62 protein-coding genes and 4 tRNA genes (1 of these 66 cut by a window edge) are annotated in these 56137 nt (G+C 50.3%); 27 read left to right on the top strand and 39 right to left on the bottom strand.

Annotation, left to right across the window (positions count from 1 at the left end):
- The coding region (locus tag KGI06_04020; protein MDE1871377.1) for a hypothetical protein at positions 1 to 190 on the top strand (190 nt) is incomplete at its 5' end.
- Positions 191 to 201: 11 nt separating this feature from the next.
- Entirely contained in the window at positions 202 to 879 is a 678-nt protein-coding gene (locus KGI06_04025) for a hypothetical protein (GenBank protein MDE1871378.1), read from the top strand.
- Here KGI06_04025 and KGI06_04030 read toward each other — a convergent pair.
- From KGI06_04030 to KGI06_04050, 5 genes are all read right to left on the bottom strand, one after another.
- A complete protein-coding gene (locus KGI06_04030; GenBank protein MDE1871379.1) occupies positions 876 to 1580 on the bottom strand; it encodes a glycosyltransferase in 705 nt (234 codons plus the stop codon). The genes KGI06_04025 and KGI06_04030 overlap by 4 nt on opposite strands.
- Before the next feature lie 17 nt (positions 1581 to 1597).
- Positions 1598 to 2011 (bottom strand): hypothetical protein, encoded by a 414-nt coding sequence (locus KGI06_04035; GenBank protein MDE1871380.1) that lies wholly within the window; start codon positions 2009 to 2011, stop codon positions 1598 to 1600.
- Between the two features lie 26 nt (positions 2012 to 2037).
- Complete coding sequence (locus KGI06_04040) at positions 2038 to 3390, bottom strand: hypothetical protein (protein MDE1871381.1); 1353 nt, start codon at positions 3388 to 3390, stop codon at positions 2038 to 2040.
- A 71-nt stretch (positions 3391 to 3461) separates the two neighbouring features.
- Entirely contained in the window at positions 3462 to 4706 is a 1245-nt protein-coding gene (locus tag KGI06_04045) for an EamA family transporter (protein ID MDE1871382.1), read from the bottom strand.
- A 184-nt stretch (positions 4707 to 4890) separates the two neighbouring features.
- On the bottom strand, positions 4891 to 5376 hold the full coding sequence (locus KGI06_04050; GenBank protein ID MDE1871383.1) for a hypothetical protein: 486 nt from the start codon (positions 5374 to 5376) through the stop codon (positions 4891 to 4893).
- 214 nt (positions 5377 to 5590) lie between these two features.
- Between KGI06_04050 and KGI06_04055 the strand changes: the two genes are divergently transcribed.
- The 7 genes from KGI06_04055 (at position 5591) to KGI06_04085 (ending at position 18313) form a co-directional block, all read left to right on the top strand.
- On the top strand, positions 5591 to 6655 hold the full coding sequence (locus KGI06_04055; GenBank protein MDE1871384.1) for a winged helix-turn-helix transcriptional regulator: 1065 nt from the start codon (positions 5591 to 5593) through the stop codon (positions 6653 to 6655).
- Between the two features lie 211 nt (positions 6656 to 6866).
- Complete coding sequence (locus tag KGI06_04060) at positions 6867 to 12779, top strand: hypothetical protein (protein ID MDE1871385.1); 5913 nt, start codon at positions 6867 to 6869, stop codon at positions 12777 to 12779.
- A 173-nt stretch (positions 12780 to 12952) separates the two neighbouring features.
- Positions 12953 to 16942 carry a YncE family protein gene (locus KGI06_04065; GenBank protein ID MDE1871386.1) on the top strand — a complete coding sequence of 1330 codons (3990 nt, stop codon included), beginning with the start codon at positions 12953 to 12955 and terminating at the stop codon, positions 16940 to 16942.
- A 118-nt stretch (positions 16943 to 17060) separates the two neighbouring features.
- On the top strand, positions 17061 to 17357 hold the full coding sequence (locus KGI06_04070; GenBank protein MDE1871387.1) for a PRC-barrel domain-containing protein: 297 nt from the start codon (positions 17061 to 17063) through the stop codon (positions 17355 to 17357).
- 97 nt (positions 17358 to 17454) lie between these two features.
- On the top strand, positions 17455 to 17616 hold the full coding sequence (locus KGI06_04075; GenBank protein ID MDE1871388.1) for a 50S ribosomal protein L40e: 162 nt from the start codon (positions 17455 to 17457) through the stop codon (positions 17614 to 17616).
- A gap of 18 nt (positions 17617 to 17634) precedes the next feature.
- Positions 17635 to 17856, top strand: coding sequence for a transcriptional regulator (locus tag KGI06_04080; GenBank protein MDE1871389.1), 222 nt, complete (start codon positions 17635 to 17637; stop codon positions 17854 to 17856).
- A gap of 1 nt (position 17857) precedes the next feature.
- Complete coding sequence (locus KGI06_04085) at positions 17858 to 18313, top strand: DUF2666 family protein (protein MDE1871390.1); 456 nt, start codon at positions 17858 to 17860, stop codon at positions 18311 to 18313.
- A gap of 45 nt (positions 18314 to 18358) precedes the next feature.
- Here KGI06_04085 and KGI06_04090 read toward each other — a convergent pair whose 3' ends face one another.
- The 5 genes from KGI06_04090 to rpsB form a co-directional block, all read right to left on the bottom strand.
- Positions 18359 to 18559, bottom strand: a complete 201-nt coding sequence (locus KGI06_04090; GenBank protein MDE1871391.1) for a hypothetical protein — start codon at positions 18557 to 18559, stop codon at positions 18359 to 18361.
- 121 nt (positions 18560 to 18680) lie between these two features.
- On the bottom strand, positions 18681 to 20375 hold the full coding sequence (locus KGI06_04095; GenBank protein ID MDE1871392.1) for a B12-binding domain-containing radical SAM protein: 1695 nt from the start codon (positions 20373 to 20375) through the stop codon (positions 18681 to 18683).
- Between the two features lie 150 nt (positions 20376 to 20525).
- Positions 20526 to 20732: a hypothetical protein gene (locus KGI06_04100; GenBank protein ID MDE1871393.1), complete on the bottom strand. Its 207-nt coding sequence runs from the start codon at positions 20730 to 20732 to the stop codon at positions 20526 to 20528.
- 45 nt (positions 20733 to 20777) lie between these two features.
- On the bottom strand, positions 20778 to 21599 hold the full coding sequence (locus KGI06_04105; protein MDE1871394.1) for a hypothetical protein: 822 nt from the start codon (positions 21597 to 21599) through the stop codon (positions 20778 to 20780).
- 101 nt (positions 21600 to 21700) lie between these two features.
- Positions 21701 to 22339, bottom strand: coding sequence for a 30S ribosomal protein S2 (gene rpsB / locus KGI06_04110; GenBank protein ID MDE1871395.1), 639 nt, complete (start codon positions 22337 to 22339; stop codon positions 21701 to 21703).
- Between the two features lie 153 nt (positions 22340 to 22492).
- On the opposite strand from rpsB, the gene KGI06_04115 reads away from it, so the two are divergent.
- Positions 22493 to 22566: transfer RNA gene (locus tag KGI06_04115), tRNA-Pro, on the top strand.
- 275 nt (positions 22567 to 22841) lie between these two features.
- Here the strand turns inward: KGI06_04115 and KGI06_04120 are convergent.
- The gene (locus tag KGI06_04120; GenBank protein ID MDE1871396.1) at positions 22842 to 23213 is read right to left on the bottom strand and encodes a hypothetical protein; all 372 of its coding nucleotides are present in this window, start codon (positions 23211 to 23213) and stop codon (positions 22842 to 22844) included.
- Between the two features lie 59 nt (positions 23214 to 23272).
- On the opposite strand from KGI06_04120, the gene KGI06_04125 reads away from it, so the two are divergent.
- From KGI06_04125 to KGI06_04135, 3 genes are read left to right on the top strand one after another with little or no spacing between them, the layout of a single operon-like run.
- Positions 23273 to 23782 carry a GNAT family N-acetyltransferase gene (locus KGI06_04125; GenBank protein MDE1871397.1) on the top strand — a complete coding sequence of 170 codons (510 nt, stop codon included), beginning with the start codon at positions 23273 to 23275 and terminating at the stop codon, positions 23780 to 23782.
- Between the two features lie 12 nt (positions 23783 to 23794).
- Positions 23795 to 24064 carry a hypothetical protein gene (locus KGI06_04130; GenBank protein ID MDE1871398.1) on the top strand — a complete coding sequence of 90 codons (270 nt, stop codon included), beginning with the start codon at positions 23795 to 23797 and terminating at the stop codon, positions 24062 to 24064.
- A gap of 34 nt (positions 24065 to 24098) precedes the next feature.
- Positions 24099 to 24557, top strand: coding sequence for a GNAT family N-acetyltransferase (locus tag KGI06_04135; protein ID MDE1871399.1), 459 nt, complete (start codon positions 24099 to 24101; stop codon positions 24555 to 24557).
- 472 nt (positions 24558 to 25029) lie between these two features.
- On the opposite strand, the gene KGI06_04140 is transcribed toward KGI06_04135, so the two are convergent.
- The 6 genes from KGI06_04140 to KGI06_04165 all read right to left on the bottom strand — a co-directional run bounded on the left by KGI06_04140 (position 25030) and on the right by KGI06_04165 (position 27324).
- Entirely contained in the window at positions 25030 to 25230 is a 201-nt protein-coding gene (locus KGI06_04140; GenBank protein ID MDE1871400.1) for a DNA-directed RNA polymerase subunit N, read from the bottom strand.
- A gap of 4 nt (positions 25231 to 25234) precedes the next feature.
- Complete coding sequence (rpsI, locus tag KGI06_04145) at positions 25235 to 25771, bottom strand: 30S ribosomal protein S9 (protein ID MDE1871401.1); 537 nt, start codon at positions 25769 to 25771, stop codon at positions 25235 to 25237.
- Between the two features lie 7 nt (positions 25772 to 25778).
- Complete coding sequence (locus KGI06_04150) at positions 25779 to 26237, bottom strand: 50S ribosomal protein L13 (protein ID MDE1871402.1); 459 nt, start codon at positions 26235 to 26237, stop codon at positions 25779 to 25781.
- Positions 26238 to 26243: 6 nt separating this feature from the next.
- Positions 26244 to 26597 carry a 50S ribosomal protein L18e gene (locus tag KGI06_04155; protein MDE1871403.1) on the bottom strand — a complete coding sequence of 118 codons (354 nt, stop codon included), beginning with the start codon at positions 26595 to 26597 and terminating at the stop codon, positions 26244 to 26246.
- A gap of 33 nt (positions 26598 to 26630) precedes the next feature.
- Positions 26631 to 26747: transfer RNA gene (locus KGI06_04160), tRNA-Leu, on the bottom strand.
- Between the two features lies 1 nt (position 26748).
- The gene (locus tag KGI06_04165) at positions 26749 to 27324 is read right to left on the bottom strand and encodes a DNA-directed RNA polymerase subunit D (GenBank protein MDE1871404.1); all 576 of its coding nucleotides are present in this window, start codon (positions 27322 to 27324) and stop codon (positions 26749 to 26751) included.
- Positions 27325 to 27429: 105 nt separating this feature from the next.
- Here KGI06_04165 and KGI06_04170 point away from each other — a divergent pair, with 105 nt between their 5' ends.
- Positions 27430 to 28035 (top strand): hypothetical protein, encoded by a 606-nt coding sequence (locus tag KGI06_04170; GenBank protein MDE1871405.1) that lies wholly within the window; start codon positions 27430 to 27432, stop codon positions 28033 to 28035.
- Positions 28036 to 28038: 3 nt separating this feature from the next.
- Here the strand turns inward: KGI06_04170 and thpR are convergent, their stop codons facing one another.
- Positions 28039 to 28584 (bottom strand): RNA 2',3'-cyclic phosphodiesterase, encoded by a 546-nt coding sequence (gene thpR / locus KGI06_04175; GenBank protein ID MDE1871406.1) that lies wholly within the window; start codon positions 28582 to 28584, stop codon positions 28039 to 28041.
- Positions 28585 to 28626: 42 nt separating this feature from the next.
- Positions 28627 to 30036: an amidophosphoribosyltransferase gene (locus KGI06_04180; protein ID MDE1871407.1), complete on the bottom strand. Its 1410-nt coding sequence runs from the start codon at positions 30034 to 30036 to the stop codon at positions 28627 to 28629.
- A gap of 102 nt (positions 30037 to 30138) precedes the next feature.
- On the opposite strand from KGI06_04180, the gene KGI06_04185 reads away from it, so the two are divergent.
- The 4 genes from KGI06_04185 (at position 30139) to KGI06_04200 (ending at position 35255) form a co-directional block, all read left to right on the top strand.
- Entirely contained in the window at positions 30139 to 31740 is a 1602-nt protein-coding gene (locus KGI06_04185) for a CTP synthase (protein MDE1871408.1), read from the top strand.
- 39 nt (positions 31741 to 31779) lie between these two features.
- On the top strand, positions 31780 to 32451 hold the full coding sequence (locus KGI06_04190) for a hypothetical protein (GenBank protein ID MDE1871409.1): 672 nt from the start codon (positions 31780 to 31782) through the stop codon (positions 32449 to 32451).
- A gap of 78 nt (positions 32452 to 32529) precedes the next feature.
- On the top strand, positions 32530 to 34791 hold the full coding sequence (locus KGI06_04195; GenBank protein ID MDE1871410.1) for a hypothetical protein: 2262 nt from the start codon (positions 32530 to 32532) through the stop codon (positions 34789 to 34791).
- A 29-nt stretch (positions 34792 to 34820) separates the two neighbouring features.
- Entirely contained in the window at positions 34821 to 35255 is a 435-nt protein-coding gene (locus tag KGI06_04200; protein ID MDE1871411.1) for a hypothetical protein, read from the top strand.
- Between the two features lie 14 nt (positions 35256 to 35269).
- Here the strand turns inward: KGI06_04200 and KGI06_04205 are convergent, their stop codons facing one another.
- The 12 genes from KGI06_04205 to KGI06_04260 form a co-directional block, all read right to left on the bottom strand.
- A complete protein-coding gene (locus KGI06_04205) occupies positions 35270 to 36205 on the bottom strand; it encodes a DUF4382 domain-containing protein (protein ID MDE1871412.1) in 936 nt (311 codons plus the stop codon).
- A gap of 144 nt (positions 36206 to 36349) precedes the next feature.
- On the bottom strand, positions 36350 to 36952 hold the full coding sequence (locus tag KGI06_04210) for a hypothetical protein (protein MDE1871413.1): 603 nt from the start codon (positions 36950 to 36952) through the stop codon (positions 36350 to 36352).
- A 122-nt stretch (positions 36953 to 37074) separates the two neighbouring features.
- The gene (locus KGI06_04215) at positions 37075 to 37395 is read right to left on the bottom strand and encodes a winged helix-turn-helix transcriptional regulator (GenBank protein MDE1871414.1); all 321 of its coding nucleotides are present in this window, start codon (positions 37393 to 37395) and stop codon (positions 37075 to 37077) included.
- Positions 37396 to 37408: 13 nt separating this feature from the next.
- Positions 37409 to 37591, bottom strand: coding sequence for a hypothetical protein (locus KGI06_04220; protein ID MDE1871415.1), 183 nt, complete (start codon positions 37589 to 37591; stop codon positions 37409 to 37411).
- Between the two features lie 198 nt (positions 37592 to 37789).
- Positions 37790 to 38047 carry a type II toxin-antitoxin system RelE/ParE family toxin gene (locus tag KGI06_04225; GenBank protein MDE1871416.1) on the bottom strand — a complete coding sequence of 86 codons (258 nt, stop codon included), beginning with the start codon at positions 38045 to 38047 and terminating at the stop codon, positions 37790 to 37792.
- Positions 38044 to 38277, bottom strand: coding sequence for a hypothetical protein (locus tag KGI06_04230; GenBank protein ID MDE1871417.1), 234 nt, complete (start codon positions 38275 to 38277; stop codon positions 38044 to 38046). The genes KGI06_04225 and KGI06_04230 overlap by 4 nt, the downstream gene beginning before the upstream one ends.
- Positions 38278 to 38356: 79 nt before the next feature.
- Positions 38357 to 38428 (bottom strand) — tRNA-Val (locus KGI06_04235).
- A gap of 3 nt (positions 38429 to 38431) precedes the next feature.
- Positions 38432 to 39319 carry a ribonuclease Z gene (gene rnz / locus KGI06_04240; protein MDE1871418.1) on the bottom strand — a complete coding sequence of 296 codons (888 nt, stop codon included), beginning with the start codon at positions 39317 to 39319 and terminating at the stop codon, positions 38432 to 38434.
- Positions 39316 to 40452 (bottom strand): NFACT family protein, encoded by a 1137-nt coding sequence (locus KGI06_04245; GenBank protein MDE1871419.1) that lies wholly within the window; start codon positions 40450 to 40452, stop codon positions 39316 to 39318. Before KGI06_04245 ends, rnz begins: the two co-directional genes overlap by 4 nt.
- A gap of 2 nt (positions 40453 to 40454) precedes the next feature.
- Positions 40455 to 41249: a geranylgeranylglyceryl/heptaprenylglyceryl phosphate synthase gene (locus KGI06_04250; GenBank protein MDE1871420.1), complete on the bottom strand. Its 795-nt coding sequence runs from the start codon at positions 41247 to 41249 to the stop codon at positions 40455 to 40457.
- 15 nt (positions 41250 to 41264) lie between these two features.
- The gene (locus KGI06_04255; protein MDE1871421.1) at positions 41265 to 42311 is read right to left on the bottom strand and encodes an NAD(P)-dependent oxidoreductase; all 1047 of its coding nucleotides are present in this window, start codon (positions 42309 to 42311) and stop codon (positions 41265 to 41267) included.
- The gene (locus tag KGI06_04260) at positions 42280 to 43200 is read right to left on the bottom strand and encodes a hypothetical protein (GenBank protein MDE1871422.1); all 921 of its coding nucleotides are present in this window, start codon (positions 43198 to 43200) and stop codon (positions 42280 to 42282) included. The genes KGI06_04255 and KGI06_04260 overlap by 32 nt, the downstream gene beginning before the upstream one ends.
- A 126-nt stretch (positions 43201 to 43326) precedes the next feature.
- On the opposite strand from KGI06_04260, the gene KGI06_04265 reads away from it, so the two are divergent.
- Positions 43327 to 44364 carry a hypothetical protein gene (locus tag KGI06_04265; GenBank protein MDE1871423.1) on the top strand — a complete coding sequence of 346 codons (1038 nt, stop codon included), beginning with the start codon at positions 43327 to 43329 and terminating at the stop codon, positions 44362 to 44364.
- Between the two features lie 31 nt (positions 44365 to 44395).
- Here the strand turns inward: KGI06_04265 and KGI06_04270 are convergent, their stop codons facing one another.
- From KGI06_04270 to KGI06_04285, 4 genes are read right to left on the bottom strand one after another with little or no spacing between them, the layout of a single operon-like run.
- Positions 44396 to 45991, bottom strand: coding sequence for a hypothetical protein (locus KGI06_04270; GenBank protein MDE1871424.1), 1596 nt, complete (start codon positions 45989 to 45991; stop codon positions 44396 to 44398).
- A 56-nt stretch (positions 45992 to 46047) separates the two neighbouring features.
- Positions 46048 to 46791, bottom strand: a complete 744-nt coding sequence (locus KGI06_04275) for an endonuclease (GenBank protein MDE1871425.1) — start codon at positions 46789 to 46791, stop codon at positions 46048 to 46050.
- Positions 46728 to 47195 (bottom strand): 50S ribosomal protein L11, encoded by a 468-nt coding sequence (locus KGI06_04280; GenBank protein ID MDE1871426.1) that lies wholly within the window; start codon positions 47193 to 47195, stop codon positions 46728 to 46730. Before KGI06_04280 ends, KGI06_04275 begins: the two co-directional genes overlap by 64 nt.
- A gap of 4 nt (positions 47196 to 47199) precedes the next feature.
- Positions 47200 to 47646, bottom strand: a complete 447-nt coding sequence (locus KGI06_04285) for a transcription elongation factor Spt5 (protein MDE1871427.1) — start codon at positions 47644 to 47646, stop codon at positions 47200 to 47202.
- 157 nt (positions 47647 to 47803) lie between these two features.
- Here KGI06_04285 and KGI06_04290 point away from each other — a divergent pair, with 157 nt between their 5' ends.
- The gene (locus KGI06_04290) at positions 47804 to 48652 is read left to right on the top strand and encodes a hypothetical protein (protein MDE1871428.1); all 849 of its coding nucleotides are present in this window, start codon (positions 47804 to 47806) and stop codon (positions 48650 to 48652) included.
- Position 48653: 1 nt separating this feature from the next.
- Here KGI06_04290 and KGI06_04295 read toward each other — a convergent pair whose 3' ends face one another.
- Complete coding sequence (locus KGI06_04295; protein MDE1871429.1) at positions 48654 to 49496, bottom strand: hypothetical protein; 843 nt, start codon at positions 49494 to 49496, stop codon at positions 48654 to 48656.
- A gap of 70 nt (positions 49497 to 49566) precedes the next feature.
- Between KGI06_04295 and KGI06_04300 the strand changes: the two genes are divergently transcribed.
- From KGI06_04300 to KGI06_04310, 3 genes are read left to right on the top strand one after another with little or no spacing between them, the layout of a single operon-like run.
- Complete coding sequence (locus KGI06_04300; GenBank protein MDE1871430.1) at positions 49567 to 50292, top strand: segregation/condensation protein A; 726 nt, start codon at positions 49567 to 49569, stop codon at positions 50290 to 50292.
- A complete protein-coding gene (locus KGI06_04305; GenBank protein MDE1871431.1) occupies positions 50273 to 50737 on the top strand; it encodes an SMC-Scp complex subunit ScpB in 465 nt (154 codons plus the stop codon). Before KGI06_04300 ends, KGI06_04305 begins: the two co-directional genes overlap by 20 nt.
- 44 nt (positions 50738 to 50781) lie before the next feature.
- Positions 50782 to 51102 carry a 4a-hydroxytetrahydrobiopterin dehydratase gene (locus KGI06_04310; GenBank protein MDE1871432.1) on the top strand — a complete coding sequence of 107 codons (321 nt, stop codon included), beginning with the start codon at positions 50782 to 50784 and terminating at the stop codon, positions 51100 to 51102.
- 5 nt (positions 51103 to 51107) lie between these two features.
- On the opposite strand, the gene KGI06_04315 is transcribed toward KGI06_04310, so the two are convergent.
- Positions 51108 to 51626: a hypothetical protein gene (locus KGI06_04315; protein ID MDE1871433.1), complete on the bottom strand. Its 519-nt coding sequence runs from the start codon at positions 51624 to 51626 to the stop codon at positions 51108 to 51110.
- Positions 51627 to 51767: 141 nt separating this feature from the next.
- Here KGI06_04315 and KGI06_04320 point away from each other — a divergent pair.
- From KGI06_04320 to KGI06_04335, 4 genes are all read left to right on the top strand, one after another.
- A tRNA-Val gene (locus KGI06_04320) sits at positions 51768 to 51839 on the top strand.
- Positions 51840 to 51869: 30 nt separating this feature from the next.
- A complete protein-coding gene (locus tag KGI06_04325; GenBank protein MDE1871434.1) occupies positions 51870 to 52649 on the top strand; it encodes a fused MFS/spermidine synthase in 780 nt (259 codons plus the stop codon).
- A gap of 93 nt (positions 52650 to 52742) precedes the next feature.
- A complete protein-coding gene (locus tag KGI06_04330; GenBank protein MDE1871435.1) occupies positions 52743 to 53882 on the top strand; it encodes a hypothetical protein in 1140 nt (379 codons plus the stop codon).
- A gap of 66 nt (positions 53883 to 53948) precedes the next feature.
- On the top strand, positions 53949 to 54860 hold the full coding sequence (locus tag KGI06_04335; GenBank protein MDE1871436.1) for a mechanosensitive ion channel: 912 nt from the start codon (positions 53949 to 53951) through the stop codon (positions 54858 to 54860).
- Between the two features lie 4 nt (positions 54861 to 54864).
- Here the strand turns inward: KGI06_04335 and KGI06_04340 are convergent, their stop codons facing one another.
- Both KGI06_04340 and KGI06_04345 read right to left on the bottom strand, forming a co-directional pair.
- Positions 54865 to 55614, bottom strand: coding sequence for a hypothetical protein (locus KGI06_04340; protein ID MDE1871437.1), 750 nt, complete (start codon positions 55612 to 55614; stop codon positions 54865 to 54867).
- Positions 55615 to 55668: 54 nt separating this feature from the next.
- A protein-coding gene (locus tag KGI06_04345; protein ID MDE1871438.1) for a hypothetical protein crosses the window boundary here: on the bottom strand, positions 55669 to 56137 show its final stretch. 488 nt of this gene lie beyond the right edge of the window; the window shows 469 of its 957 coding nt (coding positions 489–957); its start codon lies beyond the right edge, outside the window; the stop codon is at positions 55669 to 55671.

A 56137-nucleotide genomic window follows, 5' to 3' on the forward strand; every position in this document is an offset into this window, starting at 1 on the left:
TTTTGTCGAGAAGAACAAGTTTGGAGATGGTCTTAGGAGTAGACTGCTCCGTATGCAAAGAAAGGAGATGGTTGTAGTCGATATTGTGTACAATATTTACAGGTACATGAATCATTTTATTTTGTTTTGGAAGGATTTCTACACCGCCTCCTGTGCAAAATATATAAATATCTGGCAAAACATACCCTAGATGATGATATAATGCAAAAAACCGCGGTTCAACCGATATCAGAAGGCGAAAGGAGCGAATTTTTGTCAAAGTTTGAAAATACCTCAATGTATGCAAGGGCAGAGGTGGAAAATACGCGCAAGATTGCGAAAAGATCCGACAGCAAAGGGATAAAAGACGGCCTGGAGCAGATGGAGAGGCTCACCGGCACGGAAGCTACGCGCAAGCTCATGCTTCTTGTAAAAGGCACGTTCTCGGAAACGGCAGCGCCTGCACAGAGCTACCATATATTCCACGGCGTCATAGACATCGCCAAGAATACCATAAAGGGCAGCGGCGACATCGACGGGATAGAGAACCTGAAGTCGTTTATGGAAACCGTCGGGTTCGTTAAGCCCTCAAGGGAAAAGCAGGATATTGTCCACAGCGCGGAAAGGGTAATAGACGAAGTATCAAGATCGGAGAGCTATGATGGCGCTTCAAACAAGGTCCTCGGGGCAATAACCAAGACCCTGGATGAATACCTGCTCAACGGAAAGGAATCGGAGGCAATAAAGATGATGTTACTGATGCCCGAGATAGCAAGGGCAGTAAAAGGGGACGCTACGGCCATAGGCGACGTGCTAGCGGCATTCAGCGGCAACAACAAGCGCGATCTGTACAAGAACGAATTGGTGCACATAGGCGTGGATCAATTGCGCTCAGGCTAGCTCAGGGTGGATTTCAGCGTATTCCATACCTGCTTTATCCCGAGCTTCGATTCGCCATACTTCCTTTCATGGAAGGTGCCAAACGGCACCTCGTCAATCCTTGCATCTTTTCCTATTACCCTGAGCGTGTCAAGCAGCACCTTGTATCCGCTTCCCACATACTCGCTTCTGTTGTTTCTTATCAGCGTCTTGAACAATGCAGTCCTTATCCCGAAGAATCCTGACATCATGTCGCTGCATGTAGGCCTTCCCGCAAGCTTGAATGCGCTGTAAACGAAGGAATTCATGCACATTGATATGATCCTCCTCTGGATTCCCCAGTTCCTCACCGTCGTCCTTACCCCTATCACAAGGTCGTTGCCGTCAAGGGCCTTTGCTATCTCTCCGACTTTCTGGAAAGGGTGCTGTAAATCCCCGTCCATGACCACTGTCTTTGCGGTATTCACGCGCGTTGCCGCATCTATAACGCTTGAGGTGAGCCCATGATCGCGATTCCCGCTCCTGTCGAGCAGCTTTATGTTGCTATTGCCCCTTGAAAGCCTTGTCACCGCTTCCTGCGTACCGTCACTTGAGCCGTCGTCTGCAACCATTATCCTGACATCTTTGTATCTCCTTGTTAGAAGGTCTATCAGCCTTGGTATGTTCTTGGCTTCGTTGAGGGTTGGTATTATGACAGTGAGATCAGAGAAATTCTTCTTCATCGAATCCGATTAGTATTTTAGTCCAGTTTTGAATTCTTTACCATTTTGTCGAGCAGCTCCTTCATCTTTGATATGTTCTTTGCGTCGTTGATTAGCCCCTTGTTCTCCTTGGAGACATGGCTGAACATGGCACTCCTCTCCTTCGTTGCAAGCTTTATCGCGTATAGCCCCTCCTTGATGTATGCGACGGTCAGGTTTATGTCTATCTTGCCCCTCCTCTGTATCTCCCCTGCAGGGGTTTCGCCCTCGGGGAGCGCCTCCTCGAACCTCTTGAGGTAATCCTGCCCGTTCAACTTCTCAAGCTCCTTTCGCGTAACAGTCCAGACAACGGAAAGGTGCACGCTCTCGCCGCCGCTGCTCTTGCTAAGCGTTATGCCGCTGCCAGAAAGCCTCCTTTCAAGCGCCTCCAGCGCATCCTTCTTTTTCTCCATTCAACCTACCATTATGCATTTGCTTTTCATCTTATTATTTCTTTCAGGCTGCCTATGATCTTCCCGTCTGTGTCATTCTTTACCTCATGCGCCAGCTTTTCCACAAGGATGTGGTACGGCTGCGCGTCTATCAGCTCCTTCGTGGTCCTGTTCAGGTCGAAGCCGTTTGCCGCATAGAGCAGCGCAGGTATCGCAATGCCCATTCCGTACTTGTTTGACTTGTCCCTGTCGTAATCCTTGGCCATGGCATTGTATAGGGAATCAGCAGGGTTCTTTGACCTGTCGCCAAGGGCTCCGTATATATTTTCAATCCATCCGCCAAGCTTTTCCATGCTTGCCCTGCTCTCCCCTTCCTTATGGTGGAAGAATGAGTTGGCGTACACGTCCAGGCTCTTCAGAAGGAAATCCTTGTTGAGGTATTCCTTTCCCAACCTGCTTGCTGAGTATACCTCCTGGAAGAAGCACGCGCTGCCTTCGGCTATCGTGCTGCTGATTATCCCGTAATTCTTGTAAACGCCCTCCCCTTCGGCGTTTGTCCCTGTCTCGTTCTTGCCGTCTTCGGAATAAGTCAGGTACGGCGCGTTCAGCTTCCTGTACTGGAGGCTGTGGGTGAGCTCGTGCACTATTGTCGTTGCAGTTGATACGCTGTTGAACGTTGCCGCGCTTATGAACACCTCGTCCTTGATTGGAAGGTAATGGCCGTATTTCTCCTCCTTCAGCGCTATTATCCTAGCTTCCGGCCTGCTTCCTGTGTATTTCTCGAAGAAGCTGTCGAACTCCTCGCGCCTTTTATATCCCATCATTATCACTTCGGCGCAACCAACTACCTCGTCCTTGCCGTAACGAGGGCTCATGAATATGCCATCCTTTCCATGGAAAGAAGAATTCCTGTAATTGCCGTCATAGACCATGGAGAATACGTTTCTTGATATGAGCTCCTCGCTGCCCGTTGCCTTCCGTATCGCGTTTGCCGATGTTTTTACCATTTCCACAAAATCCTTGTCGGAGAATATGTCGGAAAGGTTCCTGAACGTGCCTTCCATCGCGTTGCGCCTGAAGCCTATGTCCTTGATCTTCAATCGGTGGTGCTCTTCCATCTCCTTGGCCATGCGGTATATGGCGTATGATACTCCGTACATCGCATGGGGTATGTCATTGTAATTGTCCAGGGCCTTGACTGTCTTTCTCTTTGCGCCGCTGCTTATAATCCCTTCGCTGCGCAGTCCATCCATGTAATAGATGAGCTCCCTGTTTCCCTCCCTGCCTTCAAACCTGTCAGCAGTTCCGAGGCCGAGCTTCTGCAGCGCCCTCTTCCTGAGTGTGAGGCGCAGCTCCTCCTTTCCGGAATTTCCAATGCCCTTTTGGACCTCCTTTTCCATCCCTTCACTCTATAGCAGATAATCTGCTGTGCCAGTAATATTTATTCATTCTCTTTGGGGAAATGGGCTTGTCAGGGTATCTGCGCCGCTATTGCCGAAAGCGCCTCCTCGCCCGCACTTGGATCCCCTGCGCTCATGAGCACGACCTCGTCCTGCTTCACCCCCATTATCTCCTTTATGAACAGGTCCTGCTCCTTGTTTATCAGGCTCTTCTCGCTGTTGAAATATATGAGCGTATTGCGCCTCTCCTCGTTGAGCTGCCTTTTTACTGTGCCTATCGCCTTTTTGGACTCCCTGTCTATCTTTATCGCTAGGACCCTGCCTCCGGACCTTATTATGTTGTATATGGAAGGCGCATCGGTATTGACGAACGCGCTTGTAACGTCATGTATCGTCCTGTTGCTGGCAGTGCCCTTGGAGAGGTAAGTTCCACCCTTCCTGTCGAATTTCTGCATCAGCAGCCCTACGGATACGAGGACCGCTATCGCTATGTAATAGAAGTATATCCGCTCGCCGAGCATGATCCACGAGAAAAGGAAGGTTATGAACGGCGACAGGAAATACGCGTTTGTTACGAGCGTAGTCTTTATCATGCGCAGCGCCCCGTAGTACATGAGGCCAACGAATACGTTGTATATCGCGCCTACGTAGAGTATCGCCAGCAGGGCGCTGGCATTTACGGGCTGGAAAGGCGCCTTTACCGCGAAGAAAAGCGCTGCGAAGAACACGAATGTCGCGAGGCTGAATATGAAAACAGCTATCTCCATGTCGAAGGAGTACTTCTTTATCGCAACGCTGACAAAGGCGGATGAAAGCGCTATCAGCGCGACGAATCCTATGATAGCTGTGTTTGCGCCTCCCAATGCGGTTATGCTGCCACCTGTTATTGCTATGTAGAGGCCCGCAAAACCTAGCAGCAAGGCGATTATCTGGAGCTTGCTCACGCGCTCCTTGAGTATTATCGGAAGGAATATGAGCATGAGGAGCGGCGATATCCTGTAAACGACAGTAGCAAGTGAGGAGCTTATGAATTTCTCGGAATAAGCAAGGCCGTATTCCAGCATTCCGTAATTGAGGAGCCCAAGGAAGGCTATAAATGCGAATTCCTTGACGTTCCTCATGCTGCCGATGAGCCTGCCCGTTTTCCTCCTGAAGAGCACGAACATGAACGATACCGGTAGCGACACGAGGAACGTGAGCATGAGGTACTCGTATATGTTTATGTTCTGCGTCGCTATCTTGAGCATTACAGGTACAAGTGCGCCCAGCACCAGCGCAAGCACAAGATAAACGTTAGCCACATGCTTTATCTTCATTTTCCCCACTGCATTGTAATAGTAAGAATTGTCGCGAATGGCTATTAAAGGTTAACTTATTGTAAAAATTATTGGCAATTGTTTGTTGTTTTGATACCCTATAAGGTTGGCAAATCACCGGCAGCAGCTAAAAGAAAAAAGAAAGAGAACGCAGCTGCACAATGCAGCTGCAAGCAGAAAAAGTTCAGGCTATGCTAAGGCTTGCCTGTATGCTCGCAAATACCCTAGACAATTCTACTTCTATCTGTGCAATGATGCCGGCATTTGCACTGGCTTGTGCGTTGGCAGAGGTTTCCGCGCCTGACTGCGGGCTGGTGTTAGCGCTGTAGCCCGCATTCGCGCTCTGCTGTGCCATAGCCGTTGCATTTGCGTTTGCACCCCCATTCATGTTTCCACCCAGGTCAACTACGGTGCCTGCAACCATTCCAACAGTGGAATTGCCCTGAATATCAGATGTGGCGTTTGCGTTTGCAGATTGCTGCGTTGCCGCAGATGCATTCGCGCTCTGCTGCGATGCCGAATACGTAGCTGCATTCGCATGCGAGCCGGAACCAACGCTCATCTGCGTGTTGAGGTTTGTACCAAAGCTCAGCGTGGATGTTGCAAGAGCCATCGAAACGAAGGCTATCAGCACACCCAAGGCCGATATCGTTGCTATTTTCCCGTTCATGTTAACCACACTAACATCTGGTCATCAAGGCTTAAATACCGTTATAAAATCTTTAGGTTTTCATTTCGGTTTTCAGAATGCAGTAAAGATCCAAATATGCGCAATTCTATTTACGTTTTTGCAGCACAAGCGCTCGGGAAAAAATGCGAAACTAAGAATGCCGAAGAAATAAGGAGTTTCAATTCTCATTAAATATCCTGAAATTATTGTCATTATGGTAAGCATATTTAAAGGTTCCCTGACAAGCAATACCATGGATGGCGGGGGTATCAGGAGCGAGTTCAACGACAGGTACAGCGTAACCGCAAGGAAGATGGTCAGAATAGTCTCTGCAAATTCAAGGGCAAAAATTACTGAAATAGCTAACATGCTCAAGATATCAAGGAGGACCGCGGCATTGAAACTCTCGGGCATGGAGAAGGAGCTCAAGATCCACTACATACTGGAACTGAATGAGGAGAAGCTGGGGCTAAACAGGCCTCACCTCATACTTGTGAAGTTCAAGGCAAAGCCAGATTATGCAAAGGTTGCGGCCCTTCTCAACAAGTCGCACATACCGCAGGTCGCCGCATCGGTAAAGGGCACGTACGACATGCTGATATATGCGAATGCGCTTTCGGGTACGGAATACGCGCATTGGGACAAGAAGATGCAAACGCTGCTTGCGCCTTACAAGGTCGAATGGCACAGCTCAGAAGTAGTGCACAGGCAGCTTGGATTCTTCCCTCTCAGGAACGAGATAATAGAAAAGGCTAACATAAAGGAGAAGTACAAGAAGATACTGCGCATACTGAACAGCAACTCAAGGATAAGCTTCCAGGAGCTCGCGAAGGAATTGGACATGAACGTGAACACCGCGGTGTACAACTTCAACAACATAATGCGAATGGGCTACATAAAGTCGTTCACAATATCGATAGAGCCGCCGAAGAGCATATCATTCATGACGTTCTTCAGCAAGTACATACCTGCAGAGGGCTATGAGGATGCGTCCGCAAAGGCGAGGAAGGCATTCACCAGCGACGACGAGAATTCGCTCATAAGCAGGTACATAATAACAGCGCCGCTAATAGGCAGCTACGACTTCTTCACCCTTGGTGCATTCGACAGCTTCAGCATAGGCTACAGGGAGGACGTGCTTCATCACAAGGACCTGTTCAGGAAGTTCGGCATAACGATGCTTTACGGGGAGATAGACAGAATACTGATTGGAAGGCTCCCCATAAGGAGCATGGACACGAAAAGCGAGTACAAGACCCTGGTATGGAGCACCGATTGATCGGTTTTGTGACTGCGTTTCTGCTTTTTATAAAAATAAGAATCAGAGGGAAAAACGGCACCACAAAACTTTTATTCCGCTAATCGCAAAAAAGCAAAACTTTAAATATTATATAGATTCCAAGTAGATACTGAAGTCTAGCGGTTTCGTACACAGCTTTTTATATGAGTGTTTGCGTTGCCGTCTGGAAGTCATATTTAGCGGGGGTAAAATGAATAGTGTTAGGAGTTATTTGCTAATAATAGCGCTCGGTGCGCTTTTCCTTGTAGGATTTTCTCATGTTACAAATGCGCTTACTGCTCAACTGCAGGCCTGCGCAGGCTCAACTAGCTGCACGAATTTCGTAAGCACCAATTCTACAGCAAGCTGGTACATAGACCAAGGCCAGGCAATTAGCTTCAAAGGAATTGCTACAGGCGGAAGTAACGGGTGCTATGGCAATGCTACAGAAAATTACGAGCAATGGAGCTCTTGCCCGCCAACAGGCGTCTACTATAACATTGGCAAATACTTCTTCACCTACACGATAGGTGGTCCACTGTCATACCCATCGGCTTATTGCCCAGGTGGTACATACTACTATAATGCATTTTGGGGATCTCCTTCAGTGAGTGGCAATCCAAACATCCCATGGTCGGATTCTCCGATGCCTGTATTTTATGCAAATAAAGACGGCAATACTGGAATCTCCTTCACCGCAGGTTATGGCGGCAGCTTAGTATCATGCTATACAACTAAGCCCGGGGAGATAACTCCTGTATCTTTTGATGTCTTTGATGCAAGCAATCCTGTAGGAGACGAATATGTATCCTATAATGTAATTATAAACCCGACACTTACGGCACCTACCCTTACTGTATCCAATTCAGTTGTCGATGTTGGAACGCCGATATCATTTGATGTCAGTAATTGGATGAACGGGACATCTCCATACAAAGTTGAGATTGCCCAGACCCAGCCAACAGGCACAGACTCATGCGGCTCTCTTGCTGGGGCGTCATTCAGCACCACTCAGTCTACAAATGCTTTGGTGACTTATTCTGTACCTGGCTCGCAGATCAACACCCCCGGCACTTATTACTTCTGCGCTACTGTGACTGACAACTCATTGAGCCCTGAATCGAACACATCCACTCCTGTGAAGCTCGTGGTTAATCCGCCGCTTTCTGCATCGCTTAATGTTACCTCTTCAGTTACAATGGATGCGGGACAGACAATAACGCTTGTCGCAACACCTTCCGGTGGAAGCGGCAACTACATATATTCCTGGCAGCAGGGCAGCAGCACTGATTGCCCAGGTTTCGCGGGCCAGAATCCCGGTGATTCCAACACATTTGTGTATTCGCCGACTAGCCAATCAAGCAGCGTTTGCGGGATAGAGGTCAACGTAAATGACGGATTTAATACCGTCCAGGAAAGCACAGGCTCTATAACAATAAACAAAGTACTCAGCGCACCAACAGTATCTCCTTCGCCGGTAAACATGGACAACGGGCAGACAATGACCCTTTCTTCCAACACGCAGGGAGGGACAGGATCCTATGGCCTTTACCTATGGGGATCAAGCTGTACTGGCGTATCATTAAGTACTGTATCTACACCTGCTTTGACATTCACCCCAACCGGCACCGGAGCATGCACTGCTGAAATAGAGGTCAATGACACAGGCACATCCACAGGTGTGGGACTTTTCCCATTGCAGGAGTCCAATACATCGGCACTTGATTCAATTACCATCAACACGGTCCTTACGGCGCCTTCGCAGCCTACCGTAACAAACACCATAATGGACCAGGGTGAAGACACCATAATTACTGCAACATTGCCAAGCAGCGGAACGCCGCCATACACATACAACTGGATGGTTTCAACCAATGGCGGAGGCAGTTTCTCTCCTGCAACTGCGCAGTGTGGAGCCACTGCAAGCGGAACCGCGCTTGCAGACGAGCAGGTAAGCTGCACATTCAAGACAAATACCCTTACTGCACCGCTTGGCGGATACTATTTCGAGCTCAAGATAAATGACAGTACAACTGCAGGGGCAACGCCGCCTGAAGTCAACACGTCGCCAAGGTCGACATTGATAACGCTAAACCAACCGCTAAAGCAACCATCTACTCCAACAGCGTCAAACTCTGTAATAGACCAGGGCCAAACCACCGTAATATCAACTTCCATACCAAACCCAGAGCTTGGTTCAGGAGGATATTCATACCAGTGGGTATATTCGCTTAACGGCGGAGCAAACATGATAGCACCTGTCTCTCTTTGCATCGTAAACTCAAGCGCATCGGTATCGCAGGGAGCCGCACTCAAATGCGTGTTCAACACCAACGTGCTGTCGCAGGATGGCGTGTATGAATTCTCGCTTAAGCTGAACGACACAGTGGCAACGACACCAACGTCAATACTCACCTCGCCAGTGCAAGTGAATCTCTACAAGCTTCCGAAGATAACCATAGCACCGAGCAACACCCTCACGGATTCGCTGCAGACTGAAACATATACCATATCCGCAACAAATGGTGCGGGCCCGTTTGATGTTGAGCTCTTCAACATAACCGGCTCAAAGAATCAGAATGCGAACGTAATGGTGGCTTCCGGAGGGACAAATGAGGTAAGCTTTACCGTAGCATCGCCTGTGAACGGCAATTCATTCACATTCAACGCTATTGCTACAGACAAGGGGACAATTAGCACGCCATTCGTATTCAGTTCATCGCCCAACACAATTTTCGTCAATAAAACGCTTACACAAGCATCCACGCCTACTGCAACAAACACCCTTGTGGACAAGGGCCAGATTACAGTGATTGCAAGCACTCTTCCGGCAACTGGCACATATCCGTATTCGTACCAGTGGCTTGTTTCGTACAACGGCGGCTCGTATGCAGCTGCGTCTTCAACAGAATGCGCAACCCCATCGGGGGCAAGCCAGCCGAAATTAACATCGGAATCATGCATATTCTCGACAAACCAGCTTACCCAAACTGGTTATTACGATTTCGAGCTGCAGATAACTGACAGCGCATCAACCGCTGCAAGCACGACATCCGCACCTGTAACAGTGCATGTGAACTCCACGCTTACGGCATCATCGTCTCCGCTCTCTGTGACCAACACTGTCATAGATCAGGGGCAGACAACTGTATTGTCTACAACACTTCCAGCAACTGGAACCTACGGATACAATTGGCAGTGGCTGGTATGGCCAGAGAACGTAGTGGGATATTACGGCTATGTTCCTGCGAACCAGGTCTTTGGGTCAAACGTTGTATGCGCAGTCCCTAGCGGGTCTACAGGTGCAACAGGCATCATGGTCAACGGAGTACTCACGTGCAAGTTCACCACATCGAACAGCACGGTAGGTTCAACCCCTGTGGGGCTGTATTCATTCAGATTGCAGGTGACTGACAGCGCAACCACTAACGAAGTGACTAACACATCAATATCAACGATTACAGTTAACAGGCAGGCTATGCCTACAGTGGGCCTGCCTACAAACACGCTCATGGACCAGGGACAGGCAACAGTGATAAGCAGCACCATGCAGCACAACGGGACGTATGCAGGATCATTCCCGTATTCGTACCAGTGGCTCTATGAGTACAACGGCATAGGCGGCTACACTGCTGCGCCTTCGTCCATATGCGCAACACCCTCTGGCAGTGGCCTATTGGCAAGCGGGGCAGTCTCATGCGTATTCAGCACGAACGCGATGACAGCAACAGGAAGCTACAACTTCGAATTGCAGCTGACTGACAGTGCAACAACCCAATTCACCAACGTTTCTGCACCTACTGCAACAATAGGGCTGAATGTCATTCCCGGCACGCATCTTCTGGTGTCATATCCAACTCAGATAGAGGCAAGCACAATCGATTCTGCCTCAGCCACAAGCACATCCAACATGCTTTCCGTATCAACCTCAAATACCTTGGTCGGATCGCCGCTTTACATATGTGCAGGCGCCGCAGGCAATAACGGGCTCATAAGCACTTCATGGGTTCCTGACGCAAACGATGCTGCCACATTCGGCTCAACATATCCTGGAGTATCATCCATTGGTCATCAAACTGGCAGCACATGCAGCTTCAGCACGGCCTCTACAGGTCCGGATCTTGCCGGTGCAGTTATCGGCCTAAGCAACCCAGGTCCGTATCAATTATACACGAGCGCGTCCCCATCTGGAACTAATACACAAACGCTAGACTACCATGTTACAAACACCCTGGGCTCATCCGTAGTCATAGCGGTAGGGTGCGGTTGGTACGGTTGCGGCGCCAATCCTGACGGCGGGAACATAATCATACCCAATGGCTGCACAATCATACAGAACGTAACTGGCGCTGATACCTATGAAACTGCGTTCCTTGCTCTGTGCACATCACAGAGCCCCGGCAACTATGCGGTTACTGCGAATCTGGATCTTGCAGGCGCAGCATCATTGGCGGCATATGTATTCAACGCCCCGATAACTGATAATGTCGTAGCCACGAACACGATAGTCCTTACAAACTCTATAATGTACGGGAACAGCGCAGTCACGAACGCACTGACGCTCAACGGAACTGGTCCGTTCAGCTTTGCGTGGCTCATAAACGGCGCAAACGCGTTGAATGCAACGATAAACACGATAAGCTCTTCCAACACCATGGCGCTGCCTGCAGTTGGCAACTACCTGGTAGATGTCAGTGCACTGGACCTTGGCACGACAACGCACGATCCGGTTGCAACATCAAGCAACACGATTATCGTGTACAGGAACACGACACTAAGTGCGACAGTCACATACTGCACGACACCACCGCCAGGGGGCGGCCGTACAACGTGCTCCAACACAAACCCCGGCACTGTCGGCTATTACGACACTGAAACGATAACCTTCAACGGAACCAAGACAATCGGCAACCAGAGCAGCTGGATACTTGAGGTTACCGGACCAGCGCAGAACTTCCCGTTCACATCCAATGTATTCTACGCGAATTCGGTGATTACGGTGCAGATAGGCCAGGGATACCCTGGCCTGTACACGTTCAAGTTCATGAATGGCAACGCTAACTACACCAACTTCACCACTACCTCAACGCTGGTCAAGGGATCCACTACAGGATCAGGCCCCACAACAGGAGGCAGCAGCTCCGGTAGTGGAAGCGGATCAGGCGGAGGCGGAGGAGGCAGCCCTGGAGGAGGCGGCGGAGCTCCATCAGGAGGCGGCGGAGGCAGCTCCTTCAAGCCTGTGGTTACAACGATGACCAACGGCTTCAACGTTGCCAACGTGTCGCAGCTCGCAACGTTCAACCTTACGCTGTGCGGAACAAGGCTTAACGTTACCGAGAACTTCATAACACCGACAACTGCGGGAATAACGGTAAACGGCAACAAGTACACCCTTTCGATAGGCCAGTCCGATCAGATAATCGGCCTCTCATCGGGATGCAACGTTGAGCTTAAGAACATAACATACATACCGATACTTCAGACGGCTTCGTTCCAGTTCTTCCAGAACACGCCGATATTGCTTAACAACGCAACGAACTCGTCCAACACGATAGGCCAGTTCAATGTCACGTTCGCAATATCCTCTACCGGAATATTCGGGGTAAGCGCAGGCAACTACACCACATTCGTCACCATAACAAACGTGACAACAGCGACGCCCAACGCGCCTTCCGGACTTGACAAGCTGTACGTGTTCAACATATCTGTAAGCAACTCGCTCAACGTGACGAGCCTGCAGCTGGAAACGACATACAACTGCACCCTGAGCAATGTGCAGCCGTACATACTCAAGAACGGAACCTGGGAGGCGATAACTCCATTCTCCATATCCAATTCAACAGGAGGGTGCGCAATCAGGTTCACTATACCTGCGGATCCCATAGTTGCGCTGATGCAGCAGACTCAGCAGCAGCCGCAGCTGAGGCCTACAGTCGCAACAACCACGATTCAGCAGGCAGTGGTGCAGGGCCCAGGCGCACAATCAGGCCCGTCCAAGTCGTCAAAGGGTGCGATGGCCGCGGTGGTCGTGTTCATCGGCGTAGTCGGCCTTGCTGCAGGAATTGTGGCGATGTCGCGCGGCAGGAGGCGCAGGAAATTCGGCAAGGGAAGGAGATTCAGGTAAATGATGACAAAGGGATTTGATCTTCAAATCCCTGCTTTTTCTTGTTTGGCTTCAGGAACTTATTTCGGGATAAAAAAAAACGCTATCCGAACGTATAGCTTTTTATATGTTTACAGGTTTCTAGTATTATATTGCAACTACTGCAGTACCAATAATTGCAAACCCGGGGTATGATGAAAGCCAACCGAATCGCGCTAGCAATCCTGACAATGGCCGTATTTGTCCTTTCTTCCGCGATTCCTGTCCAGGCGCATTCTAATCCTACTGCCTTGGCATACAATCCGGCAACAAATACCCTGTACGTGGCGGATGGCTCATCAGGCAGCGTAAGCGTGGTCAACTGGGTTACCAATACGGTGACCAACATAATAATCGTCGGTCCTTCCCCATCATCGATAGCGATAAACCCCTCAAACACACTTGCATACGTTGCAAACGGCGGCACAAACACCATATCCGTAGTCTCGCTTGCGACCAACACCGTTGTCAATACGATAAACAACGCCTACAAACCCAGGGCGATAGCAATAAGTCCCGACGGAACCCTTGCATACGTGACTGAAACTGGCAACGATGTAGTCAGCGTGGTTAACCTAGCATCAAACAGCATTGTAAACTCCATATCATTGGGATATGCGTGCTCCGGCATGACAATAGGCGGGATAGCCTTCCTTCCCTCAGGGGCCGAGGCGCTCACAGTTGCGAGCTGCGGCAACGGAAGCGGATCCGCAAACGCGATGCTAATAGACGTTGCATCAAACACCGTGACCAACACGATAGCATTGCATTCAAACGACAACCCCTATGGCGTATCAATCAATCCAGCCGGAACAATTGCATACATCGCCGTTGCGTACAATGACGGATTTGACGTGATAAACATACCTGCAAACCATCTTTATACCAATACTAACACGGGTCCCTGGCCGCAGGCAATAGCATTCAACCCGAGCGGCACATTGGCTTACGAGTTGGCAAGCACATTGACTTCCGGAGCCGGAAACGTTGAGGTCATAAACGCTGCGACCAACAGCGTCATAAATACGATTGGCGTAGGCACGCAGAGCAGCGGCGATACAGTTCCAGGAAGTTTGGCATTCACTCCGGACAACCTGTTCGGCTTCGCTACAAACTTCGGCGACGGCAGTGTCAGCGTGGTAAACGTCATGTCCAACAGCATAGTCAATACGATCTTCATACCAAAAGGCACGATAAGCGACGCGATATCAATCAACCCGCAGACGCCTATACTGCAGGCAGGCAGCAGCTTCACGGTCACGCATTCAACCTCTGGGGGACTGCAGCCTTATACGTATGGCTGGTTCCTCGGAAATGTTGTAGGCGGCTTCGACCAGCTGCAGTTCTCCCTTGTAGCTCCGTTCCGCATGCCCACTCCGCCGCCGCCCAACACGCTGCCCACGCCGATGCTCTACTACCAGAATCCCGGCAACACTATGACAATAACGCCGTACATATGGAACGGCGTGGCATTCAACGCCGTGCAAACTGCAAACGCGCTTGCCATAGTGGGAGGGAACGAGTCGAGGCTTCCTGCATTTCTCCCGAACCTGTTTACCGTAACGAGCATGCTTGCGAACACATTCACCATAAGGCTTCCTGGCGGTGCGATTGCCCCTGTCCAGAACCCGTCATCCCAGCTCATCTATGACCTTGACACATATTCGCTAGTGCAGACCAACACCCTTAACGTGAACACCGTGCTGAACTCCAACAGCCCCGTAATCGTGAACGCGATAGCAAACGGCGTCGTAGGCCTTAACGTCACGCTCACCAACCTTGGCATAAGCGGCAAGTACGTAAGCGCAAACACACCTCCCATGGGCATATCCGTTACCGGATGGTCCTCCAGCGGCGGCTCAGCATATCTTGTGCATGTGTTCTTCACTGCAAACTCCCTGCCAAGTGCCCACAATACTATACGTTTGCAGATGCAGGGCGGCGGAGGCTTCAACCCATTGCTCTACAATGTCACCAGCATATCCGTATTCGGACCGCTGCCGCCAGCGCCCGGCGTGGAGGTGCAGATATACGATTCGGTGAACCAGCCTGCACCTTCCAACACCGCAAACGACCTGCTGCTTGCCACGTACTCATACAACGGGCCCACTCTGATATACAATACTACGCAGCCCTTCTTCGGCGACATTCCCGGTACTGGCAATGTAGTTTACTACCTAGGCGAGAACGACATACCCGTCAATTTCGTGCTCACCTCAAACTCCTCTCTTTCAGGCAACATCCCTACTAACTCCGTGCCGTATTTCACATACAACGTACCGGAGATAACAAGCGTGCCTACCAACGTGCCAAACACGTACATGCTGGTTAACCTCACGAACCAGACTATGTTCGGGGCGATGCCGGTATACAGCTTCGTGAAGTCGATGTCCAGGTCCAACCCTGTATTCAACCTTGTATATGTGAACTCATCCGGTACAGGAATAAGGGAGATGTCAAGCAACGTGACCCTCCGCGGCAGCGGGATAGGCCCGATAAACCCCATGCTCATATCCTATTACATGGCGACTAACGTCGTGGCGTATAATTCAATCCCGTTCAGCACATCTAACTCGTACGTATTCAACTCCAACATACTCAAAGTGGGACCCAACCTCATAAAGATGCAGATATCGGACAGCGTGCCGCGCACAAAGACGGTATATGCTGGAGGGGTCATATTCCCGCAACTGCAGCCGGCGCAGGAAAGCATAACCAACAGCTCAATCAAGGTCGGCGGTACGACATTCATAACTATAACGATGAAGGGAGGCCAGCCGCCGTTCACAGGCTACTGGAGCATGTTCCCGCCCAGCGTATCCAGCATTCAGGGCAACACCTTCATGCTTACGCTTCCGACAAACCAGATAACCCTTCTCGTGAACGTCACATCATCCAATACAATACTGCTTACGCCGACATTGGGCACCAACACAACCGTAGGCGGCGGAAGGAACAACTCGATGCTGCTCTACATACTCAACCATGACGCATACCTGCAGTTCCCGTCCTTCGGGGGCTCAAGCCAGCCGCCGCTGCTCATGGCGTCGGGCCTGGCCAACAGCACCATATACGGGCTGTGGAGCGCGAACAGCACAGTCAACAACAGCGACCCGGGGGAGCAGTTCTCTATAAAATCAAACACCACTGTAACCACTACGATACCGTATAGTGGATCATCCACTACCGGCGGAGCGGTTTCCGGAGGCGGAGGGGGCGGCCCCGGCGGAGGCGGCAGCACATCTAAGCCCGTGGTAACAAAGACCGGCAGCGGATACAATGTGACCAACATCGCAAAGCTTGACTCCTTCAACTTTACACTCAACGGCGTCATATTCAACGTAACGGACAACTACATAAACCCGAATTCAACAGGCATAACCGTAAACGGCAACACCTATCTGCTGCAGCTCAACGATACCGTAAGCCTTGGCGGCTCTGCGGCCAAATACTATGCAAGGCTGTTCAGCGTGCTCTATGTACCCATACAGCACGCAGTAGGGATATTGTTCTATTCCAATTCTACCAATTCGTCCCCAGCGACATCGGGATCGTCAAGGCTGGTAAGCCTCAACGGATCGATAATGTTCAACGGAAGCGCAAACCTCTCGGAGCATTCGCCTCTATACATAAACTTCACCTCATCAGGCCTGCTCCTGCAGGTGCGCTCAGGCTCATCTTCAAACTTCAGCGCCAACATAATGATAACGAACGTGACCAACTCATCATCGCTTCCAGTGCTTGCAGGGAAGGAGCGCCTGCTCGCCCTCAACATAAGCGTAGCGCCTCCGGAGAACGTGACGCTAAACCTTACTGTTAAGTACAACTGCAGCATAGGCTCAAGCTACATAGCCCCCTACATCGTCTCAAACAGCATCTGGGAGCCGATAAACTCATTTACTGTCGATTCAAGCGCGTGCAGCATGTCCTTCTCACTGCCGGCCGATCCTGTTGTTGCCCTCTATTCGTCGCAGCATGCGAATACCACAACAATTGCGGCTACAACCGCATCCTCGCTGCCCAGCACCACTACGATACGGCAGGCACCGCAGCGCGGGAGCGGCCACGACATTGCCTATGCTGCGATAGCCGTTGTAATAATACTGCTCGTGCTGATATATGCGTATTCAAGGCGGCGCAAGTGACATTCTTGTGCCAACGCTTCCATAAAAAGCGCCGATACCTGACTGTATTCCATAAATGCCAATATACGCAAGATATTTAAAGTTTGTCAAGGATATATAACCAGAAGTAGGTGCTCAAATGAGGATCAGTGAAATATACAGCATGGATGTATATGCGGACAACGGCCAGTACCTCGGCGAGGTACAGGATGCGATAGTGGACCTGGAAAGGGGAGAGGTAAGCAGATTGCTAATGGAGCAGTGGAGGAACATAGACAAGGCTGAGATGAGGAAGTCACTGCAGAACAAGAGCGTGCTTTTCAAGAATGTCAGGAACATAGGGGACGTGGTGCTTGTTACGGCGCCGAACAGCGGCTCTGCGCAGCAGAACGAGAGCTCAAGCGCCGAGATGTCCGACCTGATGTCAAGGAGATAACTAGCTGTTGCTAGTTCTTCTTTTCTTTTGCGGAAAGAAGCAGGTTGAAGTTTCACAGATGATTAATTTTGCCAAGAGCTAAATCTTAGGTGCTAGTATGGGAAAGTTTCCAATAGCTGACGCGGAAATAACTAAAATATGGATATGCAAGCGGTGCAAGGCCAGGAACCGCGCCGGCGCCGAAAAATGCAGGAAGTGCGGAAGCAAGTACCTCAGGCCGAAGAAGAAGACCATAAAGGCGAAGAAGGCAAGCGGTTGACGCTTATAGGTGAACACAATGGAAGGTCTTACACCAATAGAGCAGGCAGTGCTATCTGCAATGAAGGAGCTTGGAGCCACTAAGGACAGCGTTATAAAGACCGCTGACGACATAACCAAGAAATCCAGCAGGCCGAAGGGGCTTGTGACGAACGCGCTCGTGGCGCTTGCGCAGAAGGGCGTTATAAAGCGCGTCGCAAGGGAAAAGGCCGCAGGCTACTACATAGTCAAGGTGTCATGAATTGGACGAGGCAGAGGAGTATATAGACTTCATGGCAAAGTACAGGGACTGGATATCGATAAAGCGGCTCGGCATAAGGGAGAACACAAAACCCGAGGAGGTGGTGCACCACCTTGCTGCGATACGCTCCACGATAGACAGCAAGAGCTATCCGCTGCTGAAGGTAAACACCTCGATGCTAGACCAGTATGCAAGCAAGCTGTCCGCAAACTCAAGGAGGAGCTACAGCTCCCTCTCAAGCGCCATAGCGGCGCTGGACAACCCCGAGACAAAAAAGGTGCTTGCAGAATCCTGCTCGAAGGAGCTTGCGCCAATTGCGGAGACATACCTGCTTGGCAGGCTCATAACGGACATGGGCTTCGACACCAGCATAAACCAGAGGCTGATGTCCAAGATATATCCTGACCTGAAGCCGCCCAAGGCTCCCGGGAGGAAGGGCAAAAAGTCAGAGGAATAGGCCCTAGCCTGGCATCGGGTCAGACCTGGTGCTGATTATCTGCATCTAGTTCCTGTCAACTATCTTCCTTATCTCCATTACTATCTCCGCCGCGTCCTTTTCAGGTATTGCGAGTATGCTCTTCTCCAGATGCCCGAGATAGCTGCTCACTATGAAGTTGCTCCTGAGCTTGTACCTCCTCACTACCATGTTCATAAGCGACAGAAGCTTCCTCTTGCTGTTCATTATTTTCTGCCTTGTCCTCATTTTATCATCTGTAGCATTATGCAACTCAAAATTATTAATTCTAGTGCGCTAATTCTTGTCGCGCCTTACAGGAACAGGCCCATGCCCCGTCGCATGCGTCAGCTGAAACAAGGATATGCCGTCAGGCCTTGACCGCAATGTTCCATGCGGTTATGTCCTTCTTGTTGCCTATGCCGTAGGTCCTTGCCTTCTCGACATCCACGCCGTTCTTCGCCGCTATCCTTTCTACTGCCTTGTACATCATGTAGCCTCCGCTCCCTATTATGCCTGCGGTGCCTGCCCTCACTATCGGGTTGCCGGAAGAGTCCTTCCACGCGTCCCTTATTGCCATCTTCGCGAGGTGCCTGTACGAGGAAACATACACAGCAAGCATCGACTGGCTCAGCGTTGCGTCTATGTTCTTTGACTTTATCCTTCCAAGCGGCACGTTGAGCAGCGGGTTTACTGTGAATTCGAACGGCCTTCCGTCAGAGACGGAGTTGCTGAGCCTGTTTATAAGCGCGACCGTGTCCCAGTTGTCCTCGTCAGTCTCGTCGGTCTGGCCCACCTGCACGGTGAATGCCGGCCTCCAGTAGTATTTGTTGAGGTTGTGCACCCCGTTCCACACTATTTCCTGCCAGGTGCCGTCCTTGCCTATGCTCAGCGGCAGCGTCTTCGCAGGCATGTGCTTGAGCGCCAGCTTGTCGCTGCCAGTCTCAAGGCCGACCTGTATGCCTATGTAGTTGTTGGGTCCTGCCCTCATTATCTTCGAAAGCTTCTCTATGAGCCCAGGATAGGCCGCAGGTATGGATATCCTGCCGTGCGTGGGGTTCGACCTTTCCACGCCCTTTATAGCCATTATCGCGGTGAACACCTCCACGAGCGCATCCTCGTTGGGCACGTATCTGGGGAGGTGCTTGTAGGCGAATATCTCGTCGGAATGCAGCCATGCGAGGGAGCTGCCCCCCTTCTCCACGTTCACCTTTATCTCCTTGACCATCTTCTCAATAGGATAGTATCTCAATTCCCTGAGCGTCACCTCGCAGAAGTCGCAGCCTATGCCGCATCCCCTCATCGATTCCGTGAGCCCCTTTGTAGATGGGTTGACTATGTCAGGGATTGTATCTAGCGAGGGGAAGGTCTTGAGCCCCTTGCCCCTTGAGAGGAACCTCGGATCCTCCTTTACTGTTCTCCTGAAGCTGTCGTCGTACGTGACGTAGCTGTGCGCGAACATGTTGCTGTCTATGTTGTTGCTGGCTATCTGCCCGAAGAGCTCGGGAACGACGTCGTCGGTTTCCCCCTGGAAGAGATAGTCGATCCTGTGCCTCTCTATCTCCTCCGGCATGAGCATGTATTCCCATACGCCTGGGCCCCCCACGAGCAGCTTGGCCTTCCTGTTTTCCCTGAGCCTGTTGACCTTGAATATGAGGTTCTCCCAGTCCTGCCTTACAAATGCCATGACCTCGTGGCCCTTCCTGTACGACTCGAAAAGCGCGTAGAATGACATTGTCGTAGGGCCGAGGCCGAACGGGTCCATAGTGTTTATGCCTATAACTTCAGTGTCCTCCTTTATGAAGTTCTCCATGTAATCCGGGTGCGCCACGACTACGTCAGCAGCGCTGTTCCTGCCAAGCAGTGCCGCCTCCACCTTCCTGAGGCCGTAAGGCGCGTACATCAGCCTTCCGTTGTCGACCGGCGGCGACACCCTGCCCTTGAGGAATGTGTATATCCTGTCAGGCATTGAGTATACCGGGGCGCATGGCAGGAAATCAAGAAGCGGGAAATTCCTATAATCGTAAATCAGCGTATCGTCTGAAAGGAGTACGTATTTAGCCAACCCACACACCTGTTATATACAAGTAAAATTAACAGTCCTTTAATACTTAAATTGCTGAAAAACGTATTTAAGCCTTTTCTAATGGTTCTGTTTATGTGATTTCTTTAGTTGCATTCCAAAAATATGGCATTATGCGTTGACTGCACAGAATCAGGCACGCCTCATCAGTTTCATGCGCATCCTGCGCCTGATATCTGTATCCTCAGGGTCATCGTCCTCTATCACATCCACCATGTCCAGGAGCAGCAGCGCGGAATAATCACTTGCCCAGTTGGATGTTGTCCTTAGCAGCGGTGCATTTTTGCCTGAGGGGATGCCTGTTGAAGGTTGCCCCTGGGTTTTGGATTTAGCAGGCATGGCCTATCGATAGAATGAATGCAGCTACATATAAATAGCTATCCTTCAGCCCTTCAGCAGCCTGCCTATGAGCTTGCCCTGCGTGCCGGGATCGTCATCAAACGACCTGACGAGCTTCGCCATCTCCTCCCCGTGCAGCTTCCCTATCTGCGATATAGCCTCGTTGAGCCTCTCAGCTTCCTGCTCGCTGCCCGTCTTCGCCTTCCTGGCCTTGCTTAGCAGGCTGCTGTCCCTCCATCTCGTTGCTATCCTCTCTATTATGTCCGCCACGCTCTCGCCCTTCGAGTCCCTGAGCAGCGCAACTCCTTGCGTGTCTATTATCCTGTCAAGCGACCGCTCGTTAATCCTCTCGTCGCCCTTCTCAGCAAGCGACACTATGAGGTGCGCTACGGTGAACCTGCTGTCAAGTATTATGTCGTTCTTTATCCTGTGCTGCTCGCCGCCGTACATCGTCTGCATGCGCATTATGTCCTGCCTGCCTATTATCCTGTCTATCACGTCGGCTTTCCCGTTCAGCACGAAGCTCACCACTAGCGGCATGTCGCCGTCGCTAAGAGAGAGCAGGTCCATCCTGCCCATTATCCTTTCCTGCACGTAGCGCGTCACATCCGTTATCCTAGGGTTGTCTATCACGCTCGCATCAGCTGTCACGTACCTGCCTAGCTCGTAATACAGCTTGTTGCCGTACTGGCTCTGCATCGCGTCCATCTTCCTCGGGCTCAGCGAATCTATGGCGTTGCCTATCTCCTCCTTCGAGGGCGGCCTCCCTATCTGCGAGTACTGGTAGTCGAAGTTTATTATGCGCAATATGTCCTGTGCGCTCAGCTCCTTGGCTGGCATGTCCTTGTTCTGGCCTGGAAACAGCATGAGAAACACCGAATATATCTCCTATTCAATGTATAAATATTTATCCTGTGGTTTCGGTTTTTCCTCTGCAAAACAAGGGCAGAACCTGATTTATGCGCCAATCAGAAGCTGGACTGCACAACGTGCTGCTTGGTGCTGTCCATCTTTGCCTCGAAGTCCGATACCGAGTACTTGAATTCCTCGTTGCTGCCTATGGTGCCCCTTGCCTTGAGGACCTCCCTTGCGAGGATATAGTACACGAAAGCCAGGGATCTCCTTCCCCTGTTGTTCACAGGTATGATTAGGTCTATGAACTTCGTGGAGTTGTCGGTGTCGCTCAGCGCGAGTATCGGCACGTTGACCTTGCTGGCCTCCTTTATCGCCTGCTTCTCGTTGCGCGAGTCGCTTATGATTATCAGCATCGGCTCCATGAAGCCCTCCCTGTTCGGGTTGGTGAATATCCCAGGGGTTACCCTACCCTTTATGAACTTCGCCTCTATTATCTCAGCGAACTTCTGGGCCGCGACTATCGCGTATATCCTTGACGCCGTGACAACTATCTTCCTAGGCTCGTAAGAGGCTATCATCTTCGAGGCCATCTTTATCCTCATGTCTATCGTCTTCAGGTCCAGCAGGTAGAGCCCGTCCTCCCTCACCTTGTATATGAACCTCTTCATGCCAGGGCTCCTGGTCTTCGTCGCTATGTGCACTCCTGCCTCTAGATAGTCGTTCTGGTTTGCCAATAGTTCTTCATCAGTCATCTGAAACACCTTCGGGGCCGCCGAGACTTCCAACAATATGTTTTTGAACTCGGGTCGCTGGCACCCATGCCTAAATACGTTGCGCAATTATGTTATGCCACATAATAGCATTAGTTTAACAAATGTTATTGTTATAAAAGTATATAAAGATGTGGGGCTGTGGCGTAGCTTGGTAGCGTACTAGCATGGGGTGCTAGTGGTCGTGAGTTCGAATCTCACCAGCCCCGAATTATATAGGAGATATAGATAAGCGAGAAAAATTAGAGTTCAAATAAAAATTATTTTATAGGTGGCATAGTTTATACCTAATTTCCGATATAAAGTGTTTGTCCCTACTGGGAAAAACTAGAGTCCCTGGATGTGCTTCCTGATCCTTGATTATTTGCTGATTGTTGGCGTTTATTTGACCTATTTTGAACGTTCTGCTCGAGGGTTAGATGACCTTTATCTAGGCAGTTGAACGTTCTGAATGTGAGGTCGGGACGAAATTGATGAAAGTATATTACTTTTTAACATTATCCACAATCTCCTTTATCTTGGGATCTACAGTTTCTTCTTCCTTATTCCTTTCAACAGCTATACGTGGAATTCCGAAAAGAACGTAATTCCAATTATTTATTTGCTGTATGTTGGTCAAGAATGGAGTCAAATATTCTGCTTTTACGAAGTGATAATGAGCTTCGCCGTTCCACCCTTTCCATGCAAGATTTGTAGGTGCACCTCTCGGTGTAACATTTCCCACTCCTAGATGTTTGTTTAACTCGACTTCGCTTAGCTCTGATCCTAAAGCAGAAGTTCTGATAATATCTTCACTAGACCTAAGCAGCTTTGTAGTACCTGCAAATTCCTTTCGTTCCTTGCCCTTTGTAGACATAGTATCTATTAATTGTTTATTTTTCAAGATATATATAATGTTAGGAAAAAATTGATTTTATGCAAAAGACCAAAGAAAGTATAAAAAGGGCTAGTCTACACGATCTGGACACCTTATTAGATATATATGAAACTTGTAACGATTGGCTATTAAAGAAGGGAATGAATCATTGGCAAGGTGTATATAGTAGAGAGGTTGTGTCTCAAAGAATAAAAGAAATGGACGTGTACATCATATACGAAAAGGATTTACCAGTAGGAACAATTTCCTTAAGCAACAAACCCTCATCATTTTATAGAGAAACTGATATGGCTTTCTTTAAAGATAAGAATGCACCAGCGATATATCTGAGAGGTTTAGCAATATTGCCAGGTCATCAAGGTAAAGGATTAGCATCTAAACTTATGGCTTTTGCAGAGCAGAAGGTGAAAGAAAAAGGTATCCCATACATAAGATTTGATAGCGTAGGGTTTGAATATTTTGATAAATTCAATGCATCCTATTTAAGAAAAGGATACCATGTTGTAGGAAAACGAGGCAATAGTCTTTTCTTTGAGAAGATTTTATAATAAGGTGAAACTATGAGTCTAAATGAAATTAAAACCCTGGTTCATAAACATCTTGATAATTTGATAACTCAACACCATTTTCCTTCTGAATCAAGAAATAAACTGATGAAAATTAGAAACGATTTAGATAGAGCAAACAGCAATGACCAGTTAAATAATATAAGAGATGAACTTGCTGAATTATCCGAGGATAGAGAAAGAAAATTGACAAGAGAGCAAAGAGGAGAAGTATATTCACCTGTATGTTGGATAGAAGATTATTTGAAAGAAAAAAGTACTTGACTTATAAGTTTTTGTATTTGAAATTGGTGAATTAATGAAAATGAGGAAAGCAGGTAATAAGGATATTGTCGTCCTTGCCAAACTTTTACATAACTATGATGTTTTTGAGCATGATCTAGATAAAAGAGTAGAAGTTACATCGGAAAGGGAATACAAAAAGTACCTTAGTAAGACCTTCAGAGATAACTCAACTACTTACATTATTGCAGAAGACGGTTCAAAACCTGTTGGATTTATCAGCTATGTGATATGGAAACAGGGTAAAATGTCGGCTGGTGCTATACAAGACACACTCATAATTGATGGTCATCGCGGGAAAGGGATAGGGAAGGCGCTCGTTCGTTATGTAATCAATAAGATGAAAAAAGCAAAATGTGAATATGTTAAAAGCGGTGTTAGAGTAAAGAATAAACGCGCTCAGAAGTTTTGGAAGAAACAAGGATTTAAGGTCAATTTTAACCAGGTAGACTATTCTATGCGGAAGGAGCTATGATAAAACGAAATAACATTTACAAAAGTCTTATCATACGTTTTCGTACCGCAGCTATCAACAGCTTACTGGTTTATATTGCTCTATCTTAAATCACCACAAAACAACCTGCTAAGCCTTTTAATCGCTGTAATCTTTGCTTCTGCTGTACAGCTCAAATCTTTGTTATTATACATGAAGTTCTCAAATGTGGGTTTCTTTGTTTCAGATAAAAGAAAACGTTTCAACTGTTTACCATTTCTATCGTTTCCTACATAATCGGGTTTACAGTTTTGGAATTATTGGGGTACCATTTATTTTCAGAGCCTTAATGTCGGCATACATAATAAATACGATAGTAGCAGCACTTATAACGAAATATCTTACAAAAATCAGCATACACGCATGGGGCATAAGTGGTTGCCTAACTGTCATAAAGCACCCCATGCCAGAAGCCTACCAGGCTAGCCTACGGCCCCATCAATTCAATAATGCATCACTTCCTTCCGAATTGTATGAACTCGTCTATGAGCTCCACGTTGCTTATGAACATCCTCCTGCAGCAATACCTCTTGAATCCTAGCTCGTCAAGCACCTTGTCCGCCTGCTCGTGCTCCTTGTTGACTCTCTTGTCGTATTCCTCCCACTTGTCAGCCACTACAGCACCGCAGCTAAAACATCTTACAGGCATCATCATAGTATCATCTATAGGATTTCTGGAACCTTGCCCTTGCCTTCGGTCCCTTGAACTTCTTGGGCTCCACCCTTCTGGTATCGTCTATCAGAATGAACCTGTCGTAGCGTATGTACTCCTGCCTTATCGCGTCGCTCTTGGAGGCCGCAACTATGCTCTTCGCTATTGCCCCCCTTACCGCCTGTGCCTGCGCGCTCTGGCCGCCTCCGTATACGCTTACCCTTATGTCTATGCCCCTGGCTTGCTGCTCCGTTGCGCCGGAGACGTAAAGGGGCTCGAGCATCAGCCTGCGCAGCTCTATCGGCTCGACCACGTTTATGTCAAAGCCGTTCACCCTTATCTTGCCTGTTCCGCCCCTGGAGGATGCCCTTGCCACTGCGCTCTTCCTCTTGCTCTTCACGAACTCGATATGCTGCTTCACCGGCGCTTTCTTCTGCGCCTTCCTTCTAGGAGCCCTTTTCTTCGGAGCTTCCTTCTGGGGCTTCTCCTCTTGCACTTCGGGCTTTGCCTCAGCCTCTACCGTTTGTGTTGTTGTTTCAGCCATTTGAATGTCACTTCGCTTTGTTGTATCCGAGCAGCTTGGAGAGGTCGCCTATGTAGACGTAGCCTACGTACATGCTCTTGGGCGCCTTTGTCCTTATCTCTATGGGCTTTCGTCCATTTAATTCTTTTGGAGTGCCAACGAAGACCTTGAGCCTCTTGAACGCGCTCTTCCCCGAGGGCTTCTTGTGGTACGGGAGCATGCCCCTTATTATGCGCCTCACCAGCATGTCCGGCCTCCTGGGCCAGTACGGCGAGTGCTCCGGGTTCTCCTTCTCCTGCAGCCTCAGTCGCACCTTGTACCTTTTAGCTATCATCTGCTTGTTGCCGCTTATGAATGCCTTCTCCGCGTTTATGACAACTACGCTCTTCCCGTTCATCAGGTCCTTGGCCACTGTGCTTGCAAGCCTTCCTAGCACCTTGTCCCTAGCATCATAAACGTTATAATCCTTGTATTCGTTCTGCTCCATGCAAAATCACACTATTATGCGTATGTTCTTCTCGCCCAGCATTTCCTTTATGCTCATGATCCTGCATCCGGAGCCGCCTAGGCTCTTTAGCGCGCTTTCCGAGAATTCCATCGCTGCTATGTTCACCTTGTGCCCCAATGAGCCTGTTGACAGCACCTTTCCGGGCACTACAACGTTGTCGCCCTCCTTGGTGTTCTTCTCTATCTTGGAGAGGTTCACCTCGATTTTCTTCCTTGTGGGCGATGCCGCAAGCCTGTGCACCCTCTTCCACAGCTTGGGGTAGTGCTTGCCCCTCGACGCCTCGTCCAGCATTGCGAGCCATTCGCGCACGTTCGATTTCTCTGCGTTTGTTGCCTTCATTGAGCTTACCTCTGATGTTATTTCACCGTTTTATGCGGGGGACGAGATTTGAACTCGTGCAGTCTCTAAAGACACAGGAGTTCTGCGCGAAATTCGCATTAAATTCCACACCTCAGTCCTGCGCATTTGGCCATGCTCTGCCACCCCCGCATTAAATTTTCTTAACTTCCTTCTCTATTTCCTTCAATTCCTCTTTAATTGCGCTGAAAGCCTTATTAATGATTTCTTTGGGTGGCATTTGACCAAATGTTTCAACGTAGAAGTTGAACGTGCTTTCATCCTCCTGATCGTAAGTTATGAGCCCCGGCTGGAACTTCGAATGCCTTGCGCCGTTGCCGAGTATCGCCTTGCAGTCTATCCTGAGGCGCTGCTCGCTGGCCAGCTTTATTATCGGTATGTTTTCGTTTGCTACCTTTACCTCCTTGTCCTTTCCCTCCAGCTCCTTCGAGTACACTACCTTCGGCCCCTCTGCATCCAGCGTGAACAGTATAGCGTCGTCTTCGGAGTACCCGCTGCTTGGGGTGCTTATCGGTATGAGGCCTATCCTGTGCGCGACATACTCGTCGAACATCGCGCTGGAGTTCTCGTAGAACGTCACGGTGTCTATTGCAAAGCACTTTACGTGGTTTGTCGCGACTCTCCTCAGCGCGTTCGCATACCCGTTGGTTGCGCCCTTCAGCGCAAACCTGAATACCTTGTTGTTGTCTTCTAAGCTTTCTATTTTCATCGATTCACTCAAAGAGTAGTAAAGAAACTGCTAAATAGCATCGCTAAGTATATAAAACGTTAAAATTATTGTATAATCATATTTAAATACCTTTATGGTGTGGGATTGAGCTTCGAAAGCATATTCGGGAATGACGTAAAAGGCGAATTGAGCAAAAGCGAATATGTCCGCAGGTTCAAGGAGCGCGTCCACATGTCAAAGAGCAGGATGGACGAGTATTCCGAGGCGGAGTACCTGGAGGTCGGCGATTCATTCGAAATGCACTACACCGACGATTCGGAAAAGAGGTACGTGGCCGCAACCGGCCTTACGTATGACCTAATTGTGAGCCTTTTCGACGTGAACACAAGGAGCTCGCTCGTGTGCAGGACCTTCAAGGACCCGAAGATCCTTGAGGAGGAGATGCTCCGGTTCATAAAAAGCATGGGGAAACGCAGCAAAATAGAATCAAGGATAATAGGCATGCAGAGCGGCTATGAGGACTTCTACACCATTCTCGACTACGTTGCGGAGCTGCTGGTAAAAAACAGGATAAAGCTTGTTGAAGTGGATTTGTTCGGGAGCAATACCAGGCACATAGCTATAGATTTGAAGCTAGGCACCACGTACAACGTGCTGATGGAGGACAGGCTCTACAGGGCAGGCGAGCTTGCAAACAATTTGACGCTCGAGAACTTCCAGAATGCGCTGATGCAGAAATCCAAGGCGTAATAATCAGAGATATCTTGTGTGCAAATCTGTGTATACCGGCCCTTTGCCCGTGAGCACGCTCTTCCTGAGCGTTATCCTGTCGCAGACGAATTCCCCGAATTCAACCGATGAGTTCCTTTCAACGAACTCCCCGATTGCTTGCCTGTCGAAACCCTTTATCCTTGCAATGGTGAGGTGCGGGATGTATTCCCTGCTTTCGATGACTATGCCCGAGTCCCTGACAGCATTGGCGAGCGACCCGTACATGTCTATCATCTCTTTTTTCCCGATGCCGATTTTTGCGAACAACACCCTTGGCGCTCTTCCGGGAAGAGTATCAACCCCTTTCACTGAAGACTTGAAGGGCTTTGCCTCAACGGCGTTCATTGCGCCTTTGACCAGCAATATCTTTTCCTCGCTTATTTCGCCGAGAAACAGCAGGGTTATGTGCATGTTCTCCTTTGACACTGGCCGCGCCCTCTCTTCCAGTTCGCGGTCCAATTCCAATATGCCATCCTTGATATGGTCTGGCAAATCTATGGCTATGAATGCCCTGACTGCATCATCCATGTATTAATCAGGCAGGGCATAAAAATAAATATTGCTGCGAAGCTATCCCTTCCTTGACTCCTCGCTCTCCTGCGGCACATCCTGCACGTATTTCCCGTTGAGGCAGGAGAGGCAGAGGTCCTTTTCCCTTACCCCTATAGCACTGACAAGGTCTGGTATTGTCGGGTAATAAAACGAGTCCGCGCCGATTTTGGCAGCTACAAGCTCGCTCATCTTTTCATGCTTCCTGTCCATGTACTGCCTTGCTATGAGGTCCTTGTTGTAGAAATCCAATCCGAAGTGGCACTGGCTTATTATCGGAGGGCACGAAACAGCTATATGCACCTCGTTCGCTCCAGCATCCCTCAGCTCCTTTATGGTCCCTGCGATCGTCGTGCCCCTGACAAGGCTGTCATCCATCAAAAGTACCCTGTTGCCTTTTACGACCTCTGCCACTACGCTCAATTTTTTGTTTACTACGTTTACCCTCAATTTCTGGTCCTCCTGCATGAAGCTCCTCTTCGATTCGTACCTGTCCTTCACTATCCCCATTCGGATTGGTATACCTGTAGCCTGGTTGTACCCGTACGCAACGGATATGCCTGAATCAGGCACAGGCACTATGCAATCTACGTCCGGCCTGTAGTTCCCGGCTATCCTGAACCCCATGCTTTCCCTCATCTTGTACACGTTGGCGCCCTCTATCGTGGAATCAGGCCTGCACATGTATATCCACTGGAACATGCAGTACTGCTTTTGCTGCGATTCAAACAGCTGGTAGGTCCTGACTCCGGTCCTGTCTATTTCCAGCATCTCGCCTGGAGCGATGGGCCTGTACGGCGCGTCAAGGTATTTCCTCGAAAGTGTTACGGGCTCCGAAGCTACAAAGAAACCCCTTTCGTTCTGGCCGAAAAACAGCGGCATGTACCCGTACTTGTCCCTTGTGGCTATGAGCTTCGGGCTCTTGCCCCCAATAACTATTGCAAGCGAATAGGAGCCTATTGTCATTCCCAGCCTGCTCCTCATTTCTCCTGAAAGATCGTTATCGCCTATGCCCCTGCCGAGCAGCATTCCCAATGCTCTCGTATCCGATACCCCGTTCCCTTCAATCCTGAGGATCGACTTTATGCCCTTGTCGTTTGCTATGTTGCCGTTGTGGCTTATCGCGTACTGTATGCCTGATTCCGTCTCGAGCTGTATCGGCTGCGCGTTGCTCATGCTGCTTTCCGAGGATGTTATGTACCTGGTGTGCCCTATCAGCATGTTGCCCCTCAGTGCATTGCTGAATATCTTGGAATCCCTCACGAGGCCTAGCTCTTTCTGCGTCGCTATCCTCCCATTGCCGTCAAGGACAGCAACTCCGTGCGCATTCTCGCCGCGATGATTGAGCGTACCGAGGCCGGTGCTTGCAACCGCCTTGAGATCGTCCTCTCCGTCCTTAAGCACTATTCCAAGAACCCCGCAGGCCATCATATATGATTGCCAACCAATCTTTTTAATAGTGCATCTTGGCCAGCACAAAAAAATAAAAGGAAACCGCACAAAACTTTTTAAAAGCTGTCATACAAAGCGTATGTGCCAACCAGATACCTTGTAGTTTTGGGTTCGCTGCTTAGCGGCATAGGCAAGGGCATAGCCTCTTCCTCGATAGCAAAGGTGCTCTCCACATACGACCTGAACGTGATGCCGCTGAAGTTCGACGGCTACCTGAACTACGACTGCGGAACCATGAACCCACTGAAGCACGGTGAGGTGTTCGTGCTTGACGACAAGAGCGAAGTCGACATGGACTTCGGGACGTATGAGCGCTTCCTGAACAGGGACTTCAACGGCGCCTTCTCGCTTACCGGTGGGAAGCTTTTCAGCGAGATAATAGCCAAGGAGAGGAAGGGCGACTTCCTAGGAAGCGACGTGCAGATAATACCGCACATGACCGACCTGATACTGAAGAAGCTCAAGAGAACTGCGGAGGAGAACAAGCTAGACGTCATGCTCATAGAAGTTGGCGGAACTGTGGGAGACATAGAGAACAGCTACTTCATAGAGGCGATAAGGGAGCTGGCAATCAAGGAGAAGGTCGTGTTCGTCGCTGTCACGTACGTTCCGGAGCTGGATGTAGTGGGCGAGCAGAAGACAAAGCCCACGCAGCTTGCCTTGCGCTCGCTCATGCAGATAGGGATACAGCCCGACTTCATAATAACGAGGTCGGAGAACCCATTGAAGGGCACCACAAGGGACAAGATAGCGCTGTTCGCCAACCTTCCCCCTGAGCACATAATAGACAACCGCGACACCAACAACATATACAGGGTGCCGATAAATTTCATGGATAACGGATTCGCCAAGCTGCTGCTCGAGGAACTGGGATACGGCACTATGGAGCCTAACGGCAAGAAGCTGGAGTCCTGGAAGAGTTACATATCAAGCATGGAGGACGGAAACAAGGATGTCAACATAAGCATAGTGGGCAAGTACGTCAACCTGCACGATTCGTACGTTAGCATAAACGAGGCCATAGTGCATGCATCGGCAGCCCTGGGGGTTCATCCGGTGATACGATGGATAGAGGCGGAGAGGTTCGAGGAGGACGAATCGAGGATAGCCAATTCGCTGGAAAAATCCAACGGCATACTCGTGCCCTACGGGTTCGGCTCAAGGGGCACAGAGGGCATGCTCAGCGCGATAAGATACTCGAGGGAGAACAGGATACCTTACCTGGGGATATGCTTCGGGATGCAGCTCATGGCGATAGAGTTCGCAAGGAACGTGGCCGGGCTCTCCGGCGCGAACTCGTCTGAAATAGACATGTCCTCGGCGCACAAGATAATAGACATAATGGAGACGCAGAAGGGCGTGACGGAGAAGGGGGGAACGATGCGCCTGGGATCCTGGCCTGCAAAGGTAAGGAAAGGAACATACGCCTATGACGCATACAGGGAGGAGCTCATACACGAGAGGCACAGGCACAGGTACGAATTCAACAATTCCTACAGGGAATCGCTCGAGTCCCTTGGCCTCAGGATAAGCGCAACCACCCCTGACGACAGGCTTGTTGAAATCATAGAATGGAAGGATTCATTCGGCATGGGGACGCAGGCGCACCCTGAGCTGAAGTCCAGGCCCGAGCGCCCTGCGCCTATGTTCGTCGAATTCATAAAACATGCTGCTGGGCTTTAAAAACCTTAAGTGACAATCCCATTCTAGTGCGCTGATCTTATGGCATATGGCGTGATAAAGATAATAATGGACAACAGGGAGAGGAACGGCACCCTGCTGGAAGCCCTAGAATCCGCAGGCATAGAGATAGAGCTGAGGACGCTGCACGTTGGTGATTATGTCGTCTCGGACAGGGTGTGCATAGAGCGCAAGACTGTAAGCGACTTCGAGAGCTCCATAATGAACGGCAGGCTCTTCGAGCAGATAAAGAGGCTGAAGGAAAGCTACGAGATGCCCATGCTGGTACTTGAGGGCGACGCCGAATACTTCAAGCTGAAGAGCAGCGTGATAAACGGCGCCATAGCATCCCTGTACATAGACTACGGCATAATGGTTATGCATACGCAGGATGCCAAGGACACTGCGCTGATGCTGGCCAGCATGGCAAGGCACGAGCAGCTGGACCACGAGCGACATCCATCCCTGAAGGGCGGCGCAAGGTCCTTCACCGAAAGCCAGTTCCAGGAGCGCGTCATAGGCAACATACCCGGGATAGGGCCGAAGCTGGCAAGGTCGCTTCTAACGCACTTCAGGAGCATAAGGGGCATAGCGAATGCAGATGAAAGCGAGCTCATGAAGGTCGAGAAGATCGGAAGGAAAAAGGCGCATCTGATAAGGAGCACGCTCAACGGCAGGTATGAAAATGATGAGGATTCAGATGCGGAGCCGTAGTAATTTAAATGTATGTTGCATAATCTAATAGACAGCTGGACAGCTTCGCTTGGTGGTGAAATAGAATCAGACGCTAAAGTGCAAGAAAGCAAAGTTGGCGAGCACGCCGCATCACCAAAGAGGCAGCAGAAGCGCTTCAACATGGAAGACTGCGCAAGGCATGCGCTCGCGTTTGCGCTCTACCTGGTCATAGCCCTGGTGATGTTCTATCCGATAGCCCTGCACATGGGCACATATGCGCCGGGTACTGGAGCGGATACATACCAGAACCTTTGGGACATATGGTGGGTAAAGTACGCAGTATTCAACCTGCATACGAACGTATTCTACACGAAGATGATATTCTGGCCGATAGGGGCCAACCTTGCGTACCTCACGCTCACGCCGCTGCTTGGCATAATATCCGCGCCGCTCCAGGCGATAGGGACGGTATTCGCGTACAACGTGATGTTCCTGCTCGGCTTTGCGCTCTCCGGTCTTACGATGTACGTGCTTGCCGATTACCTAACAAGTAATCGCTATGCGGCTGTAGTCTCGGGATTCGTGTTCGCCTTCAGCGCTTTCCACATCGCGCAGTCCTATTCGCACATACACTTCATGAACATAGAATGGATACCGCTGTTCGTGTATTTCCTTATAAGGACCATAAAAGATGACAGGAAATGGGCGAAATGGACAAACATTGCAGGCATGTCCGCAACCTTCGCGCTCACTACGCTGATGGGCAACATAGAGGAAACGATAATGCTGACGTTCGCGCTGGTGCTCATACTCGCTATTTATCTTTCGTACAGCGATACCAGGAAGCGCATGCTCAGCATAGGCTTCGTAGCATCGATGATTGCTTTCCTTGCGCTCGCGTTTGCGATAGGATCCTGGAACTTCATACCGTTGATTGGCGCTGTTAGCCATTCGGGAGGGCTAGGCGTTGCAAACTACCTCAACAATTTCACAACCAACGTGCAATGGAGCGTAAAGCCGGCTGCGCTATTCATACCAAGCTACTACAACGGGATAGTCTACTCGTCGGGGGTGCCCAGCTCCATAAACAATTGGCTCTATGCACCCGACCCCGTGGAGAAGATAGGCTACATAGGCTACGTGGTACTTGCGCTTATGGCGTTTGCGATATACAAGTACAAGAGGGACATGCTGCCATGGGCCCTCGGCGCTGCGATATTCATATGGCTTGCGCTCGGCCCGCAGTTCGGGCTGTACCAGCTGTACCATGCGCTTCCTGGAATAAACGTGGTCAGGGAGCCTGGAAGGTTTGACCTCATCGCGACGCTGTTCATTGCGATACTTGCCGCATACGGCTCAAAGGCTGTCCTTGAGGCATTTGCCGGCACCGACAAAAAGGCCGGAGCAAAGGCGGCATACATGATAGTCGCGATACTGATAGTCGTTATGTTCATGGAGAACAACGGGATGCCGCTATATAAATCGCCGTATTACATAACGCACGTCACGGTGCCTCCGCTGTACTACCAGCTTTCCAACCTCACTAGCAACTTCTCGGTGCTCGGTTTACCTGCGCTTCCAGCAGGAAACAACCCCAACCTCTATCCTGGCGAGGACACCTATTACACATCGGTATCGCACAAGCCGCTTGTCGGTGGATACTCTGGAAGGCCCAACCTCACGAGCTCGCTCCTGCTCTACAACATACCCCTGACTGTGCAGACTAGCTACCTCATAACCAACGGCACAGGGACATACCCGTCGCCTGTGAACCAGAACTACACCAACCAGACGCTGCTTTCGCTTTTCAACTACAACACGGACTTCGTCATACTGCACAAGAACGCCTTCACGCAGCAGGAGGGCCTGGCGCTCGCATCTTATATGTACAGCGTTTTCGGCAACGCGATATACAACGACAACACAACCATGGCCTTTGAGACGCTCCACGCGATAAACAATTCGATATTCAAGAGCTATGTCGCTTATCCGATACTGCTCGACTGGTCCTCGACAAACATATTCCTCAATGGAAGCTACCAGACGTTCTGGATACCAAGCAGGGGCGCGAGCATTGCAGTATATGCGCCATACACGTCGAGCGTGCCGCTGAGCGCGATAAACCCGTACAGCATATCCTACATCAACACCACGATAAGCTTCGTCGCATTCTCCAATGCCCAGCAAACGCTTTCCATAGACCAGCCCTCAAGCGCAAACAGCGTCACCGCTGCCGCTACGATGAGCATATCCACGAAGCCGCAAAGGTATACAACTCACGTGACATTCGTATCCGGGCCCATAGGAAACCTGGTATATTTCGTGCAGTCGGGGAGCAGCCCGGTGCTGATAAACAACATAACATTCTCAAGAGGCTAGTCATTCAGCCCATATTGCATGGTAAGTACATGGGAAAAAGGCTGATATTGCTTGCCGCATTGGTGGCGGTTGCATCATTGATTATACTTATAGCGCTAGTGGTGCCTTTCGAGCAGCAGCAGGCGATAAGGTCAGAAACGCAGTCCACTGGCACGTGCTCCATGCTCAACGAATCCGCAAGCAAGACAATAATAACGTGCAGGGTAGGAGAGCGGATTGGCGGCTTCAAGCTGCTGAAAGTAGGAATGCTTTCCGCTCAGATACTGGTGTACGACGACTGCGGCGCATGCGTCCATACTTCATCAAACGAAAACCAGTTCCTGAAGGTAATCGATATCAACGTATACCAGAGGTTCGGCAGCCCATGCTGGGGCATATACCCTACAGAGCTGTTATCCACTGATGTCATAAACGGCAGCGCCACTTTCGAATCCAACATGTCCGGGGAGATGTACTGCATCTAGATTGGCTATGCATTTCAGATCGGGCAGCCGCCGTAGGTGCTTGTATTTGCTATGGGTGTGAAAACCGCGGTGTTGTTTGAGTATATGCTAGTTAACTTGAACTCCGTGTTGTCGCATGCATATCCAACTGTTGAATTCACGTGTATGGTTGTGTTTACCCCGACGTTGCTTGCCACGGGATACTGGACGTACAGGAGCCCGGATACGGTTCCGGAATTATAGTCGACGCCCTGCACCAGGAAGTTGCTTACACGCTGCCCGGCGCGCACGTTTACCGAAGTTCCGTAAGTGGTCCCGTTGTTATGGTTGCCCCCGCCTCCCAGGCCTATGCCAATCCTTGCCTTTATGCTGCCCATTATCGATGCTACGCTGCCTATGTTGGTGTTTATGTTGACCGATGAGTTGCTGTTTATGACTATCGCCCTTGCGGCAGGAGCCATCACATACGTAGTGGAATTTGCGCCTGAATGCGCATTGACCGTAGGGAAAAGATCCACGAGAACTGCGGATGAGCTTGAATTCACCTTTTGTTGCCCTGTCACTGCAACGCTGACCTGCGAATTCGGTACTGTCACGTTGTAAGTTGTATTGTTCACCACGATCTGCGCCGAGGTTATGTCAAACCTCACGAGATTGATGCTGGAATTTGATGACACATCTGCGCTCGCTATCGTCTTCGAGACGTTTACCAGCGCCATCAGGTCGACTGTACCGCTGCCTGATGCGTTTATCCAGCCTGACTGGCTTGCGTTTCCGGTGCTATGGACCTGCACCGAGGAATACGCAACGATTAGGTGCTGCGTCCCCTGTGGAACGTTGGGCGGGTCGGTCATCTGCACTGCAAGCCTTGACATTCCCGAACCAAGACCTCCCATGGACAGGAAGTAAACAGCAACCACTGCCAATATCACCAATACCAGCGCAACTGCATACAGCGTTTTTGATGCCATATAATCAATTCTACTTTGTAGAAATGTGCTTTTAATACTTGGCAGGTATTACGGTTAGGCATATGCAAAACAAGCCCGATGCGGAATCGGAAAAACGGAAAACAATCATGCTCCCCAACTAACGATGGACCTGCTAGGCGTCTTTCAGTTTAGCCTAACTATCTTGTACAACGGATTTACCTTTGCTATGGAATCTATTACCCCTTTTAATTCAGGGTCCTTTTCGTTTGATCGCATGGCGTTTATCAGTCCATTCGAAAATTCGGTCCTTCGATCAAGCCATGTAGTCATAATGGATATAATCTGGGGCAATATTACTGCAGCCTTTATGTTCTTTTTGTCCTGGACATGCTCGGATTCAAGAATCCCGTTATAATTCATGACAAATGTGGCTATGGCACCCTTGTCATCGCACTGGTATTGGGCAATTAGCGGCTTGAGCGTTAGCCTCACGGTACTTTCGCTGAATTCATCGTACCTGATCCTTCCCATACCGAGCTTATCCCTCAGCACGAACATGTTCATCTCCAGTGGTTTAATGACCTCTTTCACCAGCCTGGACATCTCCTCCCTTGTTTCTTGATCCGGTATGTGGAATGCGCGCGCCAATTCCAACCCCTCGTCCTTCCTTAAGGCATGCGCGATAATGTATGCAGGTATACCGATCCTCATTATGGACCTATCGTCAAATTTTTTCCTAAGGAGGGATGCCGCCTCTTCGAGCTTGCCGTAACTTGTAGTTGCCATATTAACACGGTTTTATCACAGGTTCGTATGGCTTTTATAATATTTATATGTTTTTTTAAGGATTTTGAAAGGGATGCTATTAGCTTAAGGACATAGGTTTGCCCTCAGAATATGCGCGGTTATTATGGCTTGGATCTGCCCCTCTTGCCTGCCCTGCCCTTGAAGTAATGCTTCAGGTTGTGCAGCGGGTACGCCCAAAACGCATCAACGAACTCGAACAGCTCATTCATGCCATCGGCGTTGAGGGAGTAAATCCTTCGCTGACCCTCCCTGCGCTCTGTTATGAGCCCTGCATCCTTGAGGATCCTCAGGTGGGTGGACAGGGCCGGCATGGTGAAATTGAACTTTACGACAATCTCGCCAGGGCTCTTCTCGCCGTCTATCAGCATGAGCAAAACCTTTCTGCGGCTGTCATCGGCCAGTGCCTTCCATACGGTTCCCATTATGTCAACTATTTCATGTCAAAAAGGACAGCGCAATGAATACTGCGCTCAGCACTATCTCAAGCAATATGAGCGCTATCGGTATGGGGATCTTTGTGTGCTTTATTCCCTTCCTTTGCAGCCAGTAGGCCAGGACACTTGTCACCCAGGCTATCAGCAATCCAATCCCGACGCCCCGGAAATATGGGTTTCTCATGTTATCACGTTTGAATATTAACACAGAATGGGTTCCTATCCGGCTTCAGTCCTTCAGATCCCATAACATATTAATGATTAAATAAGTATTTAAATGTTTATGTAGTAATGTGCCCTTTCCGCTTGGCTGAATTGAACAACCATCCGCAGCAAGCCTGAAACGGGTCCGCGGTTCTGCTTAATCAAAGTTCGGTTCTGGTTACATCCTACCGTATACTTTGCTCCTATGTCCGACCCTCACGACAAATATCAGCATGTGGTTGGATTGTATATCCATTATCACCCTGTAATCCCCTATCCTCAAGCTGAACAGCGGCATGCCCTTTAGACGTTTTACGAATCTGAATGGATCATCCTTTATACCCTCCAATTTTCTTGATATTCGTGCTGCCGTCCTTCTGTCAATAGAACCAAGATTTTCTTTTGCAGTATCAGAGAGCTTTATTACATAGCTCATTTAATCCCTATATCTTTCTTTACTTCATCTAGGGAATAAACCTTGCCTTTCTTTATGTCGTCTAGAGATTTTTCTATGTCCCTTATCTCCTCTTTTGAAAGCGGCTCTTCGTCGATTGCCATGTTTGTGAGCCTTTCGATTACCGAGCCCATAGATTCATTCGGATATATCTTTAACATGTCTAGCTTCTTTTTTATGCTCTTTTTTACCTGAATTGTCGTGGTTTCCATAAATATTATATGTATATATAAGTACTTATAGTTTTCTATAAGCATTGATACATTCGATTCTAAGTTCGTTTCTCGTATATGGGCCCGCGGAGAATCGAACTCCGTATCTTCACGTTGTCAACGTGACGTCTTACCAATCGACTACGAGCCCCTGTCAAAGATTTATTACCATCCCGTCCTTTGCTATCTGCGTGTTCCTGAATACCTTCCTTGCCTCTTTTGCAAGCACCTCGGCATCCTTGTACCTTGCGCTCGGGTGAGTTATCACGAGCATTTTCGCCTTCGCCTTCCTCGCTATGTCCGCGGCCTCAATTGCCGTAGAATGGAAGCGCTCCTTGGCGAGATTGCTTTCCTTGTCGGAATACGTCGACTCGTGCACCAGTATGTCGGCATTACTCGCGGCGCTTATGGTGGCCTTCGTCGGCCTTGTATCCGTAGCATAAACTATCTTCCTTCCGATCTTCTTCGTGCTCACGTCACCGAGCCTTATTATCTTGTTGTTTATTTTTATGTGTTTCTTTTTCAGGAGCGTGCTGAACGTTTCTCCCTTCAATCCCAGGTTTTTTATCTTCGGCTTTATGAACCTCACGGTGTCGTTTTCCTTGAACACGAATCCGTATGTGCTTGCGGTATGCACCAGCCTGAATGCGCTTATGGAGAAATCCTTCCCTTTGTATATCTCCCCGCTCCTTACTTTCCTTATGATTATCCTGTAGTTTATTGTAGCCTTGTCGAATCCTATCAGCGTCTCGAGCGCCTTCTCCCCTCCCTCGGGTATGAATATCTCCAGCGGCTTCGTCCTGTTTGTCAGTGTCAATGTCCTTACGAGCCCCGCTATCCCTATCGTGTGGTCGCCGTGTATGTGCGTCAGGAATACAGCCCTGACCTTTGCTATGCTGACCGAGTGCTGCATCATCTGCCTCTGGGTCCCCTCCCCGCAGTCGAACATGAATATGTCTCCGTCATGGTAGATCGCTATGCTGGGCATGCCCCTCGCCTTCGTAGGCACTGATCCTGCTGTACCAAAGAATAGCAGCTTCATTTTTGATCACTGTCTTCAACACTGAGCGATACTGTCTTATCTTTCCTGTTTATGCTTATTATTCTTGCCCTGTCTGGCGTGTACACCGATTCCATTCCTGCGCTTCTGTCCTTCATCCTGCCCTTCAGCTCCTCTATCATCGAGTTGAGCTCGTGCATGTGGCCCATTATGTAGTCCCCGGCCTCCCTGCTCCGCAGCATGTCGCTGTCGATGCCTTCCAGTATCTTCTCCTGCTTGGCTATGCTGGCCAGTATCCTCTCCTCTTCCAGGTTGGCTTTCTCCTTCTGCATCGGCGCGTTGCTGTAGATGAAATCAAGGCATTCCTCAAGGGAATCGAACTGCCTTGTTTCCATTGAGGAGTATTTCCCGATGCTGCACAGCGAGAAATTCTCGGAAGCACCATTGCCCACATATGCGATGAACCTCGGGCGCTCAAGGCATTCCGACACTATCTCCAGCATGCTCTTCATTATCCTGCTTATTGTAGCTGGATCTGCATCGCCGATCCTTGACTTATTGTCTGCTTCTGCCCTTGCAAGCGCCTCCTCTATGTACATCTTCCCTATCCCTGTCCTTTTGGTAAGGTAGTTGAGCATCGTGAGCTCTTTCCCCGCATTTTCCATCTCCTTGGCTATCAGCTCAGCGTTCCCTTCCTGCGATATGTCAAGCGCAGGGTTTTCCGGAAGCCTGTAAACGGAGTTCGGCCTCACCCTCCTGTCCTTGAAATCGTGCACCCTGTACGCAAGGAGTATGTTCATATCATGGTTTACTACCACCATGTTGCCCTTTCCGAACATCTCCAGTATTATGCTTTCTTCCTCGCCTTTCCTCTCGAGCCTCAGCGCGATTATCCTGTCGTTGCCGAGTTGCTCAACCCTCTTTATGCGCGCGCCGCCTATCCTCTTCCTTGCTGCAATGGAGAAGTTGGTCGCGCTCTCCTTTATCTCTATTGTTTCCGTCCCGTTCAGCGAGTACGGCAGCAGGCACTGCAGGTTGGCCTTCTCGCCCTTCCTGCTCAGCTTCAGCCTGAACCTGTCCTTGTCCAATTCGTAGAACTGGTCTATGTAGAATCCCTCAATCCGCCTGAGCTCACCTGCAAGCCGCGTAAGCTCAAGCGTATACAGCTCGCGCATAACTATCGCATGAGTAGTTTCTTCTTCCTCCCCTCTTCCTTCGCTATCTTCGAGAAGAGCATCGCCCTCTTGTAGGCCTTAGCGGTGTCCTCGAACGCGGTCCCTATCTGCGCTATGTCGCCGCCGCTTGAATACACGCCGCGCAATTCATCCACTGTTGTTATTCCTCCGGCAACTATGTAGGGCACGCTTATGACTGACTTCACAGCCTTTATCATCTCCCTCGGCACAGGGCCAGATCCCTGCAGCTTCGGGTTCGATCCCGTGTCCGTTATTATGAACCTGTTGCCCAGGAATTCCCCAGACATCGCAAGCGCTGCGGCTATCTTTGGCTTTTCCCTAGGCACGAAGTTTGCATCGCCGACCCATCCTACAGTTCCCCCTGGATGCACTATTACGTATCCGACAGGCAGCGGCTCTATCCTGTATTTCTTTATCACCGGCGCCGCGAGCATCTGCGCCTGTGTTATCCAGTACGGGTTCCTTGCGTTGAGTAGCGACATGAAGTATATCGCATCGGAGTACTTCGTTATGGTTGCTATGTTTCCGGGGAACAGGACCAGAGGTATCTCTATTGCATCCTTTATGCCGCGCGCCACTTCGTCCAGCATCTCGCCCTGCGCGCCGGTGCTTCCGCCCAATAGTATCATGTCAGCGCCCCCCCTTGCGAGCTCCTTTGCGGTCCTTACGGCGCTGGACTCGTCCCTGAAGTCAACAGGGTCGATAAGGCTGAAGAGCATCGCGCCCTTCGATTCAAGCATCTCGTGTATGTACAACTCTACCTTTCCTATCTTCATCACTATCACTCAATATCAGTACTGCTCCAGGAACTCCTTCGCCAGCCTCTTTCCGGCAACGTCTATGTTAACCGAAGGCCTGAATCCCAGTTCCTTAGATATCCTCCTTATGCTCACGATCCTGTCGCTGGTCAAGAAATATAACTCCTCGGCATCTATGCCCCTTGCCCTTGCGCCTATCCTTGCAAGGAGCGGGTGTATACCCTTTGTCGGGGCCTCCGCATCGAGCATCTTTGCAGCCTTCTGGAACAGCTCCTTCTGCGTGTACGCAACCCCGTCCGTAAGGTTGTATGTCCTGTTGTTGCTTCCCTTCCCGGACCTCATCGCCCTGAGCATCGCGTCAACCACGTCCTTGACGTTTATCAGCGTGAGATGGTTTTCCCCTTTCCCCACGAACCTGAGCTTCCTCTCCTTTATGAGCCTGAATATGCGCATGAAGCTGGACTCGTAGTTTTCCCCGTAGACTACGCCTATGCGGAACACCGTGTACTTCATCTTCCTGTTCGCGGCTGCGAACGCCTTTATGACCTGCTCGGCCATGTACTTGCTTTCCGCGTATGCGCTTGAAGGCCTAGGGTCTGATTCCTCTGTAAGGGTTTCCCCCTCCCTCCTGTTCCCGTACACCGCGACGCTGCTTGCGTATATGACCTGCAGATTCCTCCCCTTGTTAGAGTCGCCGTACGCCTGCAGTATGCTCTCCGTTCCAACCACGTTAGTGGCTATCATCAGGTTGGTGTTCACCTTCTCGTTGCCGTACCTTTCCCTGTAGTTCCTTGTTGCGGCTGCAAGGTGGAACAGCACGTCAACGCCCCTGCAGGCATCCCGAAGCGCCCTCCTTGTGCCCTCGCCGGTCTCGCTTATGTCTATTGCGTATATGCTGGCGCCGGCAGGGAGATCCTTCCATTCATGGTGCTCGCTGGGCCTCTTCCTGAGTATGACCCTCACCTCGTAGCGCATGCGGAGCAGCTCGCTGACTAGCAGTCTTCCTATGCCGCTTGTCGCCCCTGTGACCAGAGCCACCCCCGCGCCCTTAACCCGCTTTGGAGCCTTCGTTTTCGACATTTGAACCAATGTTAGATCTCTCGCCGTTGAGCAGAGCCACGGCGATATTCCTTACCCTCCCTTCGGCAAGCCTGTTTATCAGATACGGGACCCAGTCCTTGCCATAGGGCACGTACACGCTCAGGTTAAGCTTGCTTTTCTGCAGCGCATTGAGCTTCTTCGCGCTGTAACCTAATGGAATCTCAAATATTAAATTCCTTTTGTAGTCCTTGCCCGATGCTATTATCCTGTTTATCAGCACAGGGTCGTTCTCCAGTATCGTGAGGTTCACCTTCCTGTCCATCAGCGCGTCAACGTATTCCTTGTATATCTTGAACTTGCTGATCTTCTCCTTGCGCCTGGCCTTGGCGCCCTCCTTTTCCTCGACCGGTGCGACAAGCTTCACCATATCCCTGGACGAAAGCCCCCTCGCTATCCTCGATGCGGCGTTGCCGCTTGTGTAATCCGGCCTGACCTCGACACCCAATGTATTGCAGTGTGCCCTGAACCTCCTGTAAACGTCCATTACGCCGTACCTGTTAGGGTATGTCTCGCTCTCCAGCCAGAGGCGCTGCCTGTAGGAGTTCGCAACAGTAAGTATGTCCCTGAGGTTCTTCTCCATTACTGCGTTGTCTATGCCGTAGCCTATCTGGCCCAGCCTTACTGAAACGCTCGAATCAAGGTGCAGCCTTGAGAGCTGCCTTATCGATTGCGTATAGGAATTGGTGTTGTACCTTGCCTTTGTCTGGTCCTCCACGTGATCGTTGAGGAATGTCACAGTGGCATGAAAACCCCTGCTGTTGAGATCCCTCACGACGTTAAGAACAGCGCCGCTTGTGGACCCTGCTATCCTTTTCCTTACCAGCCTGAACACAAGCTTTTTTATGATGTTGTTTTTTTGCTCTTCCAAATTAACCACTCACGCAGGCATGAAACGGCAGGCTTTTGGTTGGGCGTGTATGACGTGACACTAAAAATATTCCCATTAGGTATTTAATAACTTATCTGTTCTTTTATGTATGCTTTGGTTGAATGCATGGTAAAGAACTTCAAGGACCTGCCGCTTGACGCGCTTTTCAGCAAGCTGCACGGGCTGATGGTCAATCTGGTAAACGACATTGACAGCGTCATAGAGGACAACAAGGAAATAGGGATGGACGCGATAAAGGAGCTGCGCGACGAGATAAGCGGCAGGCCTGAAGGTAGTGATGGCGCAAAGGACAGCGACAGGCTGCTCAAGATACTAAACCTATTCTCGGAGGACAAGGCCGTCATAGAGATAATAAGGGAGGACGCTGAGGAGTGGCTGGAGCTGCTTGATGCGATAGAGAACAGCATAAAGAGCCAGGGAGCAACTCTCACCCCTGATGATCTCCAGGAGATAAATGCAATAAAGCAGCTGAAGACGGAGGTGAAGCACCTCGTAAGGACAGAGGACATGGCGATAAGCACAGTGCCATTCCAGACTGACAGGCTCAACGCGCTCAAGAGGAAAAGGGGAGCACTCAACGTTGCAATCGTGTGCTTCGGGTTCGTTGCGGCGTTGCTCCTGTACAGCATAGTGGTGTATTCAGAGCACCACATAGGGGTGCATTTCATAGTGGTCATGGGCGCGCTTGCAACCATACTCACGTGCATTGTCTTCGTTGCCGATTCAGCGAACAGCAGCATGATGATAAGGAAGATGGAAAAGGGCATAAAGAAATCCGAGAAGCAGAAGGGAAGGGACCTGCTCGTGCTTGACCTAATCACGAATTCGAAGTCGTTCATCGACAGGGAAGTGGAGATAAGCGCAACAGTAAGGGGAGTGCTCTACAGCGGCAAGGGACAGCCAGCAGGGAAGGGGAGGGTTAACATCTACATAGAGGACGGCTCCGGCCCCTGGTGGTACAACAACAAGGTGCTCGTATCTCTTGACCCGGAAAGGTTCAGCTTCTCCACGATAGAGCTGTTCAGGAGGCTCAGGAGGGGTGATGGAGTAATAATAAAAGGAATATTCAGGAAGAGCGCTGAGAGCAGCGGCAGAAAACCCTCCTATTACATAGATGCCTACCAGGTGTCACTCGTAGCATAGATTCAGGTGCAGGAAAATTGCAGCTTCGTGATCATTCCTTTTTTTCTTTGTCCTTCTTGCCTGTGCTGATCCTTTTCTTCAAATCCCTTAGCTCATCGGCAAGCGAAAGCGAGTTGTTGCCAACCGCGTTCCCTGTGCTCTCCCATGGGTACACTGTTATCTTGGATACCACTTTAGGCGCAAAGTGCCTGCCTTTGTCGTCAACGACCGCAGTCTTGATGGGCTTGCCCACCTTGAGCTCCTCATCCCCCAATGGTATCCTGTAGCCTATTCCCTTTCCTTCAACGCTAAGTATGTCCACCATCGAGTTCCCGCTCCCTGCCATCACATACGTCTTCCCGTCATCTGTCTCGATCTTTACTCCCTTAAGCTTGCCGTTGAGCAGGTCCCCTGTCTTCGCCCTGATTACCCCGTACCCTTTTCCCATCCCCATTTCATGCAGGTACTGGTACCTTTTCTGCGCCTCTGCAACCGTCGCGTTGTCAACAACTGAACCAGCCTCAGCCTGCTTCGGATTGCCGGGTTTTGCGTTATCCAATAAGGTATCGGCAACCCTTTCCGCTGCTGCTTTCTGGGCCTCTGCCATTTTCCTCCCAGAGCTTTCCCCGATACCCTCGCCTTTCTCGAAATCGAACAGCGACGGAGGCGGCGAAATGACCCCGTTGCCTTTGCCCATCGTGCCTTCCGGCGGCGGTGGCGTAGTCACATTCTCCCTTTCCCTGCCTGCAAGCATGTGTCCCCTGTATGCCGAGAGCGAGAACCTGTACATGTGCGCCCAAAGGCTGTCGTTTCCGGAATAGTCCCTTTCATCCGTTTTTTTCTTCAGGTTGCTGTAGTGTATCGTGTTCATCTCGTTGTAATTGTTGTAGAAGCTCGTCATCCCGAACCTAACGTCGCGCGGTATGACCTGCCTCCAGTGCTTCATCGTCTTGTGCAGCACAGCCTCAGCCTCCTCCCTGTTCCTCTTCAGCATCTCCTCCAGCTCCTGCATCGACGCCTCGGTGCCGTCTCTCTTCCTGTAGTTTCCTGATTTTATCCTGTCGTTGTGGTCCATCAGGTAAACGAGGTATTTCCTTGCATTGGCGGGGTTCTTGAACTCCTCCCTTTCCTCAGTTTCCTTGAATTCCCTTTCCGAGAAATAGCCATTCTTCTCGAATATGCCGACGAAAATTGGCATGTAGTAGTTGACATGGTGGGCGAGCGACTCCCTGGCTATGTTCCTCGCCTCATACGCTGACAGGTTTTCCTTCGAGGTCCTTTCGATTAGGCCCTTTGCGGTTTCGCTGTCTATCGTGTCCGTCTTCTCCAGCCATATCTTGTGCACCTCCTGCCACAGCTTCACAGCTGTTGCGAGCTCGCTTTTCTCGTCAACGTCCTTTATGAGACTTTCTATCCTGTTCTTTTGCTCCAGGCTGAGCCCGGCCCATTTTGCAAATCCGTTGCTCTCGTTGTATTTGACCCCGTTCCTGGTGTATTCCTCGCCGTAGTAATAGTCCTTTATCGTGTCTACCCAGTCCCTCTCTATCTTGTTTATGACTGGTATGTTGCTCTTCCTGTATATCCTCTCCTTGCCCTCGTTCCCGGCGCTGGTTTCCTTGCCCTCGCCGCTCTTCTCCTTTGTAACCATGGAATCGCTATGAGAATTAGTGCCTATTTAGATATTTATAACTTGCATTTGCGCATCTATGCCCCATTTTTCCTGCTTATTCCTGTGCTGCACATGTCCCTTAAGGGGCACCTGCCGCACAACGGGTCCCTTTTCCTGCAGTAGTTCTTCCCCAATTCTACGAACTGCGCATGGAAATCCTTGTACAGGTCAAGCCTTCTTTTTACCGACCGCTCGAAATACTCCTGAAGCCTGTCGTACTCTATGTCCTCGGGCATTTCCGGGTTTATCCTGTGCATGGCCCTTTTCGTATACGCGTCTATCACGAATGCAGGCTTGTTCGCAGCATACAATACTATGGAATCCGCAGTTTCCTTGCCTATGCCGCTGTACGACAGCAGCGCCTCGCGCAATGCCCTCTTTTCCAGAATAAGCAATCCTTTCAGGCTCCCGTACTCGCCAACTATGGACCTGCACAGGTTCCTGAGCCTTCTCGCCTTCTGCCTGTAGTATCCGCTGGGCCTTATGAGCCTCTCCAATTCGCCTATGCGCGCATCTGCTATCCTTTCCATTGATAGGCATCCGGCATCCCTGAGGTTTGCGATCGCTTTCTCCACGTTCTTCCATGTTGTCTGCTGGGTGAGCACCGCGCCTATGAAAACCTCAGAAGGAGTTTCCCCGGGCCACCATCCCCTGTGGCCAAAGTGCCCTCTAAGGGTATTGTATATCAGGATGGGATCTGCGGCTTTAGCTGCGATTACAGCTTCAGCTCCCCTGTCTTTATCTTTCGTATGGTTTCCCTTGGGCTCTCGCCTTCGCATGTGACCCCCATGCTGTTGCAGGTGCCCAGCACCTGGTTGACCCTCTGGCCCATTGAATTGCCGTAGATCTTGGCCTCCTTAGCAGTTGCTATCTTCTTCACCTGCTCGAGGGTTATGTTGCCTACTATCTGGCCCTTCTCCTTAGCCCCCGCCTGTATCCCCAATTCTTTGAGTATCAGCGCGCTGGTTGGCGGCGCCCCTATCTCAACCCTGTAAGACTTGGTTGCGGTATCAACGTGCACCTTGACAGGTATCTTTATGCCTGCATACTGCTTGGTCTTCTCGTTAATCTCGCCCACTATGGCGCCTATGTTTACGCCAAGCGGACCCAGGGCGGGCCCGAACGGAGGCCCTGATGTTGCCTTTCCACCCTCAACCAATCCAGCTATCGTCGTCTCTCCCATAATATCATGCCTTGTTTGCCTTTTGTATCACTTTTGCGGTGTTCATCTTTGTTGTTATCGGTATGGGCACAACCACGTCCATCAGCTCCACGGTTATGTCATCCTTCAGGTCATCGACCTTCAGGACGCGTGCCTTGTACCCCTTGAACGGCCCGGTTGTGAATTCAACGGTATCGCCCTTCTCTATGCCAACGGCATGGCTCCTTACCTCTATCAGCTTGTTTACCTCCGCCTCGCTGAGCGACTTGGGCAATACCCCCCTTATGCTCCTGCCCTTGGTGACGAACTGCCTCGCGGATACCTCGTCCTCAGCCTCTAGTATTATGTAGCCCTTCACGCCCTCAACAACTATTATGGAGTATATGGGCATGTCCACCTTGGATATCTTGTTCTGCAGGATGTTTGCAGCAATCCTCTCCTGGCCGGATGTTACCTTCACGACAAAGTACAATTGAATCACTAGTTAACATTGTTAATATGTCCGATCGTATATATTACGCGCCCTACCATTTGCGCAGGGCGATGTCGGGCAGCCGAAGCTATGTGTTTTTTAACACTAGATATTAAGCATGCAAAGCATATAAAACTTATTGGTGGGTTCCTTGAACATGGATGGTGCGCCAAAGACGAGAAAGTCGTTCGAGACGGAGCTGGAGCGCAGCATAGGCAGGGCCGAGATGGCAAAGCTATCCAGGGGATATGACCTGCTAGGCAATATCGCGATAATAGACTTTGCCGGCGGCATCAGAGACTGCAGGAAGATAGCGGCTGCGCTGATGAGGCATAACAAGAGCATAAGCACCGTTCTTGCAAAGGCCGGCGCGGTTTCCGGGAGGTACAGGATCAGGAAGCTCAAGTACGTTGCAGGCAAGAGGAATTACATGGCAGTGCACAGGGAAAACAACTGCACCTTCAGGTTCGACGTGAGGAAGGTCTATTTCTCGAACAGGCTGTCCTTCGAGCGATCGAGGATAATCAAGCTGGTCAGGGAAAACGAGAACGTAATGGTGATGTTCGCAGGTACCGGGCCGTTCGCGATAGAGATAGCGAAGTCCGTAAAGGGCACGAGAGTAGTAGCCATAGAGCTCAACAAGTCGGCATACGTACACATGCTTGAGAACATAGCGCTGAACAAAACGCCGAACGTGGATGCTATACTAGGGGATGTGAAGAGGGTGTGCGGCAAGTACAGGTCATTCGCAGACAGGATAATAATGCCGCTGCCCATGTCGAGCACCGATTACCTTGACTGCGTAGCTGCAGTGGCAAAAAGGCGCGCGAGCGTGCACATCTACGCGCTCGCATCTATAAGCAGCGGCGGCGAGGACGTGAAAAAAATAGTTAGGGGGCACGCGCTTGCAAACAACTACAAGGTAAGGTTTACCGGCATCAGGACTGTCAGGCCATATTCGAGCAAGCAGGCAGAGATGGTTCTTGATTACAGCATTAGCAAATAGGCTATTTCCTCAAATCGGCCGGTGCTTCGCCAGCCCTTGTATGCTCCCTATGTTTTCGCCTGATGCTCCCGTATCCGTATGCCTGCATGCTTTGCGGCACCTTCTTTACTATGCTCTGCAGGTCTTCGTAGGAGAGGAACTTGGTTGCGACCCTTGCCGCATCTCCGGACAATCCGGATTTCATCAGGTTCGACACTACCTTCGATGACATCTCCTTAATGCCATCGCCTGACAATCCAAAGTTTCCGCTATCCCTTACGATGAGCATGACGCCGATGCATGCATCTGTGCAGGTGGCCCTGCTGTCCCTGTCGCTTTTCATGCTTTCGAGGTAGCGCACCAGCCCGGAAGAAACGCATTCAGCCCTCTTGTGATCGTTGAACCCGAACATACGCGTTGCGTCTGCAACTGTTGCAATGAGCCTTTCCGCATTCTTAGCGCCATCATGGTTGCTTTCTTGTATTTCACCGGCTGCGAGCACCACAAGCTTCGTCGCTCCCTTTGATATGGACCTTGCAACCAGGCTCTCAGGAAGGCAGAACGCATTGGGCACGAGCCTAGCCTTGCCCAGATCGCACCTTTCCACTAGGCAGGCCAGCCCGTCGGATGCGGATGACCTCACTTCCTTGTGCGACAGCCTGCGCTCGCGCATCCTCATTTCTGCGGACTTCAGGTCACCCTCTCCTATCATGCGCTTGATGTCGTTCAGAACGTCGATGAGCATGCGCTTGTCCTCCCTTGCCCTTATGTGCGGCCTTATCATCGAGAGCGCCTGCTGCTCGGTAAGCGCGGATTCCTTTACCTTTCCGTCCTGCAACCTTGGCAGCTTATATATCACATCCATCAATGAACCCCGAATGCAGTATAATCGCGATTCAGATATAAATAAATATGTAGCTTTCGTATAGAATCTAATGACCAGTGGAGCTGAGGTTACCGCATTCGGCAGTGGGTTGAATCTCCAGGAATTCGTGAAGAACGCGACGTGGCGAGAGCTGCTCATGGAGCTTGTCGACACGAACAGGCTGGACCCGTGGGACATAGACATAGCAAAGGTTGTTGACAGCTACATAGCTGCTGTAAGGAAGATGCAGATAATGGACCTGCACATACCAGCAAACATAATGCTTGCATCTTCAATACTGCTGCGCATGAAGAGCGAAACGGTGAACATCCTGCACGAGGAGGAGACGCTTGAGCCCGAGGAGGAATTGCAGACGTTCAGGACAATACCAGATGTGCCGATGCTCGTGCCCAGGCTGAGGCTGCAGCCGAAGAGGAAGATAACTTTGGGGGAGCTCATGGACGCACTTGGCGACGCGATGAAGGTCACGGAGAAAAGGCAGTCTGTGGTAAGGCAGCGGGCGGAGCCGATAAACCTTGTAATAGAACGGGAGGACATAGACGAGAAGATGCACGGCACTCTGAACCTCGTCAGGGAAAGCATGGACCGCGAGGGCATCACGACATTCGCCATGCTTTCGAAGGGGTACAGCTCCATCGAGAGCATACTGCTGGGGCTGTTCGTGCCGCTGCTCTTCCTTGCGCACAGGGGGGACGTGACGTTGATGCAGGACGAGTTCTTCAAAGAAATATTCGTAAAGCTGAACGGCGATTCAGATGGAAAAGGAAAGCAGTGATCAAAAGAAGACGATAGAGGCTGCTCTGTTCGTCTCAGGAAGGGCGATGGAAGTCAGCGAGATAGCAGATATCGTCGGCATAGGCTCTGTCGGGCACGTCAAGAAGATGCTGGACGAATTGATGGATGATTACCAGAAGAGGGACAGCTCCCTCATGATATCAAAGGTAGGGGAGAAGTACACCCTCGGCATAAGGAACGAGTACGCAAACAGGGTGAACTCGCTTGCAGGATCTCCGGACATATCAAAGGGCTCGCTCAGGATACTCGCTTACATAAGCAAGAACGAGCCGGTGATGCAGAACGCTGTTGTAAAGGCCTTCGGGAGCTCCACATACGACCACATGAAGGAGCTGGTGGAAAAGGAATTCGTGAAGACGATAAGGATAGGGCGTACCAAGAGGATAGAGACGACAGGCAAGTTCAAGGAATACTTCAGCCTTTGAGCTCCCTAGCAAACTATTTTAAAATTGGAGTGCGTGTTTATATCATGGATCTTAAAGGGAAGAAGTGCAAGCCGTGCGAAGGTGGAACGAAACCCATGGGCAAGAGGGAATCTGCAAAGTACCTCAAGTTCGTAAATGGATGGGTGCTTGAAGGCAACAAAATATCGAAAGAGATGGATTTCAAGGACTTCAATAAGGCAATGGCATTCACGAACAAAGTTGCTGCTGTAGCAGAAAGGGAAGGGCATCACCCTGACATGTACCTGCATGACTGGAACAAACTGCGAATAACCACATACACGCATGCCATAGGCGGCCTCTCAATAAACGATTTCATACTTGCGGCAAAGATAGACGGCATATGAATCGATTACAGATTGCGTATCCCGTGCTGCTCGCTTTCCCATTCTCGCCTGCCGGGGCTGAAAGTTACAGTCAACCCAAACTTGTGCCCGAACATTTTGTACGGGACAACGCCTATTTTGCACTCCGTGCAACCCAATGCATTGCTTATCGAGCCTCTGAGGCTTAGCACCTCTATGGGATTGCTTTCCGCATGTATTGACAGGTCGTCTGGCGCAATTATCACGGACCTGCACGAAGATACCCTCAGCTTTATGTTCTTCCCTATCAGCTCCTCTATTTTTTCCAGGTTATTTATCCATTGCCTTTGGGTAAAATGGGTAAGTATCCCTGATCTGCCCCCTTCCGATTCCATGTGCAGAATTGTGGCGATGCATCCGTTGAGGTACATGGTAACAAGATCCCCCTTTGAGGCATACTTGCCATCATACATTCCGACCTTGTTGCCTGGAAGACTGATTGGTGTAATGCCATCGTGATAAGCCCTTAGCATGTCCTGCAGTTTCAGAGTCTCATCATAAGCCAAATGCAAATTACTTTTGAAGTGCTTGCTGTGCAAATTACCACTTTTAGCTTATGCATGGGGGAAATATTTATACGTAACTGTGCATGCGGCGGGCAAGCATAAATCATTAATAACATTCAAGTGAAATTACACTACTGCATCGGGCCTGTGGTCGAATGGTAAGACGTTACCTTCACAAGGTAAAGATCAGGAGTTCGATTCTCCTCAGGCCCATACTGCACCATCGGAATGCGGTTGGCAATCATGAATCCCATTTCCTCAATCGAGAACGGCTTCATAAGGCTCGCATATCTTGCAAGCGGGTGGAAGATACTGGAAAGAAGGGGAAACATATTCGTGCTTGAGGACAGGGGAAGCATAATAATGAAGTGCGGCTATTCTACCACGTACTCCATACTCAACAAGAAATCAATTTACACGCACTCCTATTTCGATTACTTCATACCACTTGCGTACCTGCACAATAGGCCGAGGATACTCGTCATAGGCATGGGCGGGGGAACGATACCGCTGCAGATGGCAAGGCTCCTGGGTAGCGATGCGTCCATAGAGGTTGTCGACGTGAACGGCTCCATAATGGAGCTGGCCAAAAGGCATTTCCTGAAGGGCGAAAGCATAAAGACGGCAATAGGCGACGGAGTCGAATACCTCTCGGGAAAAAGGCGCGAGTACGATCTGATAATACTCGACGCTTTCGAAGGTCCAAGGATACCGCAGCAGTTCCTTGAGCGCAGGTTTGCCGAGATTGCCGGTGACGCGCTCGCAGATGATGGCATACTCGGCATAAACGTCGATACGATGGACGGCAGGGTAAAGAGCTACATGAAAATCATGCAGGAGCGCTTCAAGGTGTACAGCATAAGGCCGTCGCTCACGTCAACGAATCTTATACTTATCTGCTCCAAAAAACTTGACAATAATCAAATAGCTGATGCTGTAAATTCACGTATCAAGAAAACAGGGGAAAACGAATTCCTGGTAAGGAGGTACGCAGGCCTGCATTCCAATGGCAAAGGATATTAATCCCGTTGCCATAATACTAGGTTGGCAAGGCATGCACGTGAATTCGCCCTGTTTTCCTCATTGGTATGGAATAGTATGGAATATAGTGATCTGATGGATTATGGATTAGGCGTAGTCGGATTAGGGCACTGGTTCAACAGGCTCAACATAGGCATACAGAAGGTCGGGGGCCTTTCGCTGATGAAGGCTGTGGGCACGAAGCCGTTCGATCAGAAGGCGGAGGTCCTGCAGTCATTCGGCATAACCAGGGACAACTACTACATAGCGGATAAGGGGAAAATACCGGATGGGTTCTTCAACGGAATAGACGTGGTTCACATATCCGACCCGAACAGGTTTCATGCGCAGCAGATACAGGATTCGCTCGAGCACGGGAAATATACGATCACGGAAAAGAGCCTTGCAACCAATAGGAGGGAATTCGGCAGGATAGCCTCGTTCATAAGGAAGAGCAACAGCGAAGGCAGGGTATACCTCCATCTCCACTACGTGCACAAGCAGCCGTCGCTGATGCTTAAGGACCTGCTGCCCGGGCTTGTAGGCAGGTACGGCAGGATAAGGGAGGTCAAGGCAACCTTCTTCGAGAAGGCAAGCGAGGAGGACTCAAGGAGGACATGGCTGTTCGCGCCTGAGAACGGCGGCATATTCATGGACTGGGTGCACCCGTTCGAGGTGCTCTACGATTCGACAGGGTCCACGTTCGGGCACATAAAAGAGCTGTCGCTCTATGCAACAAACCTCTCCTACGATGGCAGGAACCCCACGGGGGTTAGGGCAATAGTGGAAACGAGAGGAAGGAGCTATTCCAAGGGCGCGCTTGCAGAAGTAAACGTTGCCAAGGGCGTTGACGGATTGCATGACTGCAAGTCGATAAAGGTGACATTCGAGAACGGCTTGTACGCCAGGCTGTGCTATGTCGGTGCGGGCGTTGAATCTGCATCATCGGAGAGGGGCACCCTCGAGATAGCCGGAATGCGCGACGGATCCGAGAAGGTCATCATGTCAAGCAGGCTTTCCGGACCCAACCCGTACGAGATATTCGTCGAGGACATAATAGGCCTGTGCAGGGGCAACAAGGTTGGCTTCGGGATAAAGGACATCGGCAAGATCTTCAAGCCCCAGTGGGAGTACCAGCGCCTCTCGAAGTCAAGGGAGCTCATAAGGAACAATGCAGATGTATCCGGGTTCCTGGAGGGTGGCGTATCCGGAATGGGGTACAACAATTCAGAGTGAGTCTGTTCCGCAAATAATCCACATTTAAATAATGTTCTGTTTTAAAGTAAAGAAGGTGCGACCAACATGCCGGACAAGAGGCTGAACGCAGGCTCGATAATAGAGCCGCTGCTGGTTATACTTTCGATAATCGTCTACGTCATGGCAAGGGCGTATCCGAACATGCAGCCGTTCGCGTCAATACCAGAGGCCGCTGCGCTGGCCCTCCAGGTTGCGCTCGGGCTTTCGCTCATATTCATGGGATCCGCCATACTGGACTTCTACGGCAGGTCCATAAGGAACGAGCGCGATGTCCGCGACACCACGCAGGTGTTCAGGCTCATCGCATACCCGATACTGGTCCTTGTGCTGCTCCACACGCTCAACATATCAATAGGCAGCTTGCTGGTCGGCGCGGGGTTCCTAGGCATAATAATAGGCCTTGCGGCGCAGACAAGCCTCGGGAACGTCTTCGCAGGCATTTCCATAATATACGCCAGGCCATTCGCCGTAGGGGACAAGATAACCTTCATACCCATGTATACCGGGAGCCAGCCGCCCACGTACCCGCATGACGTGCTTATGACATCGATAACAGGAACTGTGAAAAGGATCGGCATTGTATACACGAGGTTGCTCAGGGACGACATGTCACTCATATACATACCAAATGCAGCTCTAAACCAGGGCTATGTCCAGAACCACAGCAGGATGGACGAGAAAATGGTAAGGATAAGGCTTGACTCAAGCAGGGACATAGACATCGAGTCCTTCAGGAAAAGGCTGGTATCAAGGCTGAAGAAGGAAAACGAGCAGGAGTACGACAAGCTGATGGCGCTTGAGGCCAAATTATCGCTCATGAGCACCCCTGACTCAATAGGCATCATAATAACAGCAAGGGTGAAGATACTGGATTACGACAGGCTGAGCCAGTGGCTGCTTGAAAACTCGATAAAGGCCCTGAACGGCAGCAAGAAGGGCAGCCCAAGGCAGGACTGACTTCTCAGTAAAGATTGCATATGTCCGTCTCGACATTCCTCATGAATGGCATCATCTTGAGCACGTCTTTCTGGTTTTCAGCCCACCTGCGCTCGTGCTTGTCTGAAGCTACTATCTTCAGCTTCCTTATGCCGAGGTTTATTGCGGCTATCTCTATGTCAGGCATTATGTCTATTATGCTGAAGGCGTTGAGGCAGTACATGGACCACGGGTCTATGTGCAGCTTGTCCGCCAGCTCCCCGTATTTCCCGGTATAGGGCTTGCCTATGGCCAATACGTACTCCTCGTGGGATTCCGGAACCCCGAGCTCCTTGACGTCCATAGTCCTCACGCTGGTCTCTATGCCAGAGTCCCTGAACTTCTGCAGCGCGTTTCCCTGCAGCTCAACGTTAAGTGATTCGACGTCCACGGGGCTGGCGAATGATTTCTTCTCCTTGATGAACTGGCTCACGAGCACGTTGTTCACCATCTCGCTGACCTCTATGGACTTGTTGGAGGCCTGGTATACGACGTTGCATGCGCCGCATTCGTTGTGCTCGAAGAAGAGTATCCTCTTTATCCCCTCGTTCTCCTTGAGGATTATGTCAAGGGTTTCCTCAAGGCCGTTGACGTTGCCCCCAGCATTCCTGACGAACATGACGCTTCCCGGCTCGTATTTACCTGCCTCTTTGTCAAGCGCCTTTCCGAGCCTCCTGTCCATGCAGGCGCCTATTATGGTTTCTATTCCCGTTTTCCCGTCTTTTGTTGCATTCATCGCAAGACCTCTTGATTCGTTGTTTTTTGAATGTGAGCCTGGTAATATTTATTCCTATTGCACTGCGGACCTGGCGAGCGCGGAGTCGCAGAAAGGCATCGCGTCATAGCCCTGCGAGCGGAGGTTCTCGGCGAATGGGGCTGCATTGGTCCCGTATGTGAGTATGCTTTTCGCGCCGGTTTCCTCTATGTAGTCAACGCTCTGGCTGAAATCCGCATGGTCGCTGAGGGGGAACTGCACGTCGGTATTGAACCTGAAGGTCTTGGCGAATCCGGTTGCCACAGCTGTGTACACTTTCCTTCCGTGCGCTGATTCCAGGACGGATCTCATCGACGCGAGGTCCCTGCTGTCCGTTATGCCGACGAAGTTGTCCCTAACTATGCTGTCGTAATCATCGTCGCCGTATGCGGATGAGTATGAAAGCCTTATGCCGTTAAGGGAATACACCCTGGATACCCTGCTTACCTTCCTGCTCACCAATGGCTTTATGCCGATGTCGTTGAATATCGCTATCAGCTCCTGC

It is taken from the genome of Candidatus Micrarchaeota archaeon, assembly GCA_028866575.1.
Lineage (GTDB): Archaea > Micrarchaeota > Micrarchaeia > Micrarchaeales > Micrarchaeaceae > UBA12276.

Bases quoted from the DNA above. Each gene is read 5' to 3' on its own strand.
- KGI06_04035 (MDE1871380.1), bottom strand. From the start codon at position 2,011: ATGGAGAAAAAGAAGGATGCGCTGGAGGCGCTTGAAAGGAGGCTTTCT.
- KGI06_04180 (MDE1871407.1), bottom strand. From the start codon at position 30,036: ATGATGGCCTGCGGGGTTCTTGGAATAGTGCTTAAGGACGGAGAGGAC.
- KGI06_04130 (MDE1871398.1), top strand. From the start codon at position 23,795: ATGAGTCTAAATGAAATTAAAACCCTGGTTCATAAACATCTTGATAAT.
- KGI06_04140 (MDE1871400.1), bottom strand. From the start codon at position 25,230: ATGATGATGCCTGTAAGATGTTTTAGCTGCGGTGCTGTAGTGGCTGAC.
- KGI06_04050 (MDE1871383.1), bottom strand. From the start codon at position 5,376: ATGAACGGGAAAATAGCAACGATATCGGCCTTGGGTGTGCTGATAGCC.
- KGI06_04155 (MDE1871403.1), bottom strand. From the start codon at position 26,597: ATGAAGGCAACAAACGCAGAGAAATCGAACGTGCGCGAATGGCTCGCA.
- KGI06_04060 (MDE1871385.1), top strand. From the start codon at position 6,867: ATGAATAGTGTTAGGAGTTATTTGCTAATAATAGCGCTCGGTGCGCTT.
- KGI06_04100 (MDE1871393.1), bottom strand. From the start codon at position 20,732: ATGCCTGCTAAATCCAAAACCCAGGGGCAACCTTCAACAGGCATCCCC.
- KGI06_04280 (MDE1871426.1), bottom strand. From the start codon at position 47,195: ATGGGAGAGACGACGATAGCTGGATTGGTTGAGGGTGGAAAGGCAACA.
- KGI06_04245 (MDE1871419.1), bottom strand. From the start codon at position 40,452: ATGCGCGAGCTGTATACGCTTGAGCTTACGCGGCTTGCAGGTGAGCTC.
- rpsI (MDE1871401.1), bottom strand. From the start codon at position 25,771: ATGGCTGAAACAACAACACAAACGGTAGAGGCTGAGGCAAAGCCCGAA.
- rnz (MDE1871418.1), bottom strand. From the start codon at position 39,319: ATGAAGCTGCTATTCTTTGGTACAGCAGGATCAGTGCCTACGAAGGCG.
- KGI06_04120 (MDE1871396.1), bottom strand. From the start codon at position 23,213: ATGTCTACAAAGGGCAAGGAACGAAAGGAATTTGCAGGTACTACAAAG.
- KGI06_04290 (MDE1871428.1), top strand. From the start codon at position 47,804: ATGGATGGTGCGCCAAAGACGAGAAAGTCGTTCGAGACGGAGCTGGAG.
- KGI06_04080 (MDE1871389.1), top strand. From the start codon at position 17,635: ATGGAAGGTCTTACACCAATAGAGCAGGCAGTGCTATCTGCAATGAAG.
- KGI06_04220 (MDE1871415.1), bottom strand. From the start codon at position 37,591: ATGAGAAACCCATATTTCCGGGGCGTCGGGATTGGATTGCTGATAGCC.
- KGI06_04040 (MDE1871381.1), bottom strand. From the start codon at position 3,390: ATGGAAAAGGAGGTCCAAAAGGGCATTGGAAATTCCGGAAAGGAGGAG.
- KGI06_04205 (MDE1871412.1), bottom strand. From the start codon at position 36,205: ATGGCATCAAAAACGCTGTATGCAGTTGCGCTGGTATTGGTGATATTG.
- KGI06_04310 (MDE1871432.1), top strand. From the start codon at position 50,782: ATGGATCTTAAAGGGAAGAAGTGCAAGCCGTGCGAAGGTGGAACGAAA.
- KGI06_04065 (MDE1871386.1), top strand. From the start codon at position 12,953: ATGAAAGCCAACCGAATCGCGCTAGCAATCCTGACAATGGCCGTATTT.
- KGI06_04025 (MDE1871378.1), top strand. From the start codon at position 202: ATGCAAAAAACCGCGGTTCAACCGATATCAGAAGGCGAAAGGAGCGAA.
- KGI06_04105 (MDE1871394.1), bottom strand. From the start codon at position 21,599: ATGCTGTTTCCAGGCCAGAACAAGGACATGCCAGCCAAGGAGCTGAGC.
- KGI06_04200 (MDE1871411.1), top strand. From the start codon at position 34,821: ATGGGAAAAAGGCTGATATTGCTTGCCGCATTGGTGGCGGTTGCATCA.
- KGI06_04335 (MDE1871436.1), top strand. From the start codon at position 53,949: ATGCCGGACAAGAGGCTGAACGCAGGCTCGATAATAGAGCCGCTGCTG.
- KGI06_04275 (MDE1871425.1), bottom strand. From the start codon at position 46,791: ATGCGAAGGCGAGAGCCCAAGGGAAACCATACGAAAGATAAAGACAGG.
- KGI06_04090 (MDE1871391.1), bottom strand. From the start codon at position 18,559: ATGAGGACAAGGCAGAAAATAATGAACAGCAAGAGGAAGCTTCTGTCG.
- KGI06_04210 (MDE1871413.1), bottom strand. From the start codon at position 36,952: ATGGCAACTACAAGTTACGGCAAGCTCGAAGAGGCGGCATCCCTCCTT.
- KGI06_04165 (MDE1871404.1), bottom strand. From the start codon at position 27,324: ATGAAAATAGAAAGCTTAGAAGACAACAACAAGGTATTCAGGTTTGCG.
- KGI06_04265 (MDE1871423.1), top strand. From the start codon at position 43,327: ATGGTAAAGAACTTCAAGGACCTGCCGCTTGACGCGCTTTTCAGCAAG.
- KGI06_04230 (MDE1871417.1), bottom strand. From the start codon at position 38,277: ATGGAAACCACGACAATTCAGGTAAAAAAGAGCATAAAAAAGAAGCTA.
- KGI06_04325 (MDE1871434.1), top strand. From the start codon at position 51,870: ATGAATCCCATTTCCTCAATCGAGAACGGCTTCATAAGGCTCGCATAT.
- KGI06_04270 (MDE1871424.1), bottom strand. From the start codon at position 45,991: ATGGTTACAAAGGAGAAGAGCGGCGAGGGCAAGGAAACCAGCGCCGGG.
- KGI06_04340 (MDE1871437.1), bottom strand. From the start codon at position 55,614: ATGAATGCAACAAAAGACGGGAAAACGGGAATAGAAACCATAATAGGC.
- KGI06_04305 (MDE1871431.1), top strand. From the start codon at position 50,273: ATGGAAAAGGAAAGCAGTGATCAAAAGAAGACGATAGAGGCTGCTCTG.
- KGI06_04150 (MDE1871402.1), bottom strand. From the start codon at position 26,237: ATGGAGCAGAACGAATACAAGGATTATAACGTTTATGATGCTAGGGAC.
- KGI06_04030 (MDE1871379.1), bottom strand. From the start codon at position 1,580: ATGAAGAAGAATTTCTCTGATCTCACTGTCATAATACCAACCCTCAAC.
- KGI06_04190 (MDE1871409.1), top strand. From the start codon at position 31,780: ATGGCATATGGCGTGATAAAGATAATAATGGACAACAGGGAGAGGAAC.
- thpR (MDE1871406.1), bottom strand. From the start codon at position 28,584: ATGGATGATGCAGTCAGGGCATTCATAGCCATAGATTTGCCAGACCAT.
- rpsB (MDE1871395.1), bottom strand. From the start codon at position 22,339: ATGACTGATGAAGAACTATTGGCAAACCAGAACGACTATCTAGAGGCA.
- KGI06_04300 (MDE1871430.1), top strand. From the start codon at position 49,567: ATGACCAGTGGAGCTGAGGTTACCGCATTCGGCAGTGGGTTGAATCTC.
- KGI06_04135 (MDE1871399.1), top strand. From the start codon at position 24,099: ATGAAAATGAGGAAAGCAGGTAATAAGGATATTGTCGTCCTTGCCAAA.
- KGI06_04330 (MDE1871435.1), top strand. From the start codon at position 52,743: ATGGATTATGGATTAGGCGTAGTCGGATTAGGGCACTGGTTCAACAGG.
- KGI06_04070 (MDE1871387.1), top strand. From the start codon at position 17,061: ATGAGGATCAGTGAAATATACAGCATGGATGTATATGCGGACAACGGC.
- KGI06_04125 (MDE1871397.1), top strand. From the start codon at position 23,273: ATGCAAAAGACCAAAGAAAGTATAAAAAGGGCTAGTCTACACGATCTG.
- KGI06_04045 (MDE1871382.1), bottom strand. From the start codon at position 4,706: ATGAAGATAAAGCATGTGGCTAACGTTTATCTTGTGCTTGCGCTGGTG.
- KGI06_04250 (MDE1871420.1), bottom strand. From the start codon at position 41,249: ATGAAGATAGGAAAGGTAGAGTTGTACATACACGAGATGCTTGAATCG.
- KGI06_04055 (MDE1871384.1), top strand. From the start codon at position 5,591: ATGGTAAGCATATTTAAAGGTTCCCTGACAAGCAATACCATGGATGGC.
- KGI06_04255 (MDE1871421.1), bottom strand. From the start codon at position 42,311: ATGTCGAAAACGAAGGCTCCAAAGCGGGTTAAGGGCGCGGGGGTGGCT.
- KGI06_04075 (MDE1871388.1), top strand. From the start codon at position 17,455: ATGGGAAAGTTTCCAATAGCTGACGCGGAAATAACTAAAATATGGATA.
- KGI06_04225 (MDE1871416.1), bottom strand. From the start codon at position 38,047: ATGAGCTATGTAATAAAGCTCTCTGATACTGCAAAAGAAAATCTTGGT.
- KGI06_04295 (MDE1871429.1), bottom strand. From the start codon at position 49,496: ATGGATGTGATATATAAGCTGCCAAGGTTGCAGGACGGAAAGGTAAAG.
- KGI06_04215 (MDE1871414.1), bottom strand. From the start codon at position 37,395: ATGGGAACCGTATGGAAGGCACTGGCCGATGACAGCCGCAGAAAGGTT.